Consider the following 56510-nt stretch of genomic DNA (forward strand, 5'->3'; position numbering starts at 1 on the left):
CATTACCACCTTTCTCACTGTCAGTATGGTTTCCGTGTGATTTTTCCTTCTTCTATTACCCCGCCTTTCTTGCTCAGGACCCTCTGAATTTATGGCAGGCCCAATGCGTATTCGACGTGTTCGCAGTTTTCTGATTCGCATGCTTCGCAGAGTACGCGGCTGTTTCGGAAGTAGACGTCTGCGAATATTTTTCTGGCGCGGTCGATTACTGTGACGTGGTCTTGGTTGATGTTGAAGTGTTCGAGGGTTGGGAGCTGAGGCGGATTGGGCGTGAGGATTTGTAGTTCTTCGCATCTTTTTCTGACGGCGTTTGTTACGAAGTCTGCGAGGCTGTTGTATCCTGTTTCTGGATGATTCTTAACGCAGTCTTCAATTTTGTCGACGAGTTCTCTTTGAAGGCTTATGCTTCGGTATCGGTCTAAGGGCATGACTGTTACCTTACCCTTGCTTTATCTATGCAGTAGCCAAACCTTGATAAAATTTGGCATGTCTCATTAATTTTTTTCTTTGTAGTAGCTTAGTGCTGCTGTTGCGCCTGTTGTTTCTGGCGAACCATGTGATTGTTGCCGTTATGTTTCCTTGGCTGACTATGTAGGCTAAGCCCGCTGAGACTCCGTTGAGAAAAACTGAAAACTCATTACTGTCTTCAGTGTCTTTCGAAAGGTTTTTCTGTTGTTTTGTTGTGGCTTGGTAGCCATGTGGCTGCTGGGCTTCTTTCTACACGAAATGGCGTTCGGGCTACTCTCGATCTTTGTCCCTCTGTACGTGACCAGCAGCGTTGTAGGCGGCTCGTTAGTAGACGTGGGACTAGTGATTTCACTAGCCACGTTTCTGGCGATTCCGTTTTCCTACTTCTGGGGCTACATGTGCGACAAGACAGGGCATTACAAACCTTTCATCCTACTCTCGTTTTCAATGCTTAGCATTCTACTCTACTTGTTCTCATCAACAACCAACATCACAATGCTCATGTCAATCTACGCTCTAGTCGCAGTTTTCCATGTGGCACATGACACGCCTAAAAACGTGTTAATCGCCGAATGGCACTCACGAGAAGAATGGGAGAAAAGCTTCGCCTCATACGAGCTACTCACCGAGCTAGGCGTATTTATCGGACTGGTTCTCGGATTCGCCATGTCTCTTTACGGACTCAGCGGCTCACTAATTCTGCTCCTCTGCAGCGCATTAAACATCATCGCATTTCTATCCTCAACCGTGTTCGTTGTTGACCCACCAATAATTCTCGAACGAGGACTAGCAGGCATGGAAAGAACATTAAGCTTCGCCCAACACGGCATAACCATGATGCTGAGAAGCCCAGAAGGACAAGCCATAACAGAACGGCTCAAAGGCGAAAACGCCACAGCCTACTACATCGGACTGATCCTTTTCTCGCTGGCTTCAAGCACGTTTTTCACGCCTCTACCCATCTTCTTCTCACGGAACCTCGCCCTCGCCTCCAGCGTTGTGTTTGCCGTGTTCATCATGAACGCTGCGGGAGGCTGCTTCGGCTACTACTACATCAGAGGAAAAACCCAGACCGACCTAAGCGGAGAAAAACACACTGTGACCCGAATTGCTTTGACCAGAACCTTGCTGGTCCTTATGCTGATAACGCCAACTCTATACATATCGGCAGTTACAACTATCACAGCTGTCGTTGCCTTGGTTTTGATGGGATTTGCTTACGCCGTTTTCCTCATAAACACGCTCTCAATTTCCATGGAAGTCTTGCCACAAGGAAAAGCCGGGTTATTCAACGTGCTAATCGGCGCAGGAGGAGCAGCAGGATGCCTAACCGGTCCACTAATCGCAAACACATACGGCTTCCTGCCCGTCTTTCTCGTCGCAAGCGCTATCTTCCTACTGAGCCATCTCGCCTTCAGAATCTTTGCCCAGTAGCCGGGCTACTTCTTTTTGGTCTGCTTGAGAATAGTCTTGAGTTGGTCTTCCTCTATAGCACCTAGCTCGTAGAGTTTCGTTGCAGCCTCACGCGCTGTCAACAAATAATGCAATTTGATGCCGTCTTTCCTTAGGCGTTCCTTTCCACCTTCTTCGCGGTCAACCATAACTAAAGCATCAGCCACAACCCCGCCCTCAGATCGAATGGCTTTAGCCGCCTTACGCAACGACAACCCAGTTGTAATCAAATCATCTACGAGAAGCACGCGGTTGCCAGGCATCAAAACACCCTCAATTCTCCGTTCTCGCCCGTGTGTCTTCACTTTTGAACGTATGTAGACGAACGGTTTCTTCATGTGGAAAGCGACCACGGAGGCAAAAGGCATACCAGCCGTCGGGATTCCAGCAATTCGGTCAACGTTTTCAACACCCAAATCCCTCTCCAACAATTTAACGTAAAGGTTGCAGACTCGTTGAAAAGCATCGGGAAAACTCGGCACAACACGCAAATCAATATAATACGGGCTGATTCTGCCACTCGTCAACTTGAAAGCACCAAACTTCATAGCCCCAATCTTGTGCAACACTCGGCTAAGCTCGCTCTTCTCCTTCTCAAAAGACGCCAACGTTCAACCCTTCCTAACCGATAATCCACGGCTCAGTATAAGATTTTGCCACACTTGAACCATTCTTCGCATAAAGACCAGACCCACGCCCGAAACAGCCTTCTCTTTCCGAACACGCCCTCAGTCACTGTTCAGGAGTTGTACACATCCAAAGCAGGTTTATTAAGTCGCACGATATACCCTACTCTTCTCTTTGCGTGGCAGACACAATGAAAAACAACTCAACACCCAAAACAACCACAACCGCTGAGCTAGATCTAGACTCAGAACCCGAAAGAACCGGAGAAGAACCCCTAATAGAAATTGAAATCCCAGTAACCCCAGACACCTTAGAGAAACCAAGCAGAGCGCATAGGAAAAAAGAAGCCGCTAAACCAATGTACCTTATCCGATATGAATGAAGCCCGCGTTGTAGCCTAGCTGCGCGTCAAAGGATCTCGTGGCGCAGTTTTCAACGTTACCGTGACAGCTTCATCCAACGCAGTTGACTCCACCCGCGTCTTCAACAAAGTCTCAAACATGGCAGTCAAATAGTTCTGAACGAAAACGCTCCATTTGCTGCCCAACCGATGCCTCAAATGAAAAACCTCACTACTCAACTCCGGATGATACTCACACGCAAACCAACGCGCGAAATCAGTTCCCCCATAAAACTCTTTCACTAGAGAAACAAGAGAGTCATGGCTTACACGCTGCCCCATCATAGTCAAACTATCCATAGGTCTAACTGCGCCTTCAGTTCGCCCCGCCTTAGCCAAATCTTCGTCAGAAGCTACCTCCAGAATACGCTCCAACGTACGCGGCATGATATGAATCACCTCGTACTTGTCCGCCCACCGCTCAAAAAGAGCATAACGCCGCAGAATCTTGTTCATCAACACGTTAACGCTTACACCCTGCTCCCCAGCCTCCTTCTGCAACACAGTATCCCAATCCTCACTGATTCGGAATGTCCGCGTCACAGTTTTCTTCCTCCGCTCATTGCGCAGATTCAAGAAGACACCACCACCGATATGTGCCTTAAGCCTCAAAATAAAGCTATCACAAACAGAAATCAGAAAGCTTATTTCACTTCATAACAGTCAATAACAGCGAAAGCAAAACACACGTGGGCCGGTCGTCTAGTTTGGTAGGACATCTGCTTGACGTGCAGAGGGTCGTCGGTTCAAGTCCGGCCCGGCCCACCAAAGCTCTTTATTCAGTTGATAATTTTGGGCTATAACTTGATGGGATTATTGATTTTGACTTCGTATTCTTCAAGTTTTTTGAAGTGGTCTTCGTCAGTGGTGTAGATTAGGTCGGCTTGCTCTACCATGTTTGCGCCTATCATTGCATCGTTCACTGGAACCTTCTTTTCCTTTGCCCATTGAATAGAATTTTGGCAAGCTTCTCTTGAGATTGACAAGAATGCTATGCGCTTCGAAAGCAGAAGTGACCCTGTTCTGAACTCAGCTTCATTCCAATTCAGGAGTCTTCTTAATGCTGAAAAGACTTCAACAACAACCACCGGATTTAAACCTAAAATGTAATCCAGTTCGCCCTTAAGCCCCTTCTCCAACAGAACGCGGCACCTTCTGTGATACAACCTGTTCGGATAGTCCGTTATCATCGAGTAAATTATCACATTTGAGTCAAGTATGGCGAGGGGCTTCGCTTCTGCCTTGCCTACTCCCGCCAAACCTCATCCTCCAAAATTTTCTCCAGTCTCTTGGGTGGAATATACTTTTCAGCCTTAATCGGCGAATGAATAGCCTTCCAAGCCGGATCGTCTTCAAGCTTCTCGGCGCTGAAGTTTATCACGGTAACCCTAAAACTGTGATCGTTCAAAGGCTCAAGAACCACAACATCTCCAGCCTTAACGTGTGTCTTCTCTCTAATCTGCTTATCAACCACAATTCTGTACCGTTGGTCAACCTTGGATTTCGACATGTTTCTCCCACATAAACATCCCACAAAAACATCTAATAAGGCTTGTGTTTCCATCAAACCAAAGAAATCTAATCAACAACCTAGCATGGTAGGACATCTGCTTGACGTGCCCACCAAAGATGTATCTGAAATGTGAATCCAAAATTCCTAAGAGTTTTCTCTGATTCAAAGGAACAGCAACTAAAGGTCTTGACATGAAAACGGCATATCTAGCAGGCCTTTTCGCAGGCGCATCCCTGAGCCTAGTCTACTTTCTTCAGGCAAGTTACTCTTCCTCGATGAACTTAATCTCTAATGCCCTTTTTCTCCTTACATCAGCCGCTGCGTTGGGGTCAGCCAGCTTCGCTCTGAAAAAATACTGGAGAAACCTGAGGGATAGGTATTCCCAAATCTGGCTCTTCTTCGCCGCGGGCTTGCTGATCTGGTTTGTTTGCAGACTAAGTTTGTCCTTTTACACGCTCTCGCTGAACGACGAGATACCCTTCCCCTCAGTTGTCGACGCAATCTGGCTGGCAGGATACGTACCTATTTTCGCCGCCATGCACTCTTACCTCCGAAGCTTCGGTTTCTCATTGTCAAGAATCCGTTACAGTGCATTTGCGGTGGCTATCTCTCTCGTGTTACTCGCATGCTATGTCCTCCTAGTGCCCTCTGTCGTCGCAACAAATGAAAAAAACATACCCACAGTGCTCAGTCTCGTATATCTCGGCCTCGACCTTTCACTACTTTCATTCTCCATGATTGGTTTATTCGTATTCGTCAATGGAAGAATAGGCGTGGCTTGGGCCTTTATTAGCGGCGCATTTTTCCTAAATGCTGTTGGAGACATGCTTTTCAGTTATGCTTTACAAAGCAACTCCTATTACAGTGGACATACGCTGGAACTACTCTTTCACGTGAGCTACATACTCTGCGCATTTGCCTTCTACGCACATATGAAAGAACTGTAAACAGAAGACCCGAAGAGCGTCTCATTGCTTTGAGACGAGGTTGACTTCCGATAAGTATTTCATGGATAACGGTTTCAGAACAGTTTTTGGATTCAAGTCTACAAGGAAGCTTTGAATATCAGCCAGATACTCGCCGAACTCGGCTTCATGTTCCGCCTTGTATTTCACGTAATCAGAGTAGTTTGAGTGAATTGAAATTACTACTCCCATCCATCCCAATCCTTGTCCTGCTGCGGCGAAGATCACGTTCGGGTGCTTTGAATGCCACTGTTTTGCTTTCTCCTGTGCTTCTTCATATTTTCCTCGTGGGAGTTGCTCTCTTTTCCCTGCAATGAAGGTTATTGCGATGATTTCAAAGCCCAGTTCATGCAACCGGGGCATGATAGTATATCCTTGAATCAAAGTTCCTTCGAGTTTAGATCTTCTCCTTGTGATGGTAGGTTGAGACTTTCCAAGTTTCTTCGCTAGTTGCCTGTCGCTTACCTTGGCGTTTCTCAGCAGCTCTGATAGGATCTTATAGTCCAAAGGCTTCAGGTTCGCCAAGCTAGATCACTCTTTCTCCAATAGCTCTCGGACTTTGTTCTTATAACTTTCGTTCGTGTCACCAGCAATCCTTCTTTCCATCGCGCACGCAAATTCACCAAGCACAACGCATACCGCGGATACGTTCTCACTGAAAGAGGACAAGCACTGATAAGAGAGCCTTAAGCCTAGCTTCTCACAAATCCCATCATTCTCTAGCCTTCAACAAGACCCATTGTTTACTGCCAGCTTTCTTAAACCTAACAAGGACATATGGTCCACGAAGCCTTTCTCCGTTCAATGAAAACTCGATTTTGTCTTCGTCCCAGATCTTCAACTCATAGTCGCCTTTGTCCCAGACTTTGACTGTTCCAGCCCCATATTGGCCAGGTGGAATTACGCCTTCGAAGTTCGCGTAGTCTAAAGGGTGATCCTCGGTTTCTACAGCCAGCCTCTTGTCGCCAGCGAATTCAGGGACTCCTTTCGGCACAGCCCAGCTCTTAAGAACACCATCCTTCTCTAATCGAAGGTCGTGGTGAAGCCGTCTGGCATGATGCTCGTGCACCACAAAAACCTTGCTTTCACTCCTTGCTCCACCCGTGGGTTCCGGGGTCACAGCAAAATCCCTTTTCGCACGGTACTCCTGCAGCCCACCCTGCTGGATCTGATCGAGCCTGCATTCAAACGGCGTCTTATCCGCTCTCAGCCCACGAAACCGTGCCATGCGCAGTTTTCCATCATTTGTCACACTCTGATAGCCAACTTCGCACACAAGTTCAGGTTTGAGCCAAGCTATCCGCTCAGGAACATCCGCGGCTTCAAGCGTTTTCTCCTGCACCTCGAGAGGCTTGAATACCTTAAGAAGAGTCTCCATCAAGTTGTCTGAGAAGCCTGTGCCCACTTTGCCTACATAAACTGGTTTGTCTTTGTCGTAAAGCCCAAGTATCAGCGCTCCGAAGGTGCTTTCCCTGGCCCCCTCGCCCTTTGTGTAGCCGAATATGACGCAATCGCACGATGCAACCCTCTTAATCTTAAGCCATTTATCGCTCCTCACACCAGATTCGTAAAGGCTATCTTTCTTCTTGGCAATTATCCCTTCAATGCCCTTTTTCAGCGCAGCTTGGTAGTAGGCTTCGCCCTCTTCTTCGACAAAAAACGAAAATACAACGCGGCTGCCTTCCTTCACTTGCTCCCTCAGCATCCTTTTTCGTTCGATCAAGGGCAGGCTAGTTAGCGGGTTTCCATCTTTCTCCAAGATATCAAAAACGATGTAAGTGGCTGGAAACTTGCTCGCCAAATATTCAATGTCACGAGGGTTGCTGGTGTTAGCTCTTTCCAGAAGCGTTTGAAAGTCAGCTTTTCCCTCACTCATGACGACTATTTCGCCATCGAGAACCACGCTGCTGGCCAGAGTTTTCAGTTCATCTAGCTCGGGAAAGTTGTGTTTCAGCTCTTTGCCGTTGCGGCTTCGCAGGCTGAGCGCGTCATCTATGTAGCTGATCGCCCGTATTCCATCCCATTTTATCTCGAAGATCCAGTCTTTTGAGGTAAAAGCTGCTTCTTTCGGCTGGGCCAGCATTGGCTTGTAAAGCCGTTTCATTTTTGCTTCAGCTGTTTAAGCGTTTCCTGCAAGGCTATCATCAGTTCTTTGGCGGCCTCTTCTTTCACGGGTTTCTCAACAACAATGGTTTCGCCTTTCAGTTTCTTCTCGATAAGTTCCTCAATCTTCTCCCTGTAGGTGTCCTTGTAGTCCGCGATGTTGAATTCGCCTGAAAGATCGGAGACAATCTTCACTGCTAGGTCTAGCTCCGCCTTGTTTGGTTCTTTGAGTTTTTTCAAGTCTTCGAGTTCACTTGGATCCGCAACTTCGTAGGAGTAACGCAGAGTTGTCACAACTAAAGCGCCTCTATACGGGTGGACCAAAACAGGGTATTCTTTTGTTTTGAGTGTGATTCTGCCCACTCCAGCTTTGCCCAAACTCTGCAACGCTGTTAAGAGCAAACTGTAAGCATCGTCGCTCTTATCAGGCAACAGTACGAAAGACCGTTCAAAATAAATCGGATCGGTGGACAAGTAGTCCACGAACTTGTCTATGCGGATTCTCGAATCAGATTCAGGTCTCGCCGCCCTTAATTCGTCTTTGTTAAACACGATAAATTGCCCTTTGCTCACTTCGTAACCTTTGGCAATGTCTTGCCATAGAACAGGTTTCTCCTCTTTGATACACACTTTCTCATACTTCAACGGCGAGTTGTCAGCCTTATGCAAGAACCTGAAAGTGACGCTTTTGTCAAAAATCATGGTCGTCAGCTTAACTGGCACGTTGACCAAGCCGATTGTTATGCGACCCGACCAAATGGGACGTTTGGGAACGTGTATGCGAGGCTTTACCTCATTAGCCATCTTTCAAACCACTTCCAACTTCTGTCTATCTTCCAGCAACCTTTTCCAAGGATCGTCTTCCATTTTGACTACCGTGAATAACGTGAACTCCGCGGGCTTTAATCGTTTCTTGACGCTGTCCCAACTTAATGGAGTTGAAACCGTTGCCTGCGGCACAGCCCTCAGGCTATGTGGGCAAATCATGGTTCTTCCATGCGAGTTCTGGCGGTAATCAATGAACACTGTTCCAGGATCTTTAGACCTAGCGAACTCTGAAACGACTATATCGGACTCTTTGGTCAACTGTTTGGCTATTTGATGTACAAACTGTCTTGTCTGCTCAAAAGTGTAACCGCCAACAACAGGTATGACTACATGCAGCCCTTTTTTGCCAGAAGTCTTGACATATGACCTAAGTCCTAGGGCATCTAGCTTCTCCTTCAGCAAGAGCGCTACTTTGACAGACTCAACGTGGTCAGCAGGTGGTTCAGGGTCAATATCGAATAGAACCAGATCCGGGTTCTCAATTGAATTGGTCTTCGTGAGAGTGGTGTGGATTTCTAGTGCTGCCAAGTTTGCCAACCAGATAAGCGTGTCTAAATTATTGCACACGACGTAGTTGATCTGGCGTTTTGATGTCTCAGAGTATTTCCCGTACGTTTCAACCCAAGCAGGCGTTCCCATAGGGGCATCCTTCTCATAGAAACCCTCTTTATCTATGCCGTCTGGAAACCGTGTCAAGACCGCGGGTCTATCAGCGAGAAAGCCCAGCATCTTAGGCGCCATTCGAATGTAATACTCAATTACTTGCGCTTTTGTGATTTTCAGCTCTGGATACAGAATTTTTTCAAGGTTTGTGAACTGGACTCTTGTCAATTTCTCAGACATGACGGTTCGGCTCGATGTTCGGGCGGTTTTTCGTGTCTATCATCGGGTTAATCGTGAATCTTAAATGCTTTGATAGAGGCTTGAGTATGGGCAAGGCATGAACCATTATGAATAAGCTAGGCGGTCTTCTGCGCTTAATGCGTCCCGTCAACTGTCTCATGATGGGTTTCGCTGTTATAGTCGGCGCCGCCTTGGCAAATCAACCCGTTTCAACATTTCCTTGGCTGAGGCTTGCGTATGGGTTTGTAACGGGTTTCATGTTAACCGCGGCTTCCATGAGCATAAACGATTACTATGACCGCGAAATCGACGCCATAAATGAACCTCAACGGCCAATTCCAAGAGGCGCAGTTCAACCAAAAGAGGCGTTAGCTTTCGCGTTTGGCTTGACAGCCGTCGGCTTTGTTGCCGCAATTCTGACCAGCGCCTACTGCCTAGTCATAGCCATAATTGCTTGGATCGTGGTAGTAACCTACACAACTGTTGGCAAACGCAGAGGTTTGCCCGGCAATTTTCTAGTTAGCATCTGTGTGGCTATCCCTTTCGTCTACGGCAGCGTGGTCTTGGCTGATGCGGTTCAGTTGAACGTTGTCCTCTTTGCGTTGATGGCTTTCCTCTCGAACACGGGCAGAGAGATCACGAAGGGAATTGTTGATGTTAAAGGAGATGAAACACGCCACATTAGAACGTTGGCAGTGCGTTTTGGCGAAAGAACTGCAGCAATTGTCGCAGTCTTCTTTTATCTGTTTGCTGTCTCGCTGAGCTTGGTTCCTTGGTTTTTAGGTCTGGTCTCCTGGTGGTTTATTCCGTTAGTCGCGGTTACCGACATCGGATTTGCCGCATCATCTTTTCTGCTTCTGAGGGATTGTTCAAGGGAAAGCGCTCGCAGAACAAAGAACATAGTTCTCTTGTGGTTCATTATTGGCTTGCTGGCATTTGTTGCGGGCGCTATTGGGCGAACAATTCAGTTCTAAGGCTACGACCAACGTTCAGCTAATTTCTCTCTTCTTCGCGTGCATTTTCCTCATGGTTCTCGTTTCAGGAAAGACAGGTATCTGCGATTCTGATTCTGGTTTCATAACGCTGAAATGGCTGCCCAAACGATATTTCTAGCTTAAATTTAGGTGAAAGACTCAATGCATGTCAAGACTGAAAGACTGAGACATCTATATGGTTGGGATTCAGCCTACGCCACCATGACGCCAACAGCGCCTGAAAGCTACAAGTACCCTGACGGAATCGTCTTAACACTGAAAACCAGCAACCACGCCGAGCACTACTTCGTCGAACGAGCATTTGCCTTGCAACTAGCCACTTCAATCAAGGAATCATTGGTCTACAAGAAACCGAAACCACAGTCTAAACCACAGGCGAAACCCGCTGAAAAGCAGCTAAAGGCGCAGAAGAAAGACGGCAAGAAGCCTCGACCAGACTAGAAGTCTCAGCTAAGCCGCGTCAAAGATTCTAACTAGCCGCAACTTGCGAGTGGATTCTATCCAGCTTTAGGCTTGCCTTTTTTCCAACAACCCGAAGCAAAACATAGTGAAGAGTCTCGTGAACTATCACGTCTTCGATGTCGGTATCGTGTATTTCGCCGAAAACGTAGACTACACCGCATCCAGTATCAAACACACCATAGATTGGTGGAAACTGAAATACGAATTCAAGCGACTTTGCCATCTTGGTCGCTGTTCCCTCGCGCTGTGTGGCTCTCCAATAGCCTTTAGAGTGGATTTTAGTATATGATGGATATTTCAGTCAACGGAATATGTCAACGCCTTCTTCAGACATCGCGCCTACAACCGCAACAGATAATACATTGCCCAGCACATTCATGGAAAACACAGAAGAGGGCTGAACCATGCCTCGTGAAATCTTCGAAGTCGACAAATTTGTTGCAGCCGCTGAAAGAGCTGAATACTGCGCCATCAAAAGACTAAAGCGAACTGTTAAACTCAAGATACGAACACCAAAGACCTTCTACACCATCAAAGTTGACCCACCTAAGGCTGAAGAAATCATAAAGAAACTCAGATGCGAAATACGCGAAGTCTGAGGCATCTTCCACCCACGACAAAGCTTTATACATTTACAGCGTGTCTAGGTTTTAGTTTCTGCATAGCATATTGAAAGTGGCTGCATGGCGCTTAGAAGACTCTACAGTGGCGACGTTCTGGTATTAGGCGCAGTTTCATTCATAGAGGCTCTTGCCTTCTCAATACCCTTTTCCTATTTTCCAGATTATGCGCTATCTCTCGGTGCTTCCGTTGCTTCCATCGGATTATTCACATCAAGCTTTATGGCAGCTTCCGCCCTGCTCTCCCCAAAAATCGGAAGCGTCTCCGACAAGATTGGAAGAAAAAGGATCATGCTCTGGGGCTTGTTCGGAGACGTCATATTTGGCGCTCTCACTGGACTTGTGCCAACATGGCATTGGCTTCTAGTAATCAGAACGCTTAATGGAGCTGTCACAGCCGCTGCCACATTGCCCGCTGAAGCATTACTAATCGACAAGGTTCCAGTTCAACGAAGAGGAGAAGCTCTTGGGTTCGTGTCATCTTGCGCCATAATCGGAAGAAATGTAGGCCCAGCCTTTGGTGGATCAACACAGTTTATTGCCTCACAATTTCTGGACGAGATAAGCAGCTACAGAATCCCATACTTTGTAGACGCCGCATTCGCAGTGGTAGCTGTGATTCTGGTCGCTTGGAAAATCACTGAGAAAACCACAGACACGCAGAAGCAAGGTTTAAGCGATGCACGCATGCGTCCAGACGCCCCGTCTTCACCTTCCGAGACAAAGATCAAGGTGCAGTATTCACGGGCATTCAAGATACTTCTAGTCACCGCGTTTGCAAACGGCATTGCTCTAGGCTTCATACTGCCCCTCATCGCGCTTTTCTTTCAAGACAAGTTCGGCCTTGAACCCATTATGATAGGCTCCGTCATGACAGCTGCAGGTCTTGTAGGGCTGCTCGCAAGTTGGATTGCAGGGCGGATTTCCGACAAACTTGGCAGAAAACCTATGATAGCAATTGGGGGTTTTTCCTCGCGCTTCTGCGGTTTTGTACTTCCTTTTACCGGCGATGTTGGGCAGGCTACGCTATTTCTTTCAATTCGCTCGTTGGGCTTCAACATTTTTATGCCGGCGATGCAGGGTTTGAGGGCGGACCTCGTACCCAAGGAGGTTAGGGGTAGACTGTTTGGATTGTACAACACTTTCTTTACAGCGGGAGACATTGTGGGTCCAATTGTGTCGACTTTGCTTTACGACCTGTACAGGTTCACATCGTGGAACATTGGAGGCTTATCTGTACCCGGATATGGCATACCTTTCTACGTCAACTCAATTCTCGGAATCATAACAACCGCCATACTGCTAGTGTATGTACAAGAAACGGTTGACGTTAAACCTCGGGGCAAAAGAGCACCAGTTGGCATTGAAACTTCATGAGAATCAGAATCAACAATTCCGCCGTGATTCAGGCGTTAATATAAGAGCGACATGAGATATGTCAATTCACCGAGTTGCCCAGTTGAGAAGAATATCATTTGACCCCGTTGCCCAAATATTCGACAAGACAAGAGGCCCGCCAGAACACGTCATGAAGCAATTGCTAAACATGCTGGCAAAAGAGCTGAGCGCGTGCAGAACCATCCTAGACGCTGGCGTGGGCACGGGCAGATTCGCGAAGCCCTTGCAGAACAGAGCATTCGAAGTTGTCGGCATCGACATCTCTCAAAAGATGCTAAGCGTTGCCAAAGAAAAAGGCACCCAAGACCTGTTCCGGGGAGACATTTGTGCTCTTCCTTTCAAAGACGACTCATTCGATGCCGCAATCTGCAATGCCGTTTTGCATCTTATTCCTGAATGGAAAGCCGTTCTGAGGGAGATTCGCAGAGTTACTGCCGGGGTCATTGTTTCGACAATTCATGAACGTGACAATCCAATGCGAGACGCCTACACACATCTACTGGAAAATCACGGATACAAAATGCCCAAACGAGAAAACCCAGTACGCGACTTGATGGATTCAGTTACGCCTTCAAAGTCCATTCACGTAGCTTCTTACTACGTCGATGTTGAAAAGAGTCTCAGCCACATGAACAAAAGGGTCTTCTCGTTTCAATGGAGCATACCAGAGAGCACGCACACGGAAGTCATGAGGGAACTAGAAAGAGGATTCTCGGGTATGAGGTTGCGTCAAGGAATACGTATTTCGATATGGAATAGCGACGACTTGGCACATTTGTAAAGGTCAGGCTCAGTGATTCGGCAGTTTAGTATTGTGTTGCTCCAGTGAACCTCAACTTTCGCAGCTTCATGCTTGGAGTCGTGCTGTCACTAGTTCGCTGCAGGTCTTTGCCCATCATTGGAACGTCTTTCAAAGCTGAAAGCATGCTGTCCGTGTAGCGAAGATTCATAATAGGCTTGCTTAGTTGACCGTTTTCAATGAGGAACGTTCCGTCTCTAGTTAAGCCTGTGAGGATCGCCTTTGTAGGATCAACTGGATTCGTATAGTGAAATCGTGTAACAAAGATTCCATGCTTTGTGTCTTCAATCATCTCGTCCATTGAAGCATCGCCGGAGCGCACGATCAAGTTGATGGGAACTGGCCTCATCGGACCAAATAACCCGGCCATAGGTGGAGGCGAATGCCCGGTGCTCTTTTTGCCTTTCTCTTTTCCTGCTGTGAACGAGTCGTAGCAGATGCTCTTTTCAGAAACCACGCCCTTATCGATTAGTTTCATGGGCTTTTTTGGAACCCCTTCGCCATCAATAGGCGTAGCATATAAGGTCAAAGGGTCCCTTGAATCATCTTTCACAGAGAGTTTGTCGTCGAAAACCTGTTCTCCCAAGTGATACTTCACAAAGGATTGACCGTCTTGGTAGGTGGTGGCTGAAAAACCCATGAAGCTCAGGAAAGTCACGAATGTGGCAGCCGCACGTGGACTCAGAACAACTTCGTATTCACCAGGCGCGAGTTTTTCGTGGTTCACGTTCTTCGCTGATTTTTCAGCTGCCTCTTCTGCAGCTTGAATGTGGTCGATCTCCTTCACAAACCTTGAGTATTGTTCAGCTGAGCCAAAGCCTTGAGAACCAGCGACTTCGGATATCACTGTTACGTTAACGCTTGCAAGCGACATTTGCGCCCAAGCTGTGACTCCAAGCGAGTTAGCGATGGCGAAAGACGATGCTCCAGTGCTATAGGATCCAGCTACAGCCTTCACATGCTTAGACTTTGAATGAGCGGTTTGTATTATATCCCTGACTTTGTCCGCTCTGAAGCTGGGTGTGCAGGTGGCGGTTTTTGGATCATGTGCTCCTCTGATTGGAGACCATTTTTGGGGCGTGGGCAAGCTTTTGAAGTCTTTGTTCGGAGGCGTAACCTTCGCTATCGTAAGGGCTTTTTCCACCGCGTCCTCAATCTGCTCTACATTCAACGTGTTAACTGACAGCGTTCCAATCTTCTTTTTCGTCACGACCTTGATGATTATGCCGCCGGTTCTTGAAGCCACGTTTTGATGGATTTGCGAGTTGGCAAATCGTGTCAGAGCTCTATCTGCAAGAAAAGACGATGCCTGCGCTTGATCCGCTCCTTTCTTCAAGGCGACTTTAACCGTCTTTTTGGATAGGTCAAGAAGCTCTTTTGTGTCCATCTTTTCATCATTCCTCAACGGAGTACACCGACCCTTGTTTTTCGGAATCTAGCCGTGCTGCATCCGTGCCCCACGTATATTACTTGTCCCGGGACTCCTTTGCCACAGTTCGGTGTGCCCCACATTTTCCAGTCGTTCTTGCTGACTGCGTCGCAACTGCCCCAGAAAATAGGCGTCATGCCTGTGTAAGTGGGGTTTTTGAGAAGTTTCCCTTTGCTTCCGTTTTTGATTTCCCAAGCAATTTCTGTGCCGAACTGGAAGTTGAGTCTTCTGTCGTCAATGCTCCACGACCGGTTAACCATCATCAACACTCCATTTTTTGTGTCTTCTATGATTTCATCTGCTTTCCAGCTTCCGGGTAAGAGGTTGATGTTGGTCATGCGAATCAAAGGCAGCGCGGTTGTAGACATCGCCCTCATACCTCCACTGCTCTGCTTCAGTCCTAGCTCTGCAGCAGTCTCTCGAGAGGTCTGATATCCCACAAATAAGCCGTCTTTGATCAGGTTAACGCATGTTGCAGGTGTTCCCTCATCATCGTAACCGAAAGTTCCCAATCCGCCTGACACAGTGGCATCAGCAACTATATTCACGCTTTCTGAACCATACTTCAGTCTGCCCAACTCGTCCGGGACAAGAAAACTGGTGCCTGCATAATCGGCTTCCATGCCAAGTGCTCGATCAAGCTCGGTTGGGTGTCCGCAGCTTTCGTGAACCTGAAGCGCAAGCTGGTCTCCAGTAAGAATCAAGTCCGCGTCGGTTGAAGGGCACTTTTCCGCATCGAGTAACTGCACCACCTCGCTGCCCACTTGCTTTGCGTGATCTGGCAGCACCAATGATTCAAAGAACTCGTAGCCGCTGGTGCTGAAGTTACCTCTGAATGAGGCGGGAAACGATCTGCGCTGCACTTCTCCATTTTTGACAGCAACGGCTTCTAAGCCTCCGCCACACCATGTTACCTGTTGGTTAACCTCGGCGCCCTCGGTGCTCATGAAGAGCTTGTTCTCTCGAAAAGCCCGGAAAAACGCGGAAGAAGATTTTATCAGGTCAGACTGTGTGGCTATGATGCGTTCTGCGGCTAAGAGAACCTCTATCTTCTCCTCTAAAGGTATTTTGAAAGGGTCTTTTCTCATAGGCGCAGTGTACTTGTCTTTTGAAGCTTTTTGCGATGTCAGTTTTACATTTTTCTTCTTGAGTTTTGCACTGGCTTTGGCGATGCTGACCGCTGTTTTCGTTGTTTGCATAGCTTCTTTCTTGTTTAGGAATATTGAACCTGCAAAACCCCACGCGCCGTCAACAATAACTCGGACGCCCATTCCACCGGCTTGTCTTAGACTGACCTCATCAGGCAATCCTTTCTTCACGGTTACATGCTCGTCAAAAATCTCTCCAATCCTTACGTCTGCGTATGAAGCGCCATTCCTGCCTGCCGCTTCTAGAACTGTCTTTCCAAGTTCGTGTGACATGCTATTTCGCCTTCGCAGAAAATTCTGGTTACGGCGTTCAACGCTTATGTGTCTTGTGATGAAAAGCTGACGTCTTGGACAGTTATTTTTCCATGGCTCGGTGAACCAGTAGGTGGCAGTCATCACAGAATCCGACGCCCTTTTTATCGGTGTCCTCAATTGAAAGCGAGAAAAACATGACGCAAAACGGGTTCTTGCAGTGTTCCAAACCAAGCGCGTGTCCAATCTCGTGAACAGCCTCTTTCAACGCTCGCTGCTGAAACAACTGTTTATTCGGCGCCGCCCCATGGAATTCAGGCTTAAGCCGACATAACGAAACTAGCGCAACTCTCCCTGGGCATCCTGCTTCTCCAAAAACAAAGTTGTAGTTGGGCACATACAAGTCAACTTTGGTCACGCCCAGAATGTAGTCAGCTTCAACCTTCTCTGCGTACCGATTGATTTCTGACAGAATTTGGGTGGAATGATGCTGCTTTCTAGCGGCATTGTATGTTTGGCGCGTCAATTGCATCGGTTTCTCGACGCCCGCAGATTCGGTTTCTGGAAGAACTGCTTTTAGCCCGTCTTGAATGGCTCGTAGAACGTCGATGTCGACTTGTCCCACGGGCATGATGGCTATTTTCAAAACTTTGTTTTCCCTATCTGGTTTATACCGTGAAAGCGTCTCCAGAACGAGGCGCCACGGCTTCAAACCCTGTCTCATCCTTGACCCATTTGGCGAAGCGTTCGCAATTGCCTTCAGCGCCATGCATCACATACACTTTGGGGTTACCTTCCAGTTTGTTTATTGTTTGCTTTAGCTCGCTGGCGCCAGCGTGAGACGAGAAGTCAAAACGCTCCACACGCGCCTTGATCTTCTGCATCCTGCCATCGATTACGCAGTGTCCTTTCTCAAGCAGTTCATGCCCAGGAGTGCCCGGAATCTGATAACTGACCAAGAACACGGCGTTGCGATGCTTTTTTCCGAGTTTTTGGATGTAAAACGCAGCCGGTCCACCTTTCAACATGCCTGCAGGAGAGATGATCACTCCAGGCTTATTCAGCGCTTGGCGTCTGTCGCGCCAATCTTCCACATTGTCGCCTGAACGCACAGCGTCCATGAAAAGGCGTGGGTCACGCAGAAACATAGTGTAGTTGGAGAGTATGCGGTTGGTTTCCCGCGTCATGCCATCGATTGTTATAGGGTACTCGAAATGATACGCCGCTAACACGCATGCAATTTCTTGCGAACGCCCCACACTGAAGGCAGGAACCAACACAGTGCCACCGTTTTCAACCACATCAATAATCTTCTCCACGAACTCCTTTTCCAGTGCAACTCGTTCTGGATGATCTTCGTTAGCATAAGTAGCTTCTACAATAAAGGCGTCGATGGTGCCGTAATTTTCATCTGCAGCTTTGAGCAGCTGAGTGCTTATGGTGTTGTAATCGCCTGTGTAGACTAGGCGTTTGCCATCTGCCTCAACTAAAGCTTGAGCGCTTCCAGGCAGATGACCAGCATCCAAAAGCTGCAACTGCATGTCTCCAATTGCGCGGTTTTCTCGATAACCCAGAGGCACGGTGTTGCGCATCATGGAACGTAACTCAAGGTACTCAAAAGGCAAGTAATAACCAGAAAGATGAATAAAATCCGCGATCAATATCTGCGCTAACTCAAAGGTCAAACGCGTGCCAAAAACAGGCTTCTGCTCTTGAATGTGAAAAATCGGAACCGCACCCGAATGATCAAGATGCCCATGTGTCATAACAACACCGTGTACTTCTTTCGGAGGCATGTGCATGGGAAAGCCGGGTTCATGATCCATCATGACGCCGTAATCTAGCAAAAGCTTGGTCTTCTCCGTCATCACTGCCACAGCAGAGCGTCCAACTTCACGAGTGGCGCCCAAAAACTGCACTTTCAATGAACAGCGGTCACCATCCAATAAACATCTGCAAATCTGCGATTGCTATTGTTCTTTCACAGATAAGATGAGGAACCCGAATTTAAATCATCCCTTGGCTAAAACTGCTTTTACCTTATTGTTCTTGATTGCCTTCAGTATACTGTCCACATTTGGATCTGCATCAATCTCTGTGTAAGCTTTCCACATCTGGCTGACATGGTGAGCGTCGCTTCCGCCTACGCCGGGCAGATTCGTTGCCTTCGCCAACATATCAGCCATGCGAGTTTCTTCTTCGGTGGAGTCAGGGTTCAGAACCTCGATGGCGCCGAGTCCACTGGGGATTCTCTTAGCTGCATCTCTGATGCCGCCTCCACGAAACGGATGGGGCACAATTAAGACTCCGTTTCTAGCTTTGGCGAAATCTATGACGCTTTCGAGACTTGCCCAGTAGGCTGGTTTCTCTGTCACGCCAAGGACGATCACGTCACCTAGCGTGGTGCCCACCTCTACCCCGGGAACAATCACAACATCTGGATAGGCGGCTGCAAACCTGCGCACGTGAAGGTAGCCTTCCAAAGTGTTGTGATCGGTTATAGCCACGCCTTTGACAACTGGATTTGCATTGAGGGAATCTGCCACGTACTTGGGGGTAATTGAAGCATCAAAAGAAAACCTTGTGTGTAAATGCACATCAACGCAAATCATGCTTGTTCGCCTACTGCCTTCTCCACTGCTTCAGATAAACTGTTTACTCCAACCTTGTTCCAAAGACGAGTTGGACTTAAGACTGTTACGGGGACTTTTCTTTCTTTGCACACTCGTTTGACCGCCGCAGCTATTCTTGTGCCCCAAGTCTCACGGTTGCTGAGCAATACAACCTTTTGGTAATGCCTCATCTTTATGTAGCTCTTAACTTGTTCATTCACGTAGGTGATTGTTTCGTCGTCTAGTGGAAGCGCCACCTCATACTGCGACAATGGATACACTTCATCAATCTCTATTGGCACAACTCCAAAAGGCGCTGCATAAGTACACACGTGAATCAAACCCATCTTGTCTCCAAGTCTTCGCTCGATTTCCTTGATAACTCTTGCGTGTTCTCTTGACTTGTGGAAAGGTTTCATCCTAGTTTGCGGCAACAATAGCAGCACTTTGGCATCGCGCGGGGCAACGTACCTTTCCCTAAGCCTTTCTGCGTGGCGCACAACCTCTGGCCGCGCCAAGTCGACTCCACTGTAGAAGAACAAGCCGCTGGCTTTAGAAACGGGAGACTGAGCTTCAAAAAGATCTGAATATCTTCGGAGCCGTTTTAATGCAGTGAAAAGGGCAGGATGTGCATGAGACTGCATCTCCAAGTGTTCCCATAGTCGACCTTCTACAATTGCCTGTTTCGTCCGCTTAATCTCGGCTAGACTCACGTATAGGTTGTGTTGAGCAAGAAATCTTTGGCGCTTTGGTTTAGGCATACCTTTGACTTCAGCTGGATTTTCCCGTCTGCACATAGGGCACGAGCATGGGAAATACTCAATTTCCTTCAGTCTCAGGGTTCCAGTGTTAGTCATGTATCGGTCTTGTCGAGCGAAAAGCGCATATGCCGCAGAGTCAAACATGTCGCACCCCAAAGCGATAGCCAAAGCAAACATAAACGGATGCCCAGCACCAAAAAGGTGAAGCGGGCGGTTTGGAGGAAGGTTACGTTTAGCCACCAAAATCATGTCCACGAGCGTGTCAAAGAGATACTGCTCCATAACCGGCGTGGGACTTCCCAAAGCGTGAACTTGGAACGGCAGCTTGCTCATCTTCTTCGCTGAATGGGCAACTAGGTCAAGGTAGGCGCCTCCCTGAACTGGGCCAGTCCACAAAATATCGTCACGAGTCTTAACCTTGGCCAATTCTTCTGCTCTTTTCAGCGTGTCTTCGACAGTGCGCTTTGCATATTGCTGGGAAACGCCCCACCCAGTGGGTACATCAAGAATGACCGCGATGTCTGTGTTGATGCTCTCTTGAAACTGAATTATCTCTTTGTTGGTTGTTTGAACATCGCCGTACATGAGGGTCTGGTAGGCGCCTGAATCGGTCATTATCACGCCGTCGTAGTTTAGAAACCTGTGAACGCCCGTTTCTGCAGCTTTTGCTTCGAAACGCTTCTTGATGATGTAGGCATTTGTCATCAACGCTGTGCAACCGAATTCCTCACGCATGGCTTTCGGAGAAATCGGCTGTATTGCAGGATTCACAACGGGCAGCAAAACCGGAGTCTCCACAACACCACTCTTAGTTTCTAGTCTTCCAATTCGAGCAAGCAAGTCTCTAGATCTGATTTCAAACGCCATAAGCTAACCGCAAACCATGTGACGAGATGCTTCAGAATAGCACAGTTTGTTATAATACTATTTCTTCACTCACCAACCCACGGCGTTCCTGAAACACGAGTGTTACCGCGTCTACTGCCTCAACCTTAATCGAATTTCTAATAAGCATTAGACACACAATCTTCAACCAAAAGCCAGACATTAGTGATAGCGATGCGCAAGATGATCCCCGTGAATCTGCCCTCGATCGGTGAGGAAGAAATCAGGGCGGTCACAAAGGTTATGAAAAGCCGAATCCTAACAGGTCGTTTTGGCAGCGGTCCTATGGCAAAGCATTTCGAGGACAGCTTTGCCAGATTCGCGAAAGCAAAGCATGCTATAGCTGTTAATAGCGGAACCGCAGCCTTGCACATGTCATTGTGGGTTGCCAATGTCAAATCCGGAGACGAAGTCATCTTGCCCAGCTTCACGTTCATAGCTACAGCTGAGGCAGTTGCACTGGTTGGAGCAAAACCAGTTTTCGTTGACATAAAACCAGACACGTACAACATTGACCCAGCAAAAATCGAGCCAGTAATTTCGAATAGAACCAAGGCGATCGTCCCGGTGGACCTGTACGGACTCCCAGCAGAAATGGACAGAATTAGTGAAATCGCAGGCAAACACAAACTCACTGTGGTCGAGGATGCAGCTCAAGCTCATGGAGCCTCCTACAAAGGCAAGCTTCCAGGTCACTTCGCCGATACGGCTTGTTGGAGCTTCTACGCCAGCAAAAACATGACAACCGGCGAAGGTGGCATGATAACAACTAACAACGATGAGTACGCCGAAGAGCTGCGCCTCATAAGATCACATGGCGAAAGAGAAGAGTACAGCGCTGCCCTGCTGGGACACAACTATCGAATGCCCGAGATCGAAGCTGCAATTGGAATAGAGCAGCTCAGGAAGCTCCCATCATTCTTTGAGAAAAGGAAGAAGAATGCAGCAACACTTACAGAAATGCTGGAAGATGTTAAACAACTCGTTCTGCCCGTTGAGCCAAAAAGTTGCCAAAGCAGCTGGTATCTGTACACAGTCAGGATTCGTAGAGGTGGCGCGAAGGACAGAGACAGAATAGTTGAAGCCTTGAGAAAGAAAGGCGTGGGCGCCACGGTATATTATCATACCCCTATCCACCTGATGCCGTATTACCGCCAAAGCAACGCACACAATCTGCCTGAAACAGAGAAAGCAGCCCAGCAAGTGTTTTCGCTACCCGTTCATCCCGGCTTGAAGCCTGGCGACATCAACCATATTGCCAACACTATCAAGCGAGTGTTCAGGTAAGAAACTTTTTAGTCCTCTTTCCCATGAAAACTCATGAGCGTGCTTCTCTAAGTGAACCAAGAACGTTTCAAAGCTTTGCTTCCAACCCTTTCCCGCATAGCATTGTTCATACTTGCCCTAATCGTAGTTGACGCTGTGGGCTTGGGCCTCCTCTTCTATTTTCGAGGAGGATTTCAATATGAAGCGTTCATGGAGTCTCTAATACTTTTCATGCTGTTAGAGGGTTGCTTCATCGGTGCAGCAGGCGCCTTCATGTTCTTCGGCTTCAGCGGGGGCAGAGCTGAGAGCAAAGCTGCTAAGAAGACAGATCTCGACCCAGCCACTGCGCAAGGGCAACAGCGCCAGTTGAGTGAAAGACGCGCGTCGCAGCAACGATGGGCGATTTCAATGATAGCCGCAGGTTTACTGCTGATCTTCATCGGGTTTCTCACGAGCACTCTTGCCCAAATCTAGAAGATGCAGCAGAACTTCAGTGCTTGTGTTTAAAGTGCGGTATAACCTTCTCAGCAAAGAGTCTCGAAGTTTCTTTCAACTCGCTTGCAGAAACCTGGAAGTTTATCACGAAGTGCCGACAGCCAGCCTTTACATATTCGTCGATTTTCTCTATAGTGTCATCTGGCGTGCCGATGATGTAAGGCGACTTGTCCACAACCTCGTCTGGCAACTTCTGCGCGGTTTCCATCCAAGCTTTGGCATGCTCAGGGAAAACCAGCTTGAAAGTCATCTCATAATCGTAGGTTGGCGGTTTGAAACCCAGCTTCTCAATGATTTTCGGCCTAGAAAGCAAGAGCATCTTCGCCTGTGGAAGAACAGCTTTTCTCGTAGTTTCCTTATCCTTTCCTATAGCAACGTATGTGAAGTGGGCGGGTTCTATGGCTTCGGGATTACGCCCAAACTGCTTAGCCATAGACTTAATTTTCGCCAGATCTTCCGCGTATTCGCTCGCAGGTAGATTGGCTGGAAGCCATCCGTCACCGTATCTTGCCGCCATCTCCATTGTCCGAGGCGAACTGGCAGCTACGAAAATGGGCACTGTGGGTCTAAACTTGGTCTCAGACACGGGCACTGAAGGCTTGGGCTGAATGAAGGCTTTCTGCAGTTTGTAGTAGTTTCCATTGTAGTCAAAGAAGTCTTCACTCCAAAGTTTCCTTATGATTTCAAGCGCCTCCTCCGTTCGAGCTATAGGCTTGTCGTAGGGTATGCAGTAGGGCACAAGGTTCATGGCTTCTCCTATGCCTATGCCCAGAATTGCCCTGCCGCCAGAAATAACGTCCAACGTGGCCACTTTTTGGGCTAACACTGCAGGATGATAACGGTACGTGTCGCTTACTCCAGTCGCCAACTTTATCCTCTTAGTATTGACAGCGAGAGCTGTGAGTGTGCTCCACGCTTCAAGCGCGTCCCATCTTCGAACTCCCGTCGCGACTATGTGGTCAGGTGTCCAGTATGAGTCAAAACCTACTTTTTCAGCCGACACAGCTACATCAAGTATTGTGCTCCACGGATAGTTGGGACCTTCAACTCCAAACATTATTTCGTCTTTTGAAACCATGCTTTGCGCCTCTTCGCTAGACTGCAGCCTTAAACTCATAGGCAATTTTGTCATGCGGCAGTTTGACAGGAGCAAGTTGAAGCCTAATTCCGGGCCTAACTTTATCATCGCTCATGTCTTTGCTGAGCCTAGCTAATATTTTCAATCCTTCCTTAGACTCTGCAATGGCTAGGATGTAAGGAGTGTCGTCTTCAAAGCCTGTGGGAGCAAAATACGCTTTAGAATAAGTCAGCAAAGTCCACTCGTTGCTTATCTCCTTCCAGCTCATCTGGTCTATGGAAAGGCAGTTGCTGCAGTCCATTCGGGGTGGAAAATACACTTTCTTGCAAACTCTGCACTGAGTTGCTTCGATTTTTCCTTTTTCAAGATGATTTACGAATTCCTTCACCTTGGTCTCGGCTGTGTAGTTGACTTTTCCAAATTTTTCGAAACCCACTGCTGTCACCTGCTGAATATAATTACATTTCCGTAAAGACCTACACCACCAATATTATGGACGAGACCTGTTTCCGCGCCTTTAACCTGCAGTTTTCCAGCGTCGCCTCTAAGCTCCATCACAATTGTGCGCACCTGTGAACCTCCGGTAGCGCCGATCGGATGACCTTTGCCAAGCAGTCCACCATCAATGTTGACTGGCATATCGCCATCAATGTAGGTTTGAGCCTCTTCAACTAGTCTGCCGCCTTCTCCGGGTTTGCAGAAGCCCAAGTTCTCATAAGCCATAATCTCAGCTGTAGTAAAACAGTCATGCACTTCAGCCACATCGATGCTTTTAGGCTCAACACCAGCCATTTTGTAAGCCTGCTTCCCAGCCTCAACAGCGCAGTTCAAACCAGTTAAACTTACCTTGTTAGCCAACGAAAGACTGTCACTTGCAGCGCCCAACCCGATGATATTGACCGGCGTGTCCGTCATCTTCTTCGCCTTGTCGCCGTTAGCCAAAATGATACATGAGGCTCCGTCAGCGTTGGAGCAGCAATCGTAAAACTTCAATGGCGCAGCTATAGCCCTCGCTGTCAGGCATTCTTCAAGCGAGACTTCACGTTGAAATATGGCTTTTGGGTTGAGAGCCGAATATTTGCTGCTTTTGACCTTCACCTTTGCCATTTGCTCCTCAGTCATGCCATATTTCTGCATTCTGGCTCGTGTGAACAAGGCATATCCAGCCGGCATTGACAAGCCGAAAGGAGATTCCCACATGATATCAGCGCCTCGACCCATGCGTTCCTGAACTTCAGTTGACGACAACTCTGACATTTTTTGGAATCCGATCACTGCGACCATGTCGTTTAGTCCAGATTTGATCAAACCGTAAGCGGCTCGAATGCCAGTTGTACTTGAAGCGCACACCGCTTCAACATAAAAGGTGGGCTTAGGATTCAAGCCGAGATACTCAGCGATGGCTCCTGCCGGCGACCTCTGCTTGTCGTATTCGGGAGCTGAACATATTATTGAGCCATCTATATCTTGAACCTGAAGATTCCCAGCATCGATTATGGCTTCTTTGAAGGCTTCAAAACAAAGTTCCTTGATGGATACGCCACAGGCCTTCGTGAACGAGGTCTGCCCCACTCCAACAACTGCAACGTCGCTCATGATCATCCCGCTGGAACCATAATTGCAGTTTTGCCGATTTAATTAATCTTGCCCAAACAAGGCTGGCTAATGGATGACGGCTTATAGCATACTGTCTATCAGGGCGAGGAACCTATAATCCAATAAAGCTTTAAAAAGAGCCGCGAAAAGCATTTTAGGCACAGTTCTGCAACAAGACAGATCCACCGAAGAGCCTTGAAACCATGTCTGACCTAATTCTCACGCTGATTCAGGATTTCTTGAAGAACTCCAAAAGCTCTGTAGATGCTCTTCTCAAGGGGCTGGACAACTTCATAGGTGAAGAACCTGGTAGGGCGTCCTTCTTCATTGTTGAAGAAAATAATAGAAGGCAGATTCAATTGGGCAAGGGACACTTCTTCCTCAGAGCGTCAACGGAATATGCGAACCCACAACTGACACTTGAGGAACTACAGGGTATCATTGCGGCTCGACTGCTCGAGACCTGCAGCAACTACATGGTAGAAAAGAAGACAGCAGATATTGGGCAAAGCGACCTCAGTGAGATTTCTGAAATGCTGAGGAAGCCGCCGAAAGGTCTGGTTATCCCGTTCCTGCTCAACACTGATGATGTCGAGCCTGACCGGTATTCGATAAACCCGTTAAGAGCCTCCATCGTAGAGAGCGGTCAAAGCGCATTTCCAGCAGCTTCAGTGGTTACGCATGACTTGAAGGTCGATAGCAGCTTCCTGACAAAGTATGAGGGTTCACTGATTTCAAAAGACGAAGTCGACTTGATAGAGCGGCATCTCAAAGGTTCAGCAGAGTATCTAGATTTTGTCGACGCAGTGAAGTACGAGATACTTCAGAACGCCTCAGAGGTTCTTGGAATAAACCTGTGCATCCCAGCTATCAGAATGCCGCTAGGAGTGTTGAAAAAAGAAAAGCCCAAAGACCCTATGCACAGCTTGATTTCAGATAGCCACCGAGACTACGACACGATCAGAACCATATACGAACTGATGGGCAGAAACATTAGCAAAAGAAAGACGCTACTACTAACGGTGCCACACTCGCCTAAGGGATTCGGGTCCAAACGGGCGGCTCAAGGAAGCCTCGTCTTTAAACAGGAAAAGTTCGAACAAGTCAAGATTCAGTACAAAACAACACCACTCTACGCCAACGAACTAGATGTACATGAAACTGACGTGAGCGTCGCCAAAGCAGAAGACAGTTTTTCAGTTGAGGCGCACAAGATCGAGAATTATGAATACCATCAGACGCCTTCGTCACCCCAATTCGCCTTGTATGCAGTTTTGTCGCCTGAAGATGCCTCAATCTGGCATGGCATAGGCGTTTTCGGCGGCGTGGAACTCGTAAAGAGCATTGTCTCTGTCCGCTCAGCGCGTCTAAGAAAAGAAGTCTTTGAAGGGGTCAGTTGCCGAGGCAACAAAGCACCCATGCAATTCAATCTGGTTCCTGAAAAAATGTGGCGTCACCCGAAGCTTGGAAACATAGACGCCAGTGTAGGATGCGTTCAAGACTTGAAAACCTTGTTGCACACAGGAATATGTATAGAGCCCTTGTCCGTGGAAGAGAGACTGAGCTCATAATTGAATTGCGGTCAGTTCAATCGTGGCGTTCAAGGTTCTTTCATGAATTCGATGAACTCTGTTAGCGTGCGCTTTTCCAGCGTATAATTAGTTTTTCGCTCATCGCCGATGGTTGAAATCGGTCTGCTGCCATAATCGTGTCCAGGATAGACCTCAACATTGTCATCGAGCGAGAGTATTTTGTCGAAGAGAGAGTAGTACATGTCTTTTGCGCTGCTACTTGGCAAGTCGGTTCTGCCGCATTCGCCTACGAAAAGCGTGTCTCCAGTGAAGAGTTTGCCGTCAACTAGAAGGCATATGCCATCAGCGGTGTGACCGGGCGTGTGAATCACTTTCACTTTAAGCTTGCCAACCTCAAGGTCGTCTTGATCCTTGACAGCTACGTCCTTTGGGCGTGGTGATTTGACGTGCGCAACTATCTTGGCGCCAGTTTTTTCTTTCATTTGGCTGTTGCCAGCAGTGTGGTCTCCATGCGAATGCGTGTTGAAAATGTATTTTACGTGAACCTTGAGTTGTTTAGCTTGTCTCAGAATTTTGTCCACGTTGGATCCAGGGTCAACAACCGCTGCTTCCCGGGTTGCTTCGTCTCCGAAAATGTAGGCGAAGTTTTTTCCTTCACCGATGGGAATTTGCGCTAGGATCATGATTTACACCTACTGATTTGGCCAAGCGGGCTAAGTCTTTTTCGTTCATCCACTCAGTTCGCAGGTATGCGTAGATTTCTTTCTCGGTCATACCGAGCCTTCGGGCTTCTTTGACCGCGTGCTTGTAGGCTTCGATTTCTGTCGGCCTGTCCACGTAGTCGTAGCTCATATCGAAGAGCTTCTTGCCTTGCATGCATTGTTTCACGTGGACCAACTCGTGAACTATGTCCAAGTAGATGTCACGATCAGTTCCGCTTTTCAAGTAATATGCGCTTACTATGAGGTGGCCGTCTTGCTCGTCTACGCCCATGTAACCGCGTCGAGACACAAACTCCACTTTAAGGTCGCTTAGGATTTTTTCTGTTTGGTCGCCGAATATTTCGCGGACTGCCTCAACGTTTTCAAATCCTTTGAAGTAGTCCATGAATTTGTGAAGCACGATGTTTACGTCGCGGGTTATTCTCACGTTGATAAACGCGGACACCTCATTAAGATTTCACTGATTGAGTGGCAATCCTTTTTATAAGATTATTCTTTCAAGCAGTAGAAGTGACACCAATGCCTAAGTAATCCAGCAGGTTGGGCTGTTAGATGCAGGAAATCCGAATAAGAAAAATGGCTCCTAACGATTTTGCCTTCGCAATCAAACTAACGGACACAATGAACTGGGACTTGACAAGAAAAGACTTCGAATTCATGATGAATCTGGAACCCAGAGGTTGTTGTGTGGCTCTAGATGAAACCCGGAGAGTGGGGTTAATAACCACGATGCATTTTGGCAGAGTTGGCTGGATTGGAAACGTGATAGTTACCCCTAGCAATCGTTCGAAAGGAGTCGGCGCCCTACTGGTGAAACATGCAATTGACTATCTGGTGGGGGAATCTGCAACCACGATTGGTCTGTATGCTTATGTGGACACTGTGCAGTTCTATGAGAAATTGGGCTTCAAAGCCAACTCCAACTTCATCCGTCTCGTGGGACAGGGGTTCAAAATGGATCAGTACACCGAACGGATAGTGAGGATGGCTGAACGTGACCTTGAAGATGTCGCCCGCTTTGATGAGCGTTGCATGGGATGGAATCGTGAACCATTGTTGAAGCGAATATTCAGAGATTCCAAGGACTTGTGCTATGTTGCCCGGGACAGCAATAAACTGCTTGGCTTCATAATGGCAGACTCGTACAGACAAGAAATTGGACCGTGCGTGTCTAGCCCACGGAAACCAGAAGTAGCCATTAACCTGCTTAGGGCTGTGCTAGGCACATTTTCTGGACTGGAAATCCGCGTAGGCGTTTCGGAGAGCAGACTAGGAATCGTTGAGGCTCTCAGAGAGATGAAGTTCCAAGAGGAATTCAAAGTGGTGAGAATGTACTGGGGGCAGGTGCTGAAAGACAAGGGCTGCCTTCTAGCTATGGAGTCTTTAGAAAGAGGGTAAGTCCAGACGCTATTTGACTAGTCTTTTCTTCATCATGTTTATCGACAGGACAAAGAAGAAAGGCGTTGTAACCAGAAACCAAGCAAGATTGAGCAGTAAAGATGGGTTTAGTGCGCCTGCTGTTAGCGCTCTTGTAAGCGTCACAGCATGAGTTAATGGAAACAGAATGCTGGCTAAGGTCTGCACCTGCATTGGAAGCGCGGTGATAGGAAAGAACGTGCCGCTTAGAATAAACATGGGAGTTATGAACAGGAATGCCGGGTAATTGAAAGAATCTATGTTTGGCGTTATTGCGGTGAAACACATGGCTATCGCCGAAAAAAGCAAGCCCACAAGAAAAGCGAGAGGCAGAATTGCCAAAAAGAATGGACTCTTGACAAGTCCAAAGAGAGAGATCACAACAAGCACTATGGCTGAGTTGATGAGGCTTTTTGTGGCGCCCCACAACAGCTCACCTGCTATGACTTCTTCGAGGCTTACAGGCGTGGCTATTATGGCGTCGAAAGTCTTCTGGTAATACATCCTTACAAATGAAGCGTAGGTGCATTCGAAAAACGAGGCGTACATCATCGACACAGCTACGAGCGCTGGAGCTATGAAAACGTCGTAGCGTAAGCCTTCAGGTAGTTGAACAAAGCTGCCCAGTCCTAAACCTAAACCTAGAAGATATAGTAAAGGTTCAATGAGCGGTGGGATGAAGTTCACTTTGTAGGTTTTCATGAAGACGTCTTGGTCTCTTCTCCACACATGCCATACTCGATAACTCAGTTCGGGAATTTTGAAATATGAAGCAATTCTGCTGGCTTTCATTCCTTCAATCGTCTCCCTGTGAGTTTTAGAAAAACGTCTTCAAGGTTGGCGTCTCTAATCATTGCTGCTTTGAAATCGAATTTGCGCAGAATCTGAGCGAATACGCCTTTGGGCTGATTGGTGAAAACCTGAATTCTGTCAGCGACCACATCAAGCCGAGCATCTGGGAAAGTCTTTTTGAGGAATTCCATAACTTCTTGGTCGTAGGCTACTTCCAGAACCTCTTCGCCTGCATGCTTTCTAATTAGATCCGCTGGCATGCCTTCCTCGATTATTTTTCCATTATCCATGATTAACAAGCGGTCGCAGAGTTGTGCAGCTTCCTCCATGTAGTGTGTCGTCAACACTATTGTAACGCCTTGCTTCTGCAGACTACGGGTTTTGTCCCAGATGAGATGGCGTGCCTGAGGGTCGAGACCTGTGGTTGGTTCATCCAGTATCAGGATTTGCGGCTCGTTTATCAAAGCTCTGGCCAGAATAAGCCGACGTTTCATTCCAGCTGACAGTTGATCGATCCGCACGTTGCGTTTCTCTTCCAACTGCACAAATTTCAGCAGTTCATCTGCCCGTTTCTGGGCAACAGCTTTAGGAAGATCGAAGTAGCGCGCGTAGACAATGAGGTTGTGGAACACTGTAAAGTCGGGATCAAGATTGTCTTCCTGAGGGGCAACTCCGATCATGCTCTTGATCTCCCTCGCTTGCCTAGTAACGTCCATGCCCGCAACGGTTAGGTTGCCAGCTGTCAAGGGCAGTACGCAGTTAGCCATCTTGATGGTAGTGGTTTTTCCAGCGCCATTCGGTCCTAAGAAGCCGAAGCATTCGCCTCTGAACACGTGAAAGTTTATGCTGTCCACTGCCATCAGGTCGCCGAACTTTTTGGTCAGAAGCTTTGCTTCAATGACAACCTCGGACTGCATGGTTCAGTTACCCAACACTCATTCGTCTCATAGACTAGATTGCGCTATCTTAAGAAAATTCCCTTCTCCCATCCCAGTTGGAACTACTCAGTGCTGGTGCAGATTGTCAAATGCAGATGCAGGCAATGGTCAGTTCAATGGAACTGTCTTCTGGAATTTAATACCACAAAGCCTTAACTTGTTATCATTCTTATAATGTAAAACATAATATTCTATAGTGAGAGGAAGAGCAGATTGGAAATAATGGAAAACATCATTGTCACAGGAGACTCGAACAGACACAAATTTAGATTGTCAGTTAATGTGTTTATCGTGTTGCTTGTCTCATCAGCGATTCTTCCAGGGGTCTTCATCACCCCAGTTAACGCTCAGGGTGATCCTTGGAGCGACGACGATAGCGATGGAATCCCCAACTATCTGGATGTGCCAGAATTCTATACACGGTACGCCATAGACGAACTTTCAATAGCTCATGAAACAGCGGGTGGAGTTTGGGAAGTTAAAGTTTTGTGGGTTGAACCATCTGGCATAGGTGATTTCAATATGGCTGTTAGCCGTTTAGGAGTGAACGGGTCAGAGCTCTATGAAGTAACGCAGGTAGGAGTTATAGAGCTAGACAACCTCCTCTACAGGCTAAATCTGATACCAGAATTTCTAAATTGGCTGAGCCGGATCAATCTTGTAAACAGTTCATTGATACCAGAGGTAACTCCTTTTCTTACGTCTTTGACTTCTTCTGATGGCAAATTCCGAATTATGCCCGTCCTCCAGTACAAACGAGATTTGCCCAACCTTGCGGTTTACCCTGAACTGCGGTTAAGCATGTACCTGCTGAATGGTAGTAGCCTTCCTGCGACATTGCTTCGCGACCACGTGAACACGTTGACTCCAGAATTCTTTTCAGGAGGTTCTCATGGTGGGCTGGAAGGAGTGGCAATGGTGGGTACACAGCCGGAGAATAGTGATGGTAACGGAGATAAGAACGATGAAAAAGGCATCTTGGACCTGCTTGAGGAGATTTGGGACTTTATAATGGGCGGAGCAAACGTAGGCAGTCTTGCTGATGTTCTCTTGGGAAAACTCGTCGACGAAATCATTGACGAAATCAAAGACATCTTAAAAGAAAAGAAGTGGTTCAAAAAAATATTTAAACTTGTCAAAGCAGTGGCGAAGAAGCTTCCTTGGATGAGATTTGTGGGTATTGTAAAAGAAGTTTTGGAGAAACTTGAAATTCTCGATTTACCATGGTGGTTCCCTGATCCTCCAACGCATGCGTTATCCACTGATAGAATTGATATTCACCTGTATGATATGGCTGGAAACCATTTGTTGGGAATAGACTATGCCACAAACATCACTACCTATAGTGGTCCTTGGGGATTATACTTTGGTCCCCAGCCTTGGTTCCAGCTAATGTTGATTTCTACAGAAGCCATGATAAAACCATGTCGTATCGAGTTTGTTGCAAAAGGTTCACTCGAAGCTAAAGGAACAGACGTCATGATGGAGGAATCCAATCCAGGCCCAATAAGCGTTGTTCATTCTGCTGGGTTCTTGATGCCTGATGACTCTGACAGCGGCAACATATATCTTGGAAGCCCAATGGCTGCTAACGAACTGAACATTGTTGACCCCCTTATATATCCTCAGTCTCCTGGACCATACTTCTTCTTCAGCCCAGACACGGAACACAGGTTGACGCACAAAGTGACGGACGAGAATGATACAGCTGTTACAGATGCAACTGTCACTGGAAGATTGTCAAATGGCACGCACACATTCTACTATCCATTCGTGAGTCTCGGAGACGGAAATTATACTGCTTTGATCGATGTGTCAACACTTCACGGTGGCTACATGCTTGATGTCGTTGCAAGAAAAGAAGGCTTTCTACCTGGTAACGTCGAGACACTCTTGATCAAATATCCAGGCTATGCCGACTTAAGTGGCAGAGGCGCATGGCCAGAAAAACGCCGCTACGACATCTCCAACGATGCTCCACCGAACGGCGACGGATTCGTAACCCTTTACGCTCAAGTTGAGAATCTTGGAACTCGACCCGTGAAGGTTCAAGTTAAGTTCACTATATTCGACGAGTTCGGTATTATAGCAGATGAGGTTCTAGTGGCTTTCGAACACGGAGATTATACGCTAGGCATGGTGATGGGAGTGGACTGGGCAGGTTACGAAGCAGAACAAAGATACCATGTTGAAACTCAAGTCTGGTATGACCACAATGGAGACGACGTCGTAGATACACAGGGGACAAAAACAAAGGCTTTCAGCATCATGGTAGTACCCTAGAAACACCATTCTTACTGCAATCTTGTGCAGACGATGAAACAATCTTCTTTAAAGCGAATTGGCGTTTATTCAAAGATGCACAACAAACTTGCTGCGGCAGCTATCATAATAACTACTCTGATAATCACGCCCTTCTCATCATCAGCATCATGGTCTAACGAAACAAGATTGACCACTGATTCAAACAGCGACTGGCGACCCTCAGTTGCCTACATAAAAGACGGAAAAACATGGGTTGCTTGGCATTCTTATCGAACAGGGCTTGCCGACCTCTTCTACAAAACCACATCCAACGATGGAGCATCTTGGTCGCCCGACACGAGACTCACTTTTGATCCAAGCAATGATGTGCATCCAGCAATCATGCAAACAAGAATTGGAGCTATCTGGGTTGTTTGGGCTTCAAACCGAACAGGGAACTTCGACCTCTTTTACAAGACATCGTCAGACAATGGCGTCTCGTGGTCCGCTGAAACTCAACTTACAACCGATTTGGGCAAAGATATACTTTCTTCGACAGCTCAGACAAATGACGGACACATCTGGGTGGTGTGGATGTCCACAAGAAGTGGAAATGATGATTTGTTCTACAAAACCTCAGTTGACAACGGACTTACATGGACCGGTGACCAACAACTAACCCAAGATTCGGACGATGACAGGGCACCATGTGTGACTCAAGTCCAGAATGGCATAACGTGGGTTGTCTGGTCGTCCAACAGGCAAGGCAACTTTGAGATTTACTACAAGACTTCTTCCGACAATGGCGCGTCATGGTCAGGCGAGGCACGGCTGACGAGAGACCCAGACTTCGATTTGTTCCCCTCGATTGCACAGGCAAGGGATGGCACGATCTGGGTTGCTTGGGACTCGGACAGAATATCCTATAGGGGCGACCCACAAGATGACCTACTCTACAGCATCTACGACGGCGTCACTTGGTCAAGCGACACTCAACTCACAACTAATGAAACAGATGACTTCATGGCAAGCACAGCTCAAGGAAAGACAGAACTCTGGGTTGTTTGGGTCTCAGATAGAACTGGCAACTACGAAATCTTCTACAAAACTGTACATATAACAGCTCACGATGTTGCTGTCACTAGCCTTTTAACTTCGCCTACTAGGGCGTACATAGGGCAGCAGGTTTCTGTAAGCGTAAATGTTGAAAACCATGGCGACTACATGGAAAACATAACAGTCAGCCTGTACTCCAAGTTGACATCCGATTCCTTAATTGGAGCACAAACCGCAACCTTGGCAAATGGAACAAGCACTACGTTGACTTTCACATGGACACCAAACATGACAGGCCTCTATGAAATCCGTGCTGAAGCCATGATCGTTTCCGGAGAAATTGATACAGACGACAACATCTACACGAGAAACCAGCTGCTCGTAACGATTTCAGGTGACATCAACAACGACCGAGCAGTCAACGTTCACGATCTATTCACCGCAAGCAGAGCCTACGGCTCCGACGAAAACAGCCCCAACTGGAACTCGGATGCAGACATCAACAACGACGGAACAGTGGACACATTAGATATAGAAATCACAAGTGCCCACTGGGGGCAATCATGGTAAGAGATACGTAGATCTTAAAGAAATCAAAAGAGTAGGCTTTTGTCCACCCAATCGGGATACCATTGGTAGTATGTTAACGGTTTGGCTTGCTTTAGACCTTTGAACGTTGCTTTTGCCAACGCGATGTTGCCTTTTCTGTCCTTGTACAGTTTGACCAACGCCTTAGCTTCGAGCGCCACTAGGAGTTGGTTGAGCTGATCGTCGTTAATGCCTGCGAAATGCTCTTTCATGTCTGCTCTGCTCATGTAGAGTCCAGGGTTAACTCTGTAGTCTTCTGCCAACACCTCTAGCAGTGTGGTCTCGTTCGCTTCTTTCATGACTGCTGGTTTCGTTGTTGAGATTGGCACACCGAGTTTGGGATGTATGTGACGATGTGGCATCTTCAGGTCTTCTGCCATGGCTCGAATTCCTTGCCGATAAAGAACCATACGCATCACCTCACTTGTCCCCGCGCCAAGCTGATTCACTTTGGCGTCTCTCCTGAAAGTCTCAAGAGGATAGAACTGAGTCCAACCGTCACCGCCCATCACTTGCTGAGCCTCTGTCATCAATCGTTCATATGCTTCTGAAGCGTACAGCTTGGCTAAGCTAGCTTCGGCGGCGACATCTACCTTCATGTCCATGAGATAAGCTGCATAGTATGTGAGGAGACGTGCAGTCTTCAACTGAGCCAAAATATCGGCAATCTTGAACTGATTCACTTCAAACTCGATGGTCGGTTCACCAAATTGGATGCGTCTCTGAGCATGCCCAACCGCGTATTTGATGGCTTCCCGCATAGGGCCAAGCATCCCAGCTGCGAACAGATTGCGCTCGAAGTTCAATCCGTCAACAACAACCTTCCAGCCCTCCCCTTCTGCGCCTAATCGATTGGCAATAGGAACCGTCACCTCATCAAAGTCTAGGCAGCCATTCGGCAAGCCGACCCAACCGCCGAGTTCATTGATTTTCTCCACGGTGAAGCCTTTCGCTCCTTTCTCAACCATGAAGGCGCTTAAGTGAGCATATTTCGCCCGGTCTTCAGGGCGCTCGCTTGTTTTTGCGTAAACGCAGTAGATGTCCGCCGTGCCCGCGCTACTTATGAACCGTTTCTTCCCATTCATAACGTAAACGTCGCCTTCACGCACGGCAGTGGTTTCAATTCCTCCTGCGTCAGAACCTATGGACGGTTCGGTGATGCAGATGGCGCCTAGCTTGCCCTTGGCAATCTGAGGCAGCCAGCGTTGCTTCTGTTCCTCACTGCCAAAGTGCAGAATCTGCTCTGTGCCGCCAAACATTGTGACAGAATAAGCAGCTGTCAAAGCGGCGCAAATGCGGGATAGCTCCTCAGCGATTATGCAGCACCCTGTTGTACCTGTTTCTGTGCCTCCATAGGCGGCTGGGATAGGTGCGCCAAACCAGCCTTTGACGGCAACTTCCTTTAAGAGACCAGCGGGAAATTCTTTGGTCCACACTATTTCTTCGCCTTTAGAAAGATTCTGATCTGCAAACGTCTTGACTTCCTCAGCCAGCTTTCTTTGTTTCTCATTCCACCATGGATACATTTCTGTCATGCCTTTGCACCTGCAGTGGGAGTATCAGAATTATGTTGAGCATACTTAAAACTTGCTTAGACTATGGCTTGTCGAAAACTCTTAATAACAAAGGAGTGGTTGACATCTGGCGGAAGGGTTAATTTGAATCTTATCAAGAAAATTCAGAAACGCGACGGCAGAATCGCTGATTTTGACCAAGCCAAGATAGCTGAGGCTGTCTGGAAAGCAGCTAAGGCTGTCGGAGGCAACGATCGATCCCTAGCCGACACATTGGCTGCACAGGTTGTAGAGCGCTTGGAAAAACAGCTCAAGCCAGGTGAGTTTCCGACGGTTGAGCAGGTTCAGGATTTGGTTGAGATAACCCTTATCGAGAATGGGCATGCTCGTACTGCGAAAGCTTACATTTTGTACCGGCAGAAGCGAGCTGAGATTCGTCACGCCAAGACAATGCTTGGTGTTGTCGACGAATTGAAGCTGCCCCTGAACTCCATCCTAGTGCTTGAAAGGCGCTACTTGCAGAAGGATGAAAACGGGAAAGTCGTCGAATCCACAGGACAGATGTTTCGTCGAGTGTCCAAAGGTATAGCAGAAGTTGAAAAGCAGTATGGTAAGAGTGATTCTGAAACCGCGGCTTTGGAAAACGAGTTCCATGGCATGATGACAAGTTTCGAGTTCATTCCCAATTCGCCCACGCTTATGAATACAGGCACGCAGTTCAGGCAGTTGAGCGCCTGTTTTGTTCTCCCTGTAGAAGATTCCATTGACAGCATTTTCAACACGCTCAAGGCAACCGCGCTTATTCACAAGACTGGCGGCGGCACAGGTTTTGCGTTTTCAAGATTGAGACCAAAAGGCGACATGGTGAAGACCACTGGCGGCGTTGCCTCAGGGCCAATATCGTTCGCCACAGTTTATGATACTGCAACTGATGTGGTTAAGCAGGGCGGGCGTCGACGCGGTGCCAACATGGGCATCCTACGCGTGGATCATCCCGACATCATGGATTTTGTTGTAGCCAAAGAGAAGGAAGGCGTACTTCGCAACTTCAACATATCCGTGGCTTTAACAGACAAGTTCATGCATGCCGTGGAGAAAGACGAGGACTTCGAATTAGTCAACCCGCGCAACGGCACAGTTGCGAAAAAGTTGAAGGCGAGAGTCATCTGGAACCTAATTGTCATGATGGCTTGGAAAAACGGCGAACCAGGAGTGATCTTCATTGACACAATCAATAGGTACAATCCCACGCCTAATGTGGGCGAAATCGAATCGACAAATCCGTGCGGCGAGCAACCGCTACTACCATTCGAATCATGCAATCTAGGCAGCATTGACGTCAGCAAATTCGTCACTGAAGAAGGCAAAATGAGTTGGGATCAGCTCCGAGAGACCATCAGAAAGGCGGTTAGATTCCTAGACAACGTCATAGATGCCAACGTGTACGTGCAACCTGAAATCAAAGAAATCACCAAAGGCAATCGGAAGATCGGACTAGGCGTCATGGGTTTTGCTGACATGCTCATTAGAAGAGGCACCAAATACGACACAGAAGAAGGCTTGAAAGCCGGCGAGGAGCTCATGCGTTTCATCAATGACGAAGGACACAAGATGAGCGCTGAGTTGGCCGTTGAAAAAGGAAGTTTCCCAAACTTTCAAGGCAGCGTTTGGGAGAAGAAATCGAAGGCTATGCGCAACGCCACAGTCACCACGGTTGCGCCAACAGGCACAATTAGCATTATCTCAGGCTGCTCACAAGGCATTGAACCCTTTTTTGCTATCGCCTACATACGTGATGTGGCGGACAGCCTCGGAAAAAGCCTAGTTGAAATTAATCCTTTGTTCGAGGATATAGCCTTGCGCGAAGGATTCTACAGCGAGGAATTGATGAGGAAGATTTCTAGGAAAACTTCAATTCAGGACGTTGATGAAGTTCCAGAAAACATACGCAAGGTTTTCGTAACGGCTCACGACATCAGCGCAGAATGGCACGTTAGAATGCAAGCAGCGTTTCAAAAACACACAGACAATGCAGTATCGAAGACAATCAACTTTCCAAACTCCGCAACGCCAAATGACATCGAGAAAGCGTATTGGCTCGCATACAAATCAGGCTGTAAGGGAATAACCGTCTACCGCCACGGCAGCAGAGAAATGCAAGTGTTACGGCCTGTGGAAAACGAAAACACTGGTACGTAGCTTAACAATAGGCTAAGCACATCGAAAGCTCTTTATGACAAGGTCTTTTTAGTTTTGTGACGGACGTACATTTTGGAGGAAAACCTCTAGCATGAGCGCTGTCAAGAAAATTATGAAGAGAGACGGCAGAAAAGTTGACTTTGACTCTGACAAAATTGTGGAAGCCATTTGGAAGGCTGCACAGGCTGTCGGAAGCAAAGACAGAACCGTTGCTGTTAAGCTCGCTGATCGGGTTGTTGAGAAACTCGAAAAGCAGCTTAAGCCAGATGAAGTTCCAAGCGTAGAGCAAGTTCAGGATTTGGTTGAGAAGACTCTGATGGAGAGCGGTCAAGCCAGCATTGCAAAGACGTATATTTTGTACCGTCAGAAACGCGCTGAGATAAGAAGAATGAAGCTGTTGCTTGGTGTAACAGATGAGTTGAAGCTGCCGCTTAACGCCATCCTAGTCTTAGAAAGACGTTATCTGCGCAAGGATGAAAAAGGACGCATAGCTGAATCGACAGCTCAAATGTTTAGACGCATAGCCAAGGCACTTGCAGCGGTAGAGAAACAATACGGCAAGACCGACAAGGAAATCGCCGGTTGGGAAGACGAGTTTTACCGCATAATGACAGAACAGCTATTTGTCCCGAACACGCCGACTTTAATCAACGCTGGCACGCGGTTTCCGCAGTTGAGCGCCTGCTTTGTACTGCCAGTTGAAGATTCAATCGAAGGAATATTCTCCTCGTTGAAAGCTGCTGCCATCATACACAAGACCAGCGGTGGAACAGGCTTCTCCTTTTCACGATTACGGCCAAAAGGCGACATTGTAAGAAGCACCGCGGGCACAGCTTCTGGACCGATTTCATTTGCCACGGTTTACGACACGGCAACAGAAGAGATGAAGAAAGGTGGAAAGCGACGCGGCGCCAACATGGGCATATTACGCGTCGACCATCCGGACATCATGGATTTCATAGTGGCTAAGGAGAGAGAAGGCGTTTTGCGCAACTTCAACATCTCCGTGGGCGCGACCGACAAGTTTATGGAAGCAGTTGAGAAAGACGCGGACTTTGAGTTAATCAACCCCCGAAATGGCGAAGTCATAAAGAAGCTGAAAGCCCGAGCCATATGGAACCTAATCATTATGATGGCTTGGAAAAACGGTGAGCCCGGCGTTGTTTTCTTGGACACCGTGAACAAGCACAATCCGACTCCGCATGTTGGGCAAATTGAGGCAACAAACCCATGCGGAGAACAGCCTCTCTTACCTTACGAATCCTGCAATTTGGGAAGCATCGATGTCAGTAAGTTCGTTACCGCTGAAGGCAAAATGGATTGGAGCAACCTCCTTGAGACTGCGAAAGTCGCAGTGAGGTTCTTGGACAACGTAGTCGATGCCAACTGGTATGTCTTGCCTGAAATTGAAAAAATCACGAAGGGCAACAGGAAAATTGGTCTAGGCGTAATGGGCTTTGCAGACATGCTCATCAAAAGAGGCATCAAATATGACACAGAAGAAGGCTTGAAAGCCGGCGAAGAACTCATGAAGTTCATCAACGACGAAGCACACAAGATAAGCGCTGAGCTGGGGGAAGAGAAAGGTAGTTTTCCAAATTTTCACGGCAGCATATGGGAGAAGAACTGGAAGACCCGTCGCAACGCTACAGTAACCACCGTCGCGCCGACAGGCACAATTAGCATCATTGGCGGTTGTTCACAAGGCATCGAGCCGCTTTTCGCCATCGCTTACGTGCGCGAGGTTGCTGAAACGCTTGGACGCAGCCTAGTCGAAGTCAACCCGTTGTTCGAAAGCGTTGCGCTAAAGGAAGGCTTCTACAGCGAGGAACTCGTTAAAGAAATCTCGAGACGCACCTCGATCCAAGATTTGAAAGAAATCCCTGAGAAATGGCGTCGCTTGTTTGTGACCGCTCATGACATTAGTGCCGAAATGCACGTGCGCATGCAAGCAGCTTTCCAAAAACACACTGACAACGCCGTGTCGAAAACCATTAATTTTCCGAATTGGGCAACGCCGAATGACGTTGAAAAAGCCTACACGCTGGCTTGGAAACTAGGATGCAAAGGAATAACGGTCTATCGCCACGGCAGCCGAGAAGTGCAAGTTTTGAGACCTATTGAAAGCGAGGGCGAAGTTGCCGACTTCAGCAGAGTCTGCCCCACATGCGTCTGAAAGGCACAGGAAGGTCATATGCCGCTGAGCATTGTTATGCTGAAACTTCGCTTTGATGGCTAGATTGTTCCTTTCGAAAATTTCTTTATCTCGGCGCATTACAATTGTGCATGGTTTGAGGGATAACTGGAGAGAGCATGTCTAAAGACCCACAGCTGCTGAACTGCCCACACTGCAACGCGCCAATTGACTACGTGGTAGGCGAGACGCTTTTCACGTGCAAGTATTGTGGCTACGCGTTTTCGTGGATTAAGGAAGGAGAATTCAGAGAAATCGCGCCTGGCAAGCACTTCATGCTGATAAACAATTATTCTCAGAATCAGATGCGCGACTTGGTTCTAGATTGGATGCGAAAAGGCTTTTTCAAAGCTGGAGACCTAGCTGAGAAATCCGAAATGACTGAGACGACATTGAAGTTTGTGCCTTTCTGGCTGGTCAACGTTCGCGCTGATACTGTGTATAGAGGGAAGAGGAGAATCGAAACCTCAGAAACCAGAACGCGGTCTGGACCAAGGGGAACTCAGGTTTCTGAGACAGTGAGAAGAGTGCACTGGGTGGACAAGTCAGGCGACTTCTCAGATGTTGAGGACTGGAAGGTTTTGGCAGTTAAAGGAATGGTCTTTCCAGTTGACAAAGTTGAGCTTCAAGTTGCTGGCAAAATGCCCTTTGAGATAAAGAATGTTTCTCCAGGTGCAAGACTGATCAACGGTGATGTGGACGAGGAGCTGGCCAAGAGAGAGGCTGAAGCGGGCATCAGAAATATGCACGCTAGGCGGGCTCGCTCTGAGGTTGACGAATTATTGTCCATCAACACGAATGTCCAGATCGGAGAAGCCCATCTGCTCACAGTTCCATTATGGTTTGTTCAATATAGATACAAAGGCAAACCCTACCCCATCATAGCTGAGGGAGCAAATGGAAGAATTATTGAGGGAAAAGCCCCAGTGGGCAAATACGACATACTAGCAGTTGTGGCAGTGGTCATAGCGATCATCGCTATTCTATTTTTCATACTGCTGTTCTTTGCGAGATAGAAAAGCTGTGCTGAGAGCTTATATGCTGGAATCTAGTCTTAATTGCTGAAACCTGACAGAGGTGAGACCGTTACAGTATAAGCTGATCATACGACACGTGGACAGGGATGAAACCGTTGAGCAGTTTGACCTTCTTGATGAAGTCCTCAACTACCTACAGACTCATCTGGGACACGTGTTTGGAAGAAAAGACGTGCTGGGCATCTTGATACTCAAAGAAGACTAGATGTTTGCCCTATTGTCCTTACTCGCGGTCAGTTCGTCAGCTAATATAGGCGTTGTATCTTACGCGTTCCGTTCTGTCCATTTTCAGGCGACCTAAGAGTCCTACGAGCATGAAGTCGAAGGTGCCGCCCCACAAAAGCCATCTCAGTTTATGATACACGTGAAGTAACTCCAATCCTTTATCAGTAGTCTTGTAGTAGGACAGGTCGGGTTTCATTTCCAGCAGATCGAGTTCAATGAGTGCGGCAACATATTTTCCGAACACCGCGGGCTTCATACCAGAACGATGATGTAGCTCGTTTTTCTTGGCGCCTTTGCTTGCCGCTTTAAGAATTTTGACGACATTGTCGAGTTCATGCCTATTTTTGCTCGTAAGTTTGCCTCCGCTGTCTTGCCAGCTGTCATTCGACAATGTCCCATCCGACGATATTAATAGTTGTTTCAGCATGGGGAATATTGCCAAATCAAGTTGAACATAACACTAGAACAGCCAGAACAGGTCGTTGCCATGGAAGTGCAAGTTGGTATCATAATCACTGAAAAAATCGTTCACTGGCTGAACGTGATGTAGAAGAAGCGGGAGAGCGCTTAGCGCGTTCTTCTTTCCCGAAAACGGTTAGAATACGACTATTGGTTCTTCTTGGGGTTTTTCAGGCGTTGGAGGCTCTATGTTCTCTTCAACAGGAGTTTCTGGCTGCGCTGGTGGTTCTTGAACTGGCTCTGCCGGTTGCGGTGGAGCTGGTTCAGCCTGCGGCTGTTCAGAGGGAGGTGCTGTCTTTTCTTGAGGTTGTGTTGGCTCGGGTTGAGTGGGGGTGTCAGCTTGTTTTTGTTCAGTTTCTGCGGGTGACTCGACTAGGGGAGTTGGATTTGTGGCGCGAGATTCGAATGGATTCCAAGGTTCGATGTACCGTTTCGGTTTAGCTCGCAGTTGCATTGTTAAAGCCATGGTCATCAAGCCCAATGCGAGAACAACAGCGCCTTCTCCTGTTAAGGCTCGGAGAAACAGCATTGAAAATCCGCCGCCCAACATCATGGTTGCAACGGCTATTCCTGCCCAGAAGGCTTCATCTTCGCTTATCATAACTGATCTCACTTATTTTGCAGATTCACGTTACAGAATATTTAACACCTATGAATTGAAGATACAGAAACATGGGATAGAGGCAACCTTAAATGTGAAGGCCAAACTCTAAGTCTAGGCGCAGAGCAGACTGAACCTGGAAACCAAAATGAACCCATTAACTGTCATATATTGGACCCGGCTTCTGCTGGGCATCGTCGCTGCTTTACTGTCCACGCTGCTGGGAAGCATGACAATGGAATTCACTTTTTTGAACGGCATATCCATCGCGTTGCTTCTTTACATAGTCACGTACTACGTTTACAAGGCTATGTTTCTGGCGAAAGTTGAAAAGCCTTCGAAAATTTTCACAACCGGAGTTGGCGGGTACTTTCTCTCATGGCTGGTAATGTGGGCGCTGTTCTACACTTTACTGAACTACCCGCAACTGCAGCTACAGCCCTAACTGATCGAGGGTGTTAAGACACGGTTCATTGCATCGTCAGCTACAGCCACAGCGTAGCCTGCAATTCTACGTAGGTCGCGGGCAATTATACTCAACGTGACCGCTGTGTCCATGTCTTTCACTTTTTCCATGATGCTCTTCAACAAAGATTCCTCTTTGTCCCTAATCTCGCTCATCCTAGTCAATACTGCAACTGCTAACTTCACATCTTTCTTCATAAAGGCTGAGGCAGCATTCATCTGCATTTCAAAGGCAACATCTGACAACTGCGCAAAAGCTTTCAGAAGGTCTGACCCAACCTTTCGTTTAGCCCCCAATTTGAGAACATGTCCAGCAATCTGTGATGAGTGATAGACTAGGCGGCTTAAATCCCGAGCCACCAACGCAAAAGTGATGTTTTCTTGACAGTTCTTGACTCCAACTTTGTCGGCAACGTTGCGGCTTAAACTCGCCGAAGCTACCTGCCTAATCATCACGCGATAGTGCCGTTGAGCCTCACCGCCTCGTTCCTGCGCCTCTTTGGCTAAGGCTAAGTTCCAACTGACGAGCGAGTTAATCGCGTCTTCCTGCAACTTCGAGGAGAAAGCTGATGTCTTCTCGATAAGCGACTCCATCGAAAACGTAGCCGGGTCGATTAACACCTGAAAACTCAAGTGGTCAGCTTCTTCCTCAGCTACCTCCACGCCGGGCAACTGTGTTCGAAGTTGCTTCAGCCTTTTTTTCTGCTCGGCAGACATGATCTTCTTGGAGACGATATTGATGCGTCCGCTACCTTGAATGTAATAAGTGGCTATGCAGTATTCGAGTGCGCGCAGGTTCGGAAAGTCTTCTAGGGGCAATGTGACTTCTAAGGGCTTCTCAAGTCCAACGCCTATTGGGAATATTCTTAATGAGCCGTCGTCCTCTTCAGACACTGCGATTTGCTCGCCGCTCTTCAGCTTCCGTTTCTCAACCCATGGTTTGGGCAGGGACAGCGTGAAGCTGCCGCCTTTTATTTTCTGCAGTTTTCTGACTTCCACGCTTTTTTCCTCGCTAAAGAATAAACGCGTATATAAGTTATATAAATTGTGGCTTGAAAATATTTTTTCTCCACAATAATTAAATCAGACGTTCACAACTGTATTGTTTCAGACTCGTGAAGGCTTATGACTGCCCAAGTGCGAATTCTGCTTCACGCCATGTTCAAGGAAACAGCGGGCAAAGGCGAGTTTTTTCACGAGTTGGGTTCGGGTTTAACTCTTAAGGTGTTACTGGACGAACTCGCACGCAGATATGGCAAGGACTTCAAACAGATTTTGAACTCGAAAACTGGAATGATTGAGACCGACACTCTGGTTATGCTTAACGGTCAAAGCATGAGAAAACCTGATGTGCAGCTTAAAGATGGAGACGTGGTCATGATCACGGTGCCAATTGGTGGAGGCTAGACATAGCTGTGAGCGAAGTAAGATGCCTAAACTGTTTGAAACGATTTCAAGTGCAACTCAACGCTGAAACAGCCACATGCCCGCACTGCAACACAAAATTCAGGATTTCGTGGCCTGCGCCTGGACAGGCTAAGGTTAGAGGATTAGCCTAAGAGGATTGAAGAGAGAGGATCAGATCGGATTGGTCTGGAACAGAAAAATCGCGTACGTCAACTTGTCAAATGGCAAGATTGTGCAGAAGCCGATTCCACGAGAGATGCGCACCTTGTATTTGGGCGGTCGCGGCATCGATATGTATCTTCTGTACAATCACTTGCAGCCTGAAACTGACCCGCTCAGTCCAGAGAACGTGTTGATGATTGGTACCGGATTGTTATGTGGCATTCCATGTCTCGGCTCTGGACGAGGCGACATCGCGGCTAAATCGCCGTTAACCGGCGCGGTTGGAGACTCGAATGTGGGTGGCTTTTTCGCGCCTGAACTCAGGTTGGCAGGTTTTGATCATTTAATCATTTCTGGAAAAGCGGACAAGCCAGTTTACCTGTGGGTCAACGATGGCGAAATCACGGTTGAGGATGCTTCGCATTTGTGGGGACAAGACACGTTTGATGCTCAGACGACTATAAGGAAAGACAAGGATGACGATGAGATCAAGAGCATTGTGATAGGCGTAGCTGGAGAAAACCTTGTCAGATTTGCCAATGTGCGCACAGGCATGAAGAACTCGGCTGGCAGAACGGGTATGGGCGCTGTTATGGGTTCGAAAAACCTCAAGGGCATAGCTGTGAGAGGCACGACGAGCATAGAATACGCGCATCCAGATGAGCTGCTTGACTACTGCAAAGAAATGAACGACATGATAATTGGCACGCGTTGGGCTAAGGCGCAGTCGAAATGGGGCACTATGATAATTTACAGCAACACCAACACCACGGGTTTAATTAGAACGAAGAATTTTCAGCTGAACAGGTTCGAAGAAGGGCAAGATCTGGAACCTGAGAACATAGATCGCTACTCGTTTGGTACTTCAGGCTGTTACAGTTGCGTTGTGCATTGCAGGCACCGCTACACTTTGAAAGATAGTTCTGGTGAGACGATTTTTGGCGAAGGACCAGAGTACACGTCGCTTGGCGCGTTTGGAACCATGGTGAACTGCAAGAAAATGGACACGATTCTGAAAGCTAACCATCTCGTTAACAAGTATGGCATTGACACATTGGAAACGGGTGGACTCATCGCTTGGGCTATGGAATTGTATGAGAAAGGCATACTCACGGAAGCACAGATTGATGGATTGAAGCTGGAGTGGGGCGACGAAAACGTCGTTTACGAGTTGATACGGAAAATTTCCACCCGAGAAGGCTTTGGCAACGTTCTTGCAGACGGCTTTAAACCAGCCATAGCCAGAATCGGAAAAGGCTCTGAATACTACGCCATTCAAGTCAAGGGTATGAGCAACTTGCATTCGGATGAACGTCCGACGCCGAGTTTCGCTTTAGGCATAGCCACGTCTACGCGTGGTTCAGATCACTTGCGTAGCCGTCCCGCCATCGACTTGTATGGTTTGCCTGAAGAGTTGCTTGAGGAAGTGTATGGAGGACCTGTTGCTTCTGATTCCACTTCGTATGATGGCAAGCCGCGGATGATTTGGTGGCAAGAACGTCTCTATGCAGTAACCGACGCGATTGGCGTGTGCAAGTTCCAAACGGTTTTCTGCGCGGTTCACGCACCAAACTGGAATGAATACTCAAAGCTCATTCAGCTTGCCACTGGCATGGAGTTTTCAAAGGCCCAGTTGATGCAAATCGGCGAAAGAATCTACACGCTTGAACGCTTGTTCAACCTGCGGGAAGGCTTCACTCGGAAAGACGACTCGATTTCAGAACGTTACTTCAAAGAGCCGACGCCCCTCGGTTTTCCAACCGCTAAAGGCAAGACGATCGACAAAGAGCGGTTTGAGAAGATGCTTGACGAGTATTACGCGTTGCATAACTGGGATCGAAACGGCGTGCCCACGAAAGAGGCTTTGGAGCAACTAGGGTTGGACAAAGAGCCGTCGCACAAGATTTGAAGAAAGGAGAGATGACTGTGGACAAGATCTTGTTCATTGACCCAGAGAAATGCACTGGGTGCCGCCTCTGCGAAACAGCCTGCTCGTTGCATCATGAAAAAGTGGTTAATCCTGCGTTGGCGCGAATTCATGTTGCCAAGTGGGAAACCGCTGGTCTGTATATTCCTGTTGTCTGCGTGCAATGCGAATCGCCTATATGCCAAACCGTGTGTCCTGTGCGAGCAATAAGTCGAGATGAAAAAACTGGAGCTGTCATAATCGACCCAGATGCCTGCGTTGGCTGTCGCCTCTGCGCTCTCTATTGTCCATTTGCAGGCGCCCAGATCGACTTCAAGAAGGGAAGAATTTTGAAATGCGATTTGTGCAGCGGTGAGCCTGTGTGCGCCAAGTTCTGCGACCCAAAAGCGTTGCAGTATGTTAAGGCGTCTACGGCTAACATGATGAAGCAGCGTGCAGCGGCTCAGAGATTTTCAGAACTCATGAAGAAAATGTTGGTTGCGCCTTAAGAAGTGGACAGATCGGCTATTTCCACTACGTCATAGACTTTGATTCCCGGCGTTTTTCTGGTTGCTGCGTTGCGCAGGTTGATGTGGCATGTGGGGCAGGCAGTCGTGAGAGCTGATACGCCTAGGGGAACCGCGTCTTTGACGAGTCTTTCTGTGGCGCAGTTGTTGGCAACTGTGTTGTTGAAAGACCATAGTCCGCCCCCGGCTCCGCAGCATCGTGAGCGGGTTCGGTTCAGCGACATTTCTACAAAGTCTAGCTTGGGCACAGCGTTTAGAACGTTGCGTGGTGAGTTGTAGACGTTGCTGTGTCGTCCCAGCGAGCAGGGATCGTGATATGTGATTTTCCAGTTCAAATCGCGTGGGACGAGGTCTTTTTCTTTGATGAGATTCTCGACGTATTGTGTGGCATGCTGGACTTTGAAGGGCAGGCTTATGCCAAGTATTTCTGGGTACATTTTGGTAAACGTGTAGTAGCAGCCGGCACAAGTTGTGATCAGAGTCTCTGCCTTTGTTTGGCTTAGCCTTTCAACAAGTGTTGAGGCGTTTTTCTTTGCCTCGTTCCACAGTCCTGATGCGAATAGGACGTAGCCGCAGCATCCTTCTCTCTCGCCTAGATACGTGAACTCGACGTGTGCCTTGTTTAGAATGTTGCCCAACGCCTTTGCTGTGTTTGGAGTGCGAGTTGAAGCCACGCAGCCAGCCCAGTAGAGAACGGAAGCCTTCTGCGGAAAGACGCCTTTTTGCGGAAGTTGCTGTGTCCACGTAACGCGTTTGCTGGGCGGCATGCCGCTTGGGTCTCCAACCTCAAATATGTTCTTGGCTGTAGCTGCAAACAGGTCAGGCACCCCTTTTTTCTGAGCAATACGGCGACGCGTGTCCAATATGGCTTTTCTGACTTGCGTGCTTTCGAAGCAGGGCGCAAAGCATAGTCCGCAGAGGCTGCAAGAGTACAGGATGTCGATTGCCTTAGGGGAAGGTGACAACTCGCCGCTCGACAATGCACGAGCAATGATGGCTCTGCCTTTAGACGACCATGTTTCGACATTGTTGAAGGATGGGCTTACTGGGCAGTAGCCGCTGCACACTTTGCATGCGAGGCATTTCTGCGAAGGAAGATCCGAGAAGAATGAGTTCAGCGCGAGAGCATAGTTGCGAAATGAACCGTGTCCAGCCCTCTTGATTTCCTGTTCCAAGTCCGCGGTTTGAGGCTGTTTTTCGTTTAGGTTCAGAAGACCTTCAAGTTGAGGCGGGTCAGCATCGTCGATCAGAACCACGGCTTTTGACGGAGTTTGATCGAATCCACTTTTTCCTTCAGTTCTTTTGAAGACCAGAAAGCCTTCAACCTGAGCCAGCTCGCGAATTTCGTTGGCTTGCAGGCTAGAGCTGACTTTGACGACAGCGTCAATTCGTGGATACTGCTTCTGTCTAAAAAACTGTTCAAAAGAATACGCATACAGATCTTCAGGGTCTGTTAAAACGTTTGAGTCGCCCGCAATTCGCCGAAGGGTCTGAATGACGCTGCTCTTCAATGACATGTTCTTTGCTCTGTGCGCCAATTGGAGTAAGAAAATAGGCTTGGGCACAGATTAACGCTTCGAAAACTCCGCCTATTTCTTGAATACTCGTTTGCCTATGAACCCGCCTACAGCCCCTAAAGCTGCTCCAATGGCAACGCCGATTGGCACAAAAAAGACCACAAGGGTCAGTATTCGGTTAATATCCTCTAGAATGCTTGGGTGGTAATTCGTATACAGGGCGTAGACGACCTCAAACAAGATGCCGAGGAGTAAGCCTCTTTTGACCCCTGCTGCTACGATGCCGACAATTAGAGGGGTTATGAGGAAGATGATTAGCCGTGGTCCTTCTTGGTTGCTGAGCAAAACTGCTCCGATGATGAAGAGGACTACACCTGCAATCAATGCATAGATTGTATGCTTGTTCATTGGAGGTCCACCTGATATTGTCTACTCATGCCGAGCTTGAAATTTATAAGATTTATCTAGGAAAAACTAGAGTGCCTCTTGGTCTGAGGGAATGGGAGAAACTCATATAAAACATCAAATGCTATAAGCCTAAATTTCTAGAGTAACGTCGTATCATGAAAAGGATAGATGAAATATGGCATTAAGTTGGTTGCCGAGAGATCATGAACTTAAGAACCATGCGTTGCACGGTGACACGCATTGGAGCAAACAAGCTCCTAGCATAATGTATGAGAAAAGACCTTTGACAGATCCAGAAGGTAAGCCGATTGAAGATTTGTTCGTTGCTTGGATCATATTGAACAATCCTCAGCAGTACAACTCATATACAACTGAGATGGTGAAAGGCGTCATAGCCGGCTTCGAAAACGCCTCACTTGACCGAAGCGTGGTCGCTGTTGTGTTCACAGGTGAAGGAGCCAACGCGTTCTGCACAGGCGGAAACACGAAGGAATACGCCGAATACTACAGCCAAAGACCCAACGAATACGGCGAATACATGGAGCTCTTCAACCACATGGTAGACTCCATACTCATGTGCAAGAAACCCGTCATCAACCGAGTCAACGGCATGCGGGTCGCAGGGGGGCAGGAAATCGGCATGGCATGTGACATTTCTATTGCTTCTGATCTCGCAGTTTTTGGACAAGCTGGTCCGAGGCACGGGTCGTCTCCAGACGGTGGCTCCTCGGATTTCCTACCTTGGATGCTTAGCATGGAAGACGCTTTGTGGAACTGTGTTTCCTGCGAGTTGTGGAGCGCCTACAAAATGAAGCGGCTGGGCTTGATCAATAGGGCTGTTCCAGTAATCAATGATGAGGGCAAGTGGGTTCGTAACCCGTCCGTTGTCACAGATCAATACATCGAAAACGGTGAAGTCGTTTACGGCGAAGTCAAGACCGGGGAGGAATATGACAAGGCCCAAGCTTACATCAAGGCAGCGAGAGAACAGAACAAAATCAGCCTCGAACTACTTGACAAAGAAGTTAACAAAGTTGTCTGGTTGTTCGCCAACTTGTTCCCCGGTTGTGTGATAAAGGCAATTGACAGTGTGCGCGCTAAGAAGAAGTTCTTCTGGGACACAGCCAAAGATTACAACCGTCACTGGCTTGCGGCGAATATGAATTATGAAGCCTTCTTGGGTTTCAGTGCATTCAACACAAGGAAATTGACGGGCAAAGATACAATTGACTTCATCAAGTTCAGGCAGTTGATTGCAAGAGGCAAACTCGCGGAAGACGCCATGTACGACGAAGTCATGCCTAAACCCAAAGAACAGCAGAAATAGCGAAGATTCCAGAAAACAGAGGCGACGGAGCGTGAGCAAGATTCCCGAGAAGATACAGACTTGGCAGATGAGGAGACCGTGGAGCAAAGACCCAAAAACAGGACAAGCAACTGAAGGACTGATTGAAAGAGCGGAGATTCCAGTTCCAGCTTTGCAGCCAAATGAGGTTCTTGTTGAAATCGCTGGCTGCGGCGTATGCCACACCGACCTCGGCTACTTCTACGACGGCGTGCCCACAGTTACCAAGCCTCCGCTCACGTTGGGACATGAGATCAGCGGCACTGTGATAGCGGGTGACAGCCGACTCGTGGGCAAGGAAGTTATCGTTCCTGCGGTGATGCCCTGCAACAAATGTGACATATGCTCCTCTGGGCGAGGAAACCGCTGTCTAGCTCAGAAAATGCCGGGAAACAGCCTGGGCGTTTACGGAGGCTTTTCCAGCCACGTTCCCGTGCCTTCCGAGGATTTGTGCGTGGTTGGCAACCGAGGCGGCTTTCAACTAGCTGAGTTAGCGGTGATCGCGGATGCTGTAACTACGCCTTATCAAGCCTGTGTGAGAGCTGGGCTGAAGAAGAATGATAATGTGGTTGTGGTTGGTGTCACCGGCGGCGTTGGCAGCTACGTGGCTCAGATGGCTAAGGCTTTTGGCGCCAAGACAGTGGTGGGCATTGCTCGCGATCAAGAGAAACTCGAGCGTTCGTTGAAGTACGGCTCCGATTACATGATCAACTCTAGTGGCAAAGATGACAATGCTATTCGCAATGAGTTCAAAGAACTGTGCAAGGCGCATGGACTTCCCAACTACGCTTGGATAATCTTTGAGGTTACAGGAACAGGTGCAGGGCAGTCCATTGCATTGAACCTGTTGTCGTTTGTGGGCAAATTGGTCGTCATAGGCTTTGGCATGCAAAAAAATGAGTTCAACCTGTCCAGACTGATGGCGTTCGACGCCGATATCGTAGGTACGTGGGGCTGTCTCCCCAAGTACTACTCCAAAGTGCTTGAAATGGTGCTAAACGAAACCATCAAGATACGTCCATTCACTGAAACTCGACCCATGAGCAGGATCAGTGAAGTATTCAGTGAAGCACACACAACAAGAATGATGAAAAGAGTAGTCTTAACGCCAGATTTCTAAACTCAGTGCGGATTGAACTGCGAAATCTCTCGGACAGATCGGTCAGAGCGAATCCTTGCAGTCTATGTAGAGTTCACGTTAAGTCTTGCCATTTAACTATCTTTAATGGAATATTGGCTTTTTGAACCGCTGGTTTGATGTCTTTTGATTCTGTTAGTAGCAATCCCGTGTGCTGTGTTGCCGCGGCTGCGATGAAACAGTCTGGTAAGTCGGTTAATCCGCTTTGGTGGAGTTCCATGGCGGTTCTTGTGGTTTCTAATTCGCATATTGGGAATCTCTCTATTCTGGTCTCTAAGAGGAGGCTTTTTGCGCCTATTTCAATTCTTTTCATAGTTCGCGCTCTGTTATGCGATTTTTCTGCTTCTCTGAGTGCTTTTCCAACAGCTTCAAAGAGGCTTATTTCGTTGATTTTGACATTGAAGCCTAAGTTGATTATTGTTTCCAGAGGGTTTTCTGGAAGCCCTGCAACTTTGACTCCGACCAAAGGAAGTAGGAACGTGCTGTCAACGAGTATGCTTTCTCGAGTGTGCAAAGTATTCACCGAGTATTTTTTGTTTGCTCGGTAGATTTATTAGTTCCGATAATATAGGATTTCTCTTGGTAATGCAGCTTGACTGAAGTTGGCGTTGTAGGTAAAAAGTATGACCTTTATCCTCCAAAGGAAATCAGGAACGAGCTTGGACTGAAACCTGGTCAGAAGGTTTTGTACAGGGTGGAGAAGGGAAAGCTCGTGGTTGAGGTTATACCCAGAGTTGAAGAAGCTGAAAAACTGCCCAAGTTTGCAGAGACAAGCGTTGAGGAGTTTGAGAAGTTCACAAAGGAACTGGAAGAGGGCAGCGTTAGGAAGCTGAAAAAAGCAGTGAAGAGAAAGCATTAAAAATCATTAGACGAAGATGCCAGATTTCCGTCACCCGTTCTGCGAACCCAACCTCAGCGACGCATTATAATGAATACGGCTCGAGACTCGAAACTCGGACGCAATAGAACAACTAAAGAAGACAAACATGGGTCTTCGACCAATCCGTTAATGACAAGCTTTTCATAGAGCTAGCTCTCTCCTTTTAGCATCGAGGCTTTCTACTATTGGAAGAGGAGCAACGGAAAAAGAAGAAACGCAAGCGCCAGCTAACCTTGCTTAAGCAGGAAGAGATTCAGAGCGGATCTTTCCCAGCATTGATGGAAGTCTTAGAAGAGCTTGGGAAGGAAGGAAAATTTGTTGACGTGCAGATCTGTCCTAGATGCAAGAGCGCCAAGGTTCGCAGAGTTGGCTCGATGGGGGGCGATATGTCAGGGCATATGGCAGTGACGCCGGTCAAGTACGAATGCCTCGACTGCGGATGGAGAGAACGCCTGGTCATCAAAGCAACTAACCGACCCTTAGGTTGGAGGGAAGTGGCCATAATCGCCGAGGCACTCGACCTAAAAGACAAGAAATAAGAGGCGCCCCATGACCAGCGCAAGTTACCTCGCGCGCACTGCAAGAACCTCGATATACTCCTTTTCAGCATCCGTACAACTGCTATAGTCGATTTCTCTGTCGGTTTCAAGTTCAATCGTAACCTCGGCATGCTTAATCATCTTCAAAACCTTAGCGTCTGAAACCTCACCTGAGCTAACACAAATCACGTCACGTACATCATCAACGGATACGCTTGCCAAACAGACTCTGGCCCCAAAATAGAAACGAGAAAGAAGCAAAACTTAACCTATTTTGGCGAAAAGAAACGTGCTCTAAAGACTGTGTTTTTCTACCCTGTTAGGATTGGCACTGAGTGGGCAGCTAAAATTATATAAATAGACATAGGTTGAGCAATTAACGAGTGATTTGTCATCTCAGCAAAAGACCTCAAGGCGCTTGCGCGTCGTTTTTTTGAGGAGGCGAACAAATGGAAGGCGGCCACCCTTGCCGCAATAGACGAGTTATTCGCCACTGACTACGTCGAACACAGTGGCAGCGGCAAGGACACACACGGCATCAAGGACTACAAACAATCTATGAGTGAGTTCTACAGCGCTTTTCCCGATGTTCACGTCACCATTGATGACATGGTCGTCGAAGGGGAAAGGGTAGCGGTGCGCTTTACGTTGGGTGGCACACACAAGGGTGAATTTATGGGCGTCCCTCCTACGAGTAAGAAGGTGACGATAGGGGAGATTGGCATCATCCGCGTTGCTGGCGGCAAGTTCGTGGAATCATGGATGAGGTATGATACTCTGGGCTTTATGCAGCAACTCGGCCTTGCACCCACATCGCAGAAGGAAAGGTAACCTAAGCCGTCATTTTCACTGTTGCCAAGAAAGAGTCAATGATATTCGAACATGGAAATTCGTCCAAAAGCATTGCAACCAACATGGAAGTAGTAGTCAACGTACACGCGGCGCAGACTACTACTTCTAACCTGAAGCACCTCGGTATTATTACTTGTTCTAAGCGAAAGTTAATAACATCTGAACAGAAATTTGCCTCAAGTACATACGAAGTTGTTACGGCAGACCCTTCAGAGTCAACAACAACTTCAAAACAGCCACAGCCATGGGCGTTGATGTCATCGGGAACACCCTGACGACGATGTCCACGCAGCTTGAGCTGCACAAAGCAGCCGTAACAATAGTAGAAGAAGGCGCTAAGCGATTGTCCCCTTCTTCTTTTGAAATTTCCTTTCCCACAGGACTCGCCGCAACATGCGCAAACGTCACCATGCCAACATGAAAGAGCACCACAAACTATGTTGAAACGCACCACAAAGTGAAAGTAAACAGAGCCCAAAACACCATACAGACCCCTCAACAGACCTCAGAACACAAACTGAAAAGCCTGATTTCAACTGCGAAATTTTTTTCTGCACTCATACTATCCCTCCATCCTTGGCTCCCGACAACACCAAGAACCCGCTCCTCCCAGCCACGGTTAAGGCTTATATGAATGAATGATTCTTATGTCTCAAACTTCACCTCGAGACGAGGCTTCAACTTTATGGATAAAACCAAAGTCATCATCATGGGCGCAGCCGGCAGAGACTTCCACAACTTCAACGTCTACTACCGCAACAACCCAAACTACGAAGTCGTAGCCTTCACCGCTACACAGATACCGGGCATAGCAAAAAGAGGCTACCCACCACAACTTGCAGGACCGCTTTATCCCAAGGGCATACCAATACACCCAGAGGAACAACTACCCGAACTCATCAAAAATCACGGCGTCCACGAAGTCGTCTTCGCCTACAGCGACGTATCACACGAATACGTCATGCACAAAGCCTCACTAGTCCTAGCCAACGGAGCAGACTTCAAACTAATGGGACCAACCTCAACCATGCTAAGAGCCAAAGTGCCAGTTGTCTCCATATGCGCGGTCCGAACCGGCTCAGGCAAAAGCCAAACCTCACGCAAAATTGCTCAACTTTTCAGAAAACGCGAATTCAGAGTAGTCGTCATCAGGCATCCCATGCCCTACGGCGACCTAGCTAAACAAGCTTGCCAACGCTTCGCCTCCTACGAGGACCTGGACAAAAACGATTGCACCATCGAAGAACGCGAAGAATACGAACCCCACATAGACAACGGAGTCATAGTCTACGCAGGCGTCAACTACGAGCAGATACTACACGAAGCCGAAAAAGAAGCAGACATAATCATATGGGACGGCGGCAACAACGACATACCCTTCTACAAACCCGACCTACACATAGTAGTCGCAGACTCACACAGACCAGGACACGAAACCACATATCACCCAGGCGAAACCAACCTCCGAATGGCAGACATAGTCATCATAAACAAAGTAGACACCGCAGACCCAACCAACGTGGCAACAGTAAGAAAAAACGCCAAAACCCTCAACCCAGACGCAGTAATCATAGAAGCATCCTCGCCAATAACCGTGGACAACCCAAAACTCATAAACGGCAAAAAAGTCCTAGTAGTCGAAGACGGACCAACCGTAACACACGGCAACATGGCATACGGCGCAGGCACAATCGCCGCCGAAAGATCGGGAGCAGGAGAAATCGTGGACCCACACCCCTACGCGGTTGGCTCAATAATCGAAGCCTACAAAACCTACGGACACCTCGGCGCAGTTCTGCCCGCCTTGGGCTACGGAAAAGAACAGATACGCGAACTCCAAGAAACCATCAACAAGACACCCTGCGACATCGTCCTCATCGGCACACCCATCGACCTACGACGCGTCCTAAACATAAACAAACCAGCCGTACGAGCAAAATACGAACTGCAAGAAATCGGCACACCAACACTTGAAGACATCCTCAAAAAAAGGTTCCCACAAAAATAAAATCGGCAACCACACTACATTCTGTAAGCTTGTGAACCCAAAAATGCCCGACACCAGCGTCTCAAGAATACCGATAAAACTCATCGTCGAAAGCACAGGCGAAGCCGAGGGTGAACTGATACGCCACCTAGCCCCACGAACCGTCACCGCCATCCTGAAAAAACTACCACTTGAAGGCAGAGCCGCACTCTGGAAAGAAGAAGTCTACTTCGAAATCCCAGTTGCCGCAGGAGAAGAAAAAGCCAAACCAACAGTGAAAAAAGGCGACTTAGCCTACTGGCCTATGGGAAAAGCCTTCTGCATCTTCTACGGTCAATCACAGCCCTACAGCGCAGTCAACATTGTGGGACAGATAACAAAGAACATAGAGCTTTTCAACAACGTTAAGAGCGGAAAAGTAATCCGAGTTGTCCGAACCTAAGGAAACTGAATCCTAGTCTCAGCCCATTCCTTCAACAACTGTTCGCATCTTTCTACTACTTCTTGACTATTGCTCCTCGCCTTCAGCGTCTTTAGAAATTCGAGGCGTTTTTCTATGGCTGCGATCTCGCCTATGCCGTAGTATAAGTTTCCTTCAAGATAGTCTTTCATCTGCTGCGCTTTCTGCACCACGTAACTGGCAGCGTTGACGACATCTGTGAGCATGGACATGTTCGCCCACAAAGCAGCGTCCGACTCATGCAGTTGACTGAAGCCTTCCATCTCAACGATTCCCCTTATGTAGGCGCGCAGAAAGTCATAGTAGTCAGCGGTCTTTAAGAGCTGGATTAGCTGCTCCATCTTTTCCTTGAACTGCGAACTGCCCTCGATGATTAACGTGTGCTTGTAGCCTTTATGAACAAGT

Annotated in this window: 63 protein-coding genes and 1 tRNA gene (1 of these 64 only partly in view); 31 read left to right on the forward strand and 33 right to left on the reverse strand. The window is 47.8% G+C overall.

The annotated features are described in order from the left end of the window. Positions 1 to 89 precede the first annotated feature (89 nt). The gene (locus VJ249_05185) at positions 90 to 428 is read right to left on the reverse strand and encodes a hypothetical protein (GenBank protein HKZ93957.1); all 339 of its coding nucleotides are present in this window, start codon (positions 426 to 428) and stop codon (positions 90 to 92) included. 268 nt (positions 429 to 696) lie between these two features. Between VJ249_05185 and VJ249_05190 the strand changes: the two genes are divergently transcribed. After that, complete coding sequence (locus tag VJ249_05190; GenBank protein ID HKZ93958.1) at positions 697 to 1902, forward strand: MFS transporter; 1206 nt, start codon at positions 697 to 699, stop codon at positions 1900 to 1902. A gap of 5 nt (positions 1903 to 1907) precedes the next feature. Here the strand turns inward: VJ249_05190 and pyrE are convergent, their stop codons facing one another. Beyond that, entirely contained in the window at positions 1908 to 2528 is a 621-nt protein-coding gene (gene pyrE / locus VJ249_05195; protein HKZ93959.1) for an orotate phosphoribosyltransferase, read from the reverse strand. 209 nt (positions 2529 to 2737) lie between these two features. Between pyrE and VJ249_05200 the strand changes: the two genes are divergently transcribed. Beyond that, on the forward strand, positions 2738 to 2929 hold the full coding sequence (locus tag VJ249_05200) for a hypothetical protein (GenBank protein HKZ93960.1): 192 nt from the start codon (positions 2738 to 2740) through the stop codon (positions 2927 to 2929). Positions 2930 to 2944: 15 nt separating this feature from the next. On the opposite strand, the gene VJ249_05205 is transcribed toward VJ249_05200, so the two are convergent. Next, complete coding sequence (locus tag VJ249_05205) at positions 2945 to 3523, reverse strand: hypothetical protein (GenBank protein ID HKZ93961.1); 579 nt, start codon at positions 3521 to 3523, stop codon at positions 2945 to 2947. A 115-nt stretch (positions 3524 to 3638) separates the two neighbouring features. Here VJ249_05205 and VJ249_05210 point away from each other — a divergent pair. After that, a tRNA-Val gene (locus VJ249_05210) sits at positions 3639 to 3715 on the forward strand. Positions 3716 to 3744: 29 nt separating this feature from the next. Here VJ249_05210 and VJ249_05215 read toward each other — a convergent pair. Beyond that, complete coding sequence (locus VJ249_05215) at positions 3745 to 4206, reverse strand: PIN domain-containing protein (GenBank protein HKZ93962.1); 462 nt, start codon at positions 4204 to 4206, stop codon at positions 3745 to 3747. After that, positions 4194 to 4457 carry an AbrB/MazE/SpoVT family DNA-binding domain-containing protein gene (locus tag VJ249_05220; protein ID HKZ93963.1) on the reverse strand — a complete coding sequence of 88 codons (264 nt, stop codon included), beginning with the start codon at positions 4455 to 4457 and terminating at the stop codon, positions 4194 to 4196. The genes VJ249_05215 and VJ249_05220 overlap by 13 nt, the downstream gene beginning before the upstream one ends. A 194-nt stretch (positions 4458 to 4651) precedes the next feature. Here VJ249_05220 and VJ249_05225 point away from each other — a divergent pair, with 194 nt between their 5' ends. Then, the gene (locus VJ249_05225; GenBank protein ID HKZ93964.1) at positions 4652 to 5407 is read left to right on the forward strand and encodes a hypothetical protein; all 756 of its coding nucleotides are present in this window, start codon (positions 4652 to 4654) and stop codon (positions 5405 to 5407) included. Positions 5408 to 5428: 21 nt separating this feature from the next. Here VJ249_05225 and VJ249_05230 read toward each other — a convergent pair whose 3' ends face one another. The 4 genes from VJ249_05230 to ligD (VJ249_05245) all read right to left on the reverse strand — a co-directional run bounded on the left by VJ249_05230 (position 5429) and on the right by ligD (VJ249_05245) (position 9199). Next, on the reverse strand, positions 5429 to 5950 hold the full coding sequence (locus VJ249_05230; GenBank protein ID HKZ93965.1) for an Lrp/AsnC family transcriptional regulator: 522 nt from the start codon (positions 5948 to 5950) through the stop codon (positions 5429 to 5431). Positions 5951 to 6137: 187 nt separating this feature from the next. Beyond that, positions 6138 to 7529 (reverse strand): non-homologous end-joining DNA ligase, encoded by a 1392-nt coding sequence (ligD, locus tag VJ249_05235; GenBank protein ID HKZ93966.1) that lies wholly within the window; start codon positions 7527 to 7529, stop codon positions 6138 to 6140. Beyond that, complete coding sequence (locus tag VJ249_05240) at positions 7526 to 8332, reverse strand: Ku protein (GenBank protein HKZ93967.1); 807 nt, start codon at positions 8330 to 8332, stop codon at positions 7526 to 7528. Before VJ249_05240 ends, ligD (VJ249_05235) begins: the two co-directional genes overlap by 4 nt. 3 nt (positions 8333 to 8335) lie before the next feature. After that, positions 8336 to 9199 (reverse strand): non-homologous end-joining DNA ligase, encoded by an 864-nt coding sequence (ligD, locus tag VJ249_05245; protein HKZ93968.1) that lies wholly within the window; start codon positions 9197 to 9199, stop codon positions 8336 to 8338. Positions 9200 to 9306: 107 nt separating this feature from the next. Here ligD (VJ249_05245) and VJ249_05250 point away from each other — a divergent pair, with 107 nt between their 5' ends. Together VJ249_05250 and VJ249_05255 are read left to right on the forward strand one after the other, a co-directional pair. After that, on the forward strand, positions 9307 to 10173 hold the full coding sequence (locus tag VJ249_05250) for a geranylgeranylglycerol-phosphate geranylgeranyltransferase (GenBank protein ID HKZ93969.1): 867 nt from the start codon (positions 9307 to 9309) through the stop codon (positions 10171 to 10173). Between the two features lie 162 nt (positions 10174 to 10335). Beyond that, a complete protein-coding gene (locus tag VJ249_05255) occupies positions 10336 to 10635 on the forward strand; it encodes a hypothetical protein (GenBank protein HKZ93970.1) in 300 nt (99 codons plus the stop codon). Positions 10636 to 10663: 28 nt separating this feature from the next. On the opposite strand, the gene VJ249_05260 is transcribed toward VJ249_05255, so the two are convergent. Beyond that, complete coding sequence (locus tag VJ249_05260) at positions 10664 to 10879, reverse strand: hypothetical protein (protein HKZ93971.1); 216 nt, start codon at positions 10877 to 10879, stop codon at positions 10664 to 10666. Positions 10880 to 11060: 181 nt separating this feature from the next. Here VJ249_05260 and VJ249_05265 point away from each other — a divergent pair, with 181 nt between their 5' ends. From VJ249_05265 to VJ249_05275, 3 genes are all read left to right on the forward strand, one after another. Further along, positions 11061 to 11255: a 50S ribosomal protein L38e gene (locus tag VJ249_05265; protein HKZ93972.1), complete on the forward strand. Its 195-nt coding sequence runs from the start codon at positions 11061 to 11063 to the stop codon at positions 11253 to 11255. 84 nt (positions 11256 to 11339) lie between these two features. Then, positions 11340 to 12653, forward strand: coding sequence for an MFS transporter (locus VJ249_05270; GenBank protein ID HKZ93973.1), 1314 nt, complete (start codon positions 11340 to 11342; stop codon positions 12651 to 12653). Between the two features lie 58 nt (positions 12654 to 12711). Then, the gene (locus VJ249_05275; GenBank protein HKZ93974.1) at positions 12712 to 13455 is read left to right on the forward strand and encodes a class I SAM-dependent methyltransferase; all 744 of its coding nucleotides are present in this window, start codon (positions 12712 to 12714) and stop codon (positions 13453 to 13455) included. Between the two features lie 25 nt (positions 13456 to 13480). Here VJ249_05275 and VJ249_05280 read toward each other — a convergent pair whose 3' ends face one another. The 6 genes from VJ249_05280 to tgtA form a co-directional block, all read right to left on the reverse strand. Further along, complete coding sequence (locus tag VJ249_05280; GenBank protein ID HKZ93975.1) at positions 13481 to 14878, reverse strand: TldD/PmbA family protein; 1398 nt, start codon at positions 14876 to 14878, stop codon at positions 13481 to 13483. Then, positions 14875 to 16323: a TldD/PmbA family protein gene (locus VJ249_05285; protein ID HKZ93976.1), complete on the reverse strand. Its 1449-nt coding sequence runs from the start codon at positions 16321 to 16323 to the stop codon at positions 14875 to 14877. Before VJ249_05285 ends, VJ249_05280 begins: the two co-directional genes overlap by 4 nt. 82 nt (positions 16324 to 16405) lie before the next feature. Continuing rightward, complete coding sequence (locus tag VJ249_05290) at positions 16406 to 16948, reverse strand: archaemetzincin family Zn-dependent metalloprotease (protein HKZ93977.1); 543 nt, start codon at positions 16946 to 16948, stop codon at positions 16406 to 16408. Between the two features lie 22 nt (positions 16949 to 16970). Next, on the reverse strand, positions 16971 to 18221 hold the full coding sequence (locus VJ249_05295) for an MBL fold metallo-hydrolase (GenBank protein ID HKZ93978.1): 1251 nt from the start codon (positions 18219 to 18221) through the stop codon (positions 16971 to 16973). Between the two features lie 93 nt (positions 18222 to 18314). Continuing rightward, positions 18315 to 18914 carry a PHP-associated domain-containing protein gene (locus tag VJ249_05300; protein HKZ93979.1) on the reverse strand — a complete coding sequence of 200 codons (600 nt, stop codon included), beginning with the start codon at positions 18912 to 18914 and terminating at the stop codon, positions 18315 to 18317. Then, a complete protein-coding gene (tgtA, locus tag VJ249_05305; protein ID HKZ93980.1) occupies positions 18911 to 20542 on the reverse strand; it encodes a tRNA guanosine(15) transglycosylase TgtA in 1632 nt (543 codons plus the stop codon). Before tgtA ends, VJ249_05300 begins: the two co-directional genes overlap by 4 nt. A 192-nt stretch (positions 20543 to 20734) precedes the next feature. Between tgtA and VJ249_05310 the strand changes: the two genes are divergently transcribed. Continuing rightward, positions 20735 to 21847 carry a DegT/DnrJ/EryC1/StrS family aminotransferase gene (locus tag VJ249_05310; GenBank protein ID HKZ93981.1) on the forward strand — a complete coding sequence of 371 codons (1113 nt, stop codon included), beginning with the start codon at positions 20735 to 20737 and terminating at the stop codon, positions 21845 to 21847. A gap of 51 nt (positions 21848 to 21898) precedes the next feature. Beyond that, on the forward strand, positions 21899 to 22300 hold the full coding sequence (locus VJ249_05315; GenBank protein HKZ93982.1) for a hypothetical protein: 402 nt from the start codon (positions 21899 to 21901) through the stop codon (positions 22298 to 22300). Between the two features lie 16 nt (positions 22301 to 22316). Here VJ249_05315 and VJ249_05320 read toward each other — a convergent pair whose 3' ends face one another. Genes VJ249_05320 through VJ249_05330 form a run of 3 tightly spaced genes read right to left on the reverse strand, consistent with a single transcriptional unit; the run spans position 22317 to position 24995 of the window. Next, entirely contained in the window at positions 22317 to 23399 is a 1083-nt protein-coding gene (locus tag VJ249_05320; GenBank protein ID HKZ93983.1) for an LLM class flavin-dependent oxidoreductase, read from the reverse strand. A 16-nt stretch (positions 23400 to 23415) separates the two neighbouring features. After that, the gene (locus VJ249_05325) at positions 23416 to 23835 is read right to left on the reverse strand and encodes a Zn-ribbon domain-containing OB-fold protein (GenBank protein HKZ93984.1); all 420 of its coding nucleotides are present in this window, start codon (positions 23833 to 23835) and stop codon (positions 23416 to 23418) included. Between the two features lie 5 nt (positions 23836 to 23840). Further along, positions 23841 to 24995, reverse strand: a complete 1155-nt coding sequence (locus VJ249_05330) for a thiolase domain-containing protein (GenBank protein HKZ93985.1) — start codon at positions 24993 to 24995, stop codon at positions 23841 to 23843. A 203-nt stretch (positions 24996 to 25198) separates the two neighbouring features. Between VJ249_05330 and VJ249_05335 the strand changes: the two genes are divergently transcribed. Then, positions 25199 to 26566, forward strand: coding sequence for a hypothetical protein (locus VJ249_05335; protein HKZ93986.1), 1368 nt, complete (start codon positions 25199 to 25201; stop codon positions 26564 to 26566). Between the two features lie 29 nt (positions 26567 to 26595). On the opposite strand, the gene VJ249_05340 is transcribed toward VJ249_05335, so the two are convergent. After that, on the reverse strand, positions 26596 to 27210 hold the full coding sequence (locus tag VJ249_05340; GenBank protein ID HKZ93987.1) for an MBL fold metallo-hydrolase: 615 nt from the start codon (positions 27208 to 27210) through the stop codon (positions 26596 to 26598). Next, on the reverse strand, positions 27182 to 27694 hold the full coding sequence (locus VJ249_05345) for a hypothetical protein (GenBank protein HKZ93988.1): 513 nt from the start codon (positions 27692 to 27694) through the stop codon (positions 27182 to 27184). The genes VJ249_05340 and VJ249_05345 overlap by 29 nt, the downstream gene beginning before the upstream one ends. Before the next feature lie 107 nt (positions 27695 to 27801). Between VJ249_05345 and VJ249_05350 the strand changes: the two genes are divergently transcribed. Beyond that, complete coding sequence (locus tag VJ249_05350; protein HKZ93989.1) at positions 27802 to 28647, forward strand: GNAT family N-acetyltransferase; 846 nt, start codon at positions 27802 to 27804, stop codon at positions 28645 to 28647. A gap of 9 nt (positions 28648 to 28656) precedes the next feature. Here the strand turns inward: VJ249_05350 and VJ249_05355 are convergent, their stop codons facing one another. Both VJ249_05355 and VJ249_05360 read right to left on the reverse strand, forming a co-directional pair. After that, complete coding sequence (locus VJ249_05355; GenBank protein ID HKZ93990.1) at positions 28657 to 29457, reverse strand: ABC transporter permease; 801 nt, start codon at positions 29455 to 29457, stop codon at positions 28657 to 28659. After that, complete coding sequence (locus VJ249_05360; protein ID HKZ93991.1) at positions 29454 to 30374, reverse strand: ATP-binding cassette domain-containing protein; 921 nt, start codon at positions 30372 to 30374, stop codon at positions 29454 to 29456. Before VJ249_05360 ends, VJ249_05355 begins: the two co-directional genes overlap by 4 nt. A 234-nt stretch (positions 30375 to 30608) precedes the next feature. On the opposite strand from VJ249_05360, the gene VJ249_05365 reads away from it, so the two are divergent. Both VJ249_05365 and VJ249_05370 read left to right on the forward strand, forming a co-directional pair. Further along, positions 30609 to 32678 (forward strand): hypothetical protein, encoded by a 2070-nt coding sequence (locus VJ249_05365; GenBank protein ID HKZ93992.1) that lies wholly within the window; start codon positions 30609 to 30611, stop codon positions 32676 to 32678. 75 nt (positions 32679 to 32753) lie between these two features. Beyond that, positions 32754 to 34265: an exo-alpha-sialidase gene (locus tag VJ249_05370; GenBank protein ID HKZ93993.1), complete on the forward strand. Its 1512-nt coding sequence runs from the start codon at positions 32754 to 32756 to the stop codon at positions 34263 to 34265. A gap of 23 nt (positions 34266 to 34288) precedes the next feature. Here VJ249_05370 and VJ249_05375 read toward each other — a convergent pair whose 3' ends face one another. After that, positions 34289 to 35818, reverse strand: coding sequence for an acyl-CoA dehydrogenase family protein (locus VJ249_05375; protein HKZ93994.1), 1530 nt, complete (start codon positions 35816 to 35818; stop codon positions 34289 to 34291). Between the two features lie 123 nt (positions 35819 to 35941). On the opposite strand from VJ249_05375, the gene VJ249_05380 reads away from it, so the two are divergent. The 4 genes from VJ249_05380 (at position 35942) to VJ249_05395 (ending at position 41432) form a co-directional block, all read left to right on the forward strand. Beyond that, positions 35942 to 37996, forward strand: a complete 2055-nt coding sequence (locus VJ249_05380) for a vitamin B12-dependent ribonucleotide reductase (GenBank protein ID HKZ93995.1) — start codon at positions 35942 to 35944, stop codon at positions 37994 to 37996. 91 nt (positions 37997 to 38087) lie between these two features. Further along, the gene (locus VJ249_05385) at positions 38088 to 40172 is read left to right on the forward strand and encodes an adenosylcobalamin-dependent ribonucleoside-diphosphate reductase (GenBank protein HKZ93996.1); all 2085 of its coding nucleotides are present in this window, start codon (positions 38088 to 38090) and stop codon (positions 40170 to 40172) included. Between the two features lie 137 nt (positions 40173 to 40309). Further along, positions 40310 to 41206, forward strand: a complete 897-nt coding sequence (locus tag VJ249_05390; protein HKZ93997.1) for a hypothetical protein — start codon at positions 40310 to 40312, stop codon at positions 41204 to 41206. A 61-nt stretch (positions 41207 to 41267) separates the two neighbouring features. After that, on the forward strand, positions 41268 to 41432 hold the full coding sequence (locus VJ249_05395) for a hypothetical protein (protein HKZ93998.1): 165 nt from the start codon (positions 41268 to 41270) through the stop codon (positions 41430 to 41432). Positions 41433 to 41468: 36 nt separating this feature from the next. On the opposite strand, the gene VJ249_05400 is transcribed toward VJ249_05395, so the two are convergent. After that, positions 41469 to 41843, reverse strand: coding sequence for a winged helix-turn-helix domain-containing protein (locus VJ249_05400; GenBank protein ID HKZ93999.1), 375 nt, complete (start codon positions 41841 to 41843; stop codon positions 41469 to 41471). A gap of 204 nt (positions 41844 to 42047) precedes the next feature. Then, positions 42048 to 42512 carry a hypothetical protein gene (locus VJ249_05405; GenBank protein HKZ94000.1) on the reverse strand — a complete coding sequence of 155 codons (465 nt, stop codon included), beginning with the start codon at positions 42510 to 42512 and terminating at the stop codon, positions 42048 to 42050. A gap of 148 nt (positions 42513 to 42660) precedes the next feature. Between VJ249_05405 and VJ249_05410 the strand changes: the two genes are divergently transcribed. After that, positions 42661 to 42957, forward strand: a complete 297-nt coding sequence (locus VJ249_05410) for a hypothetical protein (GenBank protein HKZ94001.1) — start codon at positions 42661 to 42663, stop codon at positions 42955 to 42957. Here the strand turns inward: VJ249_05410 and VJ249_05415 are convergent. Continuing rightward, the gene (locus VJ249_05415; GenBank protein HKZ94002.1) at positions 42954 to 43976 is read right to left on the reverse strand and encodes a phosphate uptake regulator PhoU; all 1023 of its coding nucleotides are present in this window, start codon (positions 43974 to 43976) and stop codon (positions 42954 to 42956) included. The two genes, VJ249_05410 and VJ249_05415, sit on opposite strands and share 4 nt — an antisense overlap. Before the next feature lie 126 nt (positions 43977 to 44102). Between VJ249_05415 and VJ249_05420 the strand changes: the two genes are divergently transcribed. Genes VJ249_05420 through VJ249_05435 form a run of 4 tightly spaced genes read left to right on the forward strand, consistent with a single transcriptional unit; the run spans position 44103 to position 46961 of the window. Continuing rightward, positions 44103 to 44384 (forward strand): MoaD family protein, encoded by a 282-nt coding sequence (locus VJ249_05420; protein HKZ94003.1) that lies wholly within the window; start codon positions 44103 to 44105, stop codon positions 44382 to 44384. Between the two features lie 8 nt (positions 44385 to 44392). After that, positions 44393 to 44536 carry a hypothetical protein gene (locus VJ249_05425; GenBank protein HKZ94004.1) on the forward strand — a complete coding sequence of 48 codons (144 nt, stop codon included), beginning with the start codon at positions 44393 to 44395 and terminating at the stop codon, positions 44534 to 44536. A gap of 5 nt (positions 44537 to 44541) precedes the next feature. Beyond that, positions 44542 to 46455, forward strand: coding sequence for an aldehyde ferredoxin oxidoreductase family protein (locus VJ249_05430; protein HKZ94005.1), 1914 nt, complete (start codon positions 44542 to 44544; stop codon positions 46453 to 46455). Between the two features lie 17 nt (positions 46456 to 46472). Further along, positions 46473 to 46961: a 4Fe-4S dicluster domain-containing protein gene (locus tag VJ249_05435; protein ID HKZ94006.1), complete on the forward strand. Its 489-nt coding sequence runs from the start codon at positions 46473 to 46475 to the stop codon at positions 46959 to 46961. Here the strand turns inward: VJ249_05435 and VJ249_05440 are convergent. Further along, positions 46958 to 48544 carry a (Fe-S)-binding protein gene (locus VJ249_05440; GenBank protein HKZ94007.1) on the reverse strand — a complete coding sequence of 529 codons (1587 nt, stop codon included), beginning with the start codon at positions 48542 to 48544 and terminating at the stop codon, positions 46958 to 46960. The two genes, VJ249_05435 and VJ249_05440, sit on opposite strands and share 4 nt — an antisense overlap. A 24-nt stretch (positions 48545 to 48568) precedes the next feature. Beyond that, positions 48569 to 48904, reverse strand: coding sequence for a hypothetical protein (locus VJ249_05445; protein HKZ94008.1), 336 nt, complete (start codon positions 48902 to 48904; stop codon positions 48569 to 48571). Positions 48905 to 49079: 175 nt separating this feature from the next. Between VJ249_05445 and oah the strand changes: the two genes are divergently transcribed. Further along, on the forward strand, positions 49080 to 50231 hold the full coding sequence (oah, locus tag VJ249_05450) for a 6-oxocyclohex-1-ene-1-carbonyl-CoA hydratase (GenBank protein HKZ94009.1): 1152 nt from the start codon (positions 49080 to 49082) through the stop codon (positions 50229 to 50231). 31 nt (positions 50232 to 50262) lie between these two features. After that, positions 50263 to 51369 carry a 6-hydroxycyclohex-1-ene-1-carbonyl-CoA dehydrogenase gene (had, locus tag VJ249_05455; GenBank protein ID HKZ94010.1) on the forward strand — a complete coding sequence of 369 codons (1107 nt, stop codon included), beginning with the start codon at positions 50263 to 50265 and terminating at the stop codon, positions 51367 to 51369. A gap of 73 nt (positions 51370 to 51442) precedes the next feature. Here had and VJ249_05460 read toward each other — a convergent pair whose 3' ends face one another. Then, positions 51443 to 51901: a hypothetical protein gene (locus VJ249_05460; GenBank protein HKZ94011.1), complete on the reverse strand. Its 459-nt coding sequence runs from the start codon at positions 51899 to 51901 to the stop codon at positions 51443 to 51445. A gap of 78 nt (positions 51902 to 51979) precedes the next feature. Here VJ249_05460 and VJ249_05465 point away from each other — a divergent pair, with 78 nt between their 5' ends. Both VJ249_05465 and VJ249_05470 read left to right on the forward strand, forming a co-directional pair. Continuing rightward, entirely contained in the window at positions 51980 to 52246 is a 267-nt protein-coding gene (locus VJ249_05465) for an AbrB/MazE/SpoVT family DNA-binding domain-containing protein (protein ID HKZ94012.1), read from the forward strand. A gap of 206 nt (positions 52247 to 52452) precedes the next feature. Next, the gene (locus VJ249_05470; GenBank protein ID HKZ94013.1) at positions 52453 to 52806 is read left to right on the forward strand and encodes a hypothetical protein; all 354 of its coding nucleotides are present in this window, start codon (positions 52453 to 52455) and stop codon (positions 52804 to 52806) included. Positions 52807 to 52830: 24 nt separating this feature from the next. Here VJ249_05470 and VJ249_05475 read toward each other — a convergent pair whose 3' ends face one another. Continuing rightward, positions 52831 to 53028 carry a hypothetical protein gene (locus VJ249_05475; GenBank protein HKZ94014.1) on the reverse strand — a complete coding sequence of 66 codons (198 nt, stop codon included), beginning with the start codon at positions 53026 to 53028 and terminating at the stop codon, positions 52831 to 52833. Between the two features lie 171 nt (positions 53029 to 53199). Here VJ249_05475 and VJ249_05480 point away from each other — a divergent pair, with 171 nt between their 5' ends. Further along, entirely contained in the window at positions 53200 to 53637 is a 438-nt protein-coding gene (locus VJ249_05480; protein HKZ94015.1) for an ester cyclase, read from the forward strand. 216 nt (positions 53638 to 53853) lie between these two features. Here VJ249_05480 and VJ249_05485 read toward each other — a convergent pair whose 3' ends face one another. Further along, entirely contained in the window at positions 53854 to 54036 is a 183-nt protein-coding gene (locus VJ249_05485; GenBank protein ID HKZ94016.1) for a hypothetical protein, read from the reverse strand. Between the two features lie 307 nt (positions 54037 to 54343). Between VJ249_05485 and VJ249_05490 the strand changes: the two genes are divergently transcribed. Next, complete coding sequence (locus tag VJ249_05490) at positions 54344 to 55666, forward strand: cyclic 2,3-diphosphoglycerate synthase (GenBank protein ID HKZ94017.1); 1323 nt, start codon at positions 54344 to 54346, stop codon at positions 55664 to 55666. Positions 55667 to 55709: 43 nt separating this feature from the next. Continuing rightward, positions 55710 to 56087 (forward strand): cyclophilin-like fold protein, encoded by a 378-nt coding sequence (locus VJ249_05495; GenBank protein ID HKZ94018.1) that lies wholly within the window; start codon positions 55710 to 55712, stop codon positions 56085 to 56087. On the opposite strand, the gene VJ249_05500 is transcribed toward VJ249_05495, so the two are convergent. Then, positions 56084 to 56510 carry the 3' portion of a hypothetical protein gene (locus VJ249_05500; protein HKZ94019.1) on the reverse strand. The gene runs 53 nt beyond the window's last position, so the window shows 427 of its 480 coding nt (coding positions 54-480); its start codon lies off the right edge, out of view — the gene reads right to left on this strand; the stop codon is at positions 56084 to 56086. The two genes, VJ249_05495 and VJ249_05500, sit on opposite strands and share 4 nt — an antisense overlap.

The organism is Candidatus Bathyarchaeia archaeon, assembly GCA_035283685.1.
Classification (GTDB): Archaea; Thermoproteota; Bathyarchaeia; order Bathyarchaeales; family Bathyarchaeaceae; genus DATETJ01.

Excerpts from the sequence above, each read along its gene's own strand:
- VJ249_05185 (HKZ93957.1), bottom strand. The coding sequence starts at position 428 with ATGCCCTTAGACCGATACCGAAGCATAAGCCTTCAAAGAGAACTCGTC.
- VJ249_05190 (HKZ93958.1), top strand. The coding sequence starts at position 697 with ATGTGGCTGCTGGGCTTCTTTCTACACGAAATGGCGTTCGGGCTACTC.
- VJ249_05200 (HKZ93960.1), top strand. The coding sequence starts at position 2,738 with ATGAAAAACAACTCAACACCCAAAACAACCACAACCGCTGAGCTAGAT.
- VJ249_05220 (HKZ93963.1), bottom strand. The coding sequence starts at position 4,457 with ATGTCGAAATCCAAGGTTGACCAACGGTACAGAATTGTGGTTGATAAG.
- VJ249_05225 (HKZ93964.1), top strand. The coding sequence starts at position 4,652 with ATGAAAACGGCATATCTAGCAGGCCTTTTCGCAGGCGCATCCCTGAGC.
- ligD (HKZ93966.1), bottom strand. The coding sequence starts at position 7,529 with ATGAAACGGCTTTACAAGCCAATGCTGGCCCAGCCGAAAGAAGCAGCT.
- VJ249_05240 (HKZ93967.1), bottom strand. The coding sequence starts at position 8,332 with ATGGCTAATGAGGTAAAGCCTCGCATACACGTTCCCAAACGTCCCATT.
- ligD (HKZ93968.1), bottom strand. The coding sequence starts at position 9,199 with ATGTCTGAGAAATTGACAAGAGTCCAGTTCACAAACCTTGAAAAAATT.
- VJ249_05250 (HKZ93969.1), top strand. The coding sequence starts at position 9,307 with ATGAATAAGCTAGGCGGTCTTCTGCGCTTAATGCGTCCCGTCAACTGT.
- VJ249_05255 (HKZ93970.1), top strand. The coding sequence starts at position 10,336 with ATGCATGTCAAGACTGAAAGACTGAGACATCTATATGGTTGGGATTCA.
- VJ249_05260 (HKZ93971.1), bottom strand. The coding sequence starts at position 10,879 with ATGGCAAAGTCGCTTGAATTCGTATTTCAGTTTCCACCAATCTATGGT.
- VJ249_05265 (HKZ93972.1), top strand. The coding sequence starts at position 11,061 with ATGCCTCGTGAAATCTTCGAAGTCGACAAATTTGTTGCAGCCGCTGAA.
- VJ249_05270 (HKZ93973.1), top strand. The coding sequence starts at position 11,340 with ATGGCGCTTAGAAGACTCTACAGTGGCGACGTTCTGGTATTAGGCGCA.
- VJ249_05275 (HKZ93974.1), top strand. The coding sequence starts at position 12,712 with ATGTCAATTCACCGAGTTGCCCAGTTGAGAAGAATATCATTTGACCCC.
- VJ249_05285 (HKZ93976.1), bottom strand. The coding sequence starts at position 16,323 with ATGTCACACGAACTTGGAAAGACAGTTCTAGAAGCGGCAGGCAGGAAT.
- VJ249_05300 (HKZ93979.1), bottom strand. The coding sequence starts at position 18,914 with ATGATTTGCGTTGATGTGCATTTACACACAAGGTTTTCTTTTGATGCT.
- tgtA (HKZ93980.1), bottom strand. The coding sequence starts at position 20,542 with ATGGCGTTTGAAATCAGATCTAGAGACTTGCTTGCTCGAATTGGAAGA.
- VJ249_05310 (HKZ93981.1), top strand. The coding sequence starts at position 20,735 with ATGCGCAAGATGATCCCCGTGAATCTGCCCTCGATCGGTGAGGAAGAA.
- VJ249_05320 (HKZ93983.1), bottom strand. The coding sequence starts at position 23,399 with ATGGTTTCAAAAGACGAAATAATGTTTGGAGTTGAAGGTCCCAACTAT.
- VJ249_05330 (HKZ93985.1), bottom strand. The coding sequence starts at position 24,995 with ATGAGCGACGTTGCAGTTGTTGGAGTGGGGCAGACCTCGTTCACGAAG.
- VJ249_05335 (HKZ93986.1), top strand. The coding sequence starts at position 25,199 with ATGTCTGACCTAATTCTCACGCTGATTCAGGATTTCTTGAAGAACTCC.
- VJ249_05340 (HKZ93987.1), bottom strand. The coding sequence starts at position 27,210 with ATGATCCTAGCGCAAATTCCCATCGGTGAAGGAAAAAACTTCGCCTAC.
- VJ249_05350 (HKZ93989.1), top strand. The coding sequence starts at position 27,802 with ATGCAGGAAATCCGAATAAGAAAAATGGCTCCTAACGATTTTGCCTTC.
- VJ249_05355 (HKZ93990.1), bottom strand. The coding sequence starts at position 29,457 with ATGAAAGCCAGCAGAATTGCTTCATATTTCAAAATTCCCGAACTGAGT.
- VJ249_05360 (HKZ93991.1), bottom strand. The coding sequence starts at position 30,374 with ATGCAGTCCGAGGTTGTCATTGAAGCAAAGCTTCTGACCAAAAAGTTC.
- VJ249_05370 (HKZ93993.1), top strand. The coding sequence starts at position 32,754 with ATGCACAACAAACTTGCTGCGGCAGCTATCATAATAACTACTCTGATA.
- VJ249_05375 (HKZ93994.1), bottom strand. The coding sequence starts at position 35,818 with ATGACAGAAATGTATCCATGGTGGAATGAGAAACAAAGAAAGCTGGCT.
- VJ249_05385 (HKZ93996.1), top strand. The coding sequence starts at position 38,088 with ATGAGCGCTGTCAAGAAAATTATGAAGAGAGACGGCAGAAAAGTTGAC.
- VJ249_05390 (HKZ93997.1), top strand. The coding sequence starts at position 40,310 with ATGTCTAAAGACCCACAGCTGCTGAACTGCCCACACTGCAACGCGCCA.
- VJ249_05405 (HKZ94000.1), bottom strand. The coding sequence starts at position 42,512 with ATGATAAGCGAAGATGAAGCCTTCTGGGCAGGAATAGCCGTTGCAACC.
- VJ249_05410 (HKZ94001.1), top strand. The coding sequence starts at position 42,661 with ATGAACCCATTAACTGTCATATATTGGACCCGGCTTCTGCTGGGCATC.
- VJ249_05420 (HKZ94003.1), top strand. The coding sequence starts at position 44,103 with ATGACTGCCCAAGTGCGAATTCTGCTTCACGCCATGTTCAAGGAAACA.
- VJ249_05445 (HKZ94008.1), bottom strand. The coding sequence starts at position 48,904 with ATGAACAAGCATACAATCTATGCATTGATTGCAGGTGTAGTCCTCTTC.
- oah (HKZ94009.1), top strand. The coding sequence starts at position 49,080 with ATGGCATTAAGTTGGTTGCCGAGAGATCATGAACTTAAGAACCATGCG.
- VJ249_05490 (HKZ94017.1), top strand. The coding sequence starts at position 54,344 with ATGGATAAAACCAAAGTCATCATCATGGGCGCAGCCGGCAGAGACTTC.
- VJ249_05495 (HKZ94018.1), top strand. The coding sequence starts at position 55,710 with ATGCCCGACACCAGCGTCTCAAGAATACCGATAAAACTCATCGTCGAA.